Origin of the sequence: Streptomyces sp. 549, assembly GCF_030124175.1 — a bacterium.
GTDB lineage: Bacteria > Actinomycetota > Actinomycetes > Streptomycetales > Streptomycetaceae > Streptomyces.
Window position 1 is genome coordinate 170,300 of the sequence record NZ_JASKMT010000005.1, and the last position, 55,253, is coordinate 225,552.

Annotated in this window: 57 protein-coding genes and 1 pseudogene (2 of these 58 running past the window's edge); 22 read left to right on the top strand and 36 right to left on the bottom strand. The window is 73.3% G+C overall.

Features of this window, described 5'->3' with window-relative positions:
* The 7 genes from cobT to QNO07_RS08490 all read right to left on the bottom strand — a co-directional run.
* Positions 1–408 carry the 5' portion of a nicotinate-nucleotide--dimethylbenzimidazole phosphoribosyltransferase gene (cobT, locus tag QNO07_RS08460; RefSeq protein WP_283991055.1) on the bottom strand. The gene continues 3,483 nt to the left of window position 1, outside the view, so the window shows 408 of its 3,891 coding nt (coding positions 1–408); the start codon lies at positions 406–408; its stop codon lies off the left edge, out of view.
* A gap of 256 nt (positions 409–664) precedes the next feature.
* Positions 665–1,894, bottom strand: coding sequence for a precorrin-6y C5,15-methyltransferase (decarboxylating) subunit CbiE (gene cbiE / locus QNO07_RS08465; protein ID WP_283991056.1), 1,230 nt, complete (start codon positions 1,892–1,894; stop codon positions 665–667).
* Between the two features lie 169 nt (positions 1,895–2,063).
* Positions 2,064–2,708 carry a GNAT family N-acetyltransferase gene (locus tag QNO07_RS08470; protein ID WP_283991057.1) on the bottom strand — a complete coding sequence of 215 codons (645 nt, stop codon included), beginning with the start codon at positions 2,706–2,708 and terminating at the stop codon, positions 2,064–2,066.
* A gap of 114 nt (positions 2,709–2,822) precedes the next feature.
* Positions 2,823–3,671 (bottom strand): MetQ/NlpA family ABC transporter substrate-binding protein, encoded by an 849-nt coding sequence (locus QNO07_RS08475; protein WP_283991058.1) that lies wholly within the window; start codon positions 3,669–3,671, stop codon positions 2,823–2,825.
* Positions 3,672–3,767: 96 nt separating this feature from the next.
* On the bottom strand, positions 3,768–4,439 hold the full coding sequence (locus QNO07_RS08480) for a methionine ABC transporter permease (RefSeq protein WP_283991059.1): 672 nt from the start codon (positions 4,437–4,439) through the stop codon (positions 3,768–3,770).
* The gene (locus QNO07_RS08485) at positions 4,436–5,497 is read right to left on the bottom strand and encodes a methionine ABC transporter ATP-binding protein (protein ID WP_283991060.1); all 1,062 of its coding nucleotides are present in this window, start codon (positions 5,495–5,497) and stop codon (positions 4,436–4,438) included. The genes QNO07_RS08480 and QNO07_RS08485 overlap by 4 nt, the downstream gene beginning before the upstream one ends.
* Before the next feature lie 305 nt (positions 5,498–5,802).
* Positions 5,803–6,507: an HAD-IA family hydrolase gene (locus tag QNO07_RS08490; protein ID WP_283991061.1), complete on the bottom strand. Its 705-nt coding sequence runs from the start codon at positions 6,505–6,507 to the stop codon at positions 5,803–5,805.
* A 101-nt stretch (positions 6,508–6,608) separates the two neighbouring features.
* Between QNO07_RS08490 and QNO07_RS08495 the strand changes: the two genes are divergently transcribed.
* Positions 6,609–6,977 carry a hypothetical protein gene (locus tag QNO07_RS08495; protein WP_283991062.1) on the top strand — a complete coding sequence of 123 codons (369 nt, stop codon included), beginning with the start codon at positions 6,609–6,611 and terminating at the stop codon, positions 6,975–6,977.
* A complete protein-coding gene (locus QNO07_RS08500; protein WP_283991063.1) occupies positions 6,970–7,389 on the top strand; it encodes a hypothetical protein in 420 nt (139 codons plus the stop codon). Before QNO07_RS08495 ends, QNO07_RS08500 begins: the two co-directional genes overlap by 8 nt.
* Before the next feature lie 31 nt (positions 7,390–7,420).
* Here QNO07_RS08500 and QNO07_RS08505 read toward each other — a convergent pair.
* The 3 genes and pseudogenes from QNO07_RS08505 to QNO07_RS08515 all read right to left on the bottom strand — a co-directional run.
* Positions 7,421–7,951: pseudogene (locus tag QNO07_RS08505) on the bottom strand (GNAT family N-acetyltransferase); the annotation flags it as partial.
* 68 nt (positions 7,952–8,019) lie between these two features.
* The gene (locus QNO07_RS08510) at positions 8,020–8,538 is read right to left on the bottom strand and encodes an RNA polymerase sigma factor (RefSeq protein ID WP_283991064.1); all 519 of its coding nucleotides are present in this window, start codon (positions 8,536–8,538) and stop codon (positions 8,020–8,022) included.
* Positions 8,539–8,589: 51 nt separating this feature from the next.
* A complete protein-coding gene (locus QNO07_RS08515) occupies positions 8,590–9,747 on the bottom strand; it encodes a glycerophosphodiester phosphodiesterase (RefSeq protein ID WP_283991065.1) in 1,158 nt (385 codons plus the stop codon).
* A gap of 239 nt (positions 9,748–9,986) precedes the next feature.
* Between QNO07_RS08515 and QNO07_RS08520 the strand changes: the two genes are divergently transcribed.
* Positions 9,987–10,667 (top strand): lysophospholipid acyltransferase family protein, encoded by a 681-nt coding sequence (locus tag QNO07_RS08520; protein WP_283991066.1) that lies wholly within the window; start codon positions 9,987–9,989, stop codon positions 10,665–10,667.
* Between the two features lie 171 nt (positions 10,668–10,838).
* Positions 10,839–11,549, top strand: coding sequence for a dihydrolipoyllysine-residue succinyltransferase component of 2-oxoglutarate dehydrogenase complex (locus tag QNO07_RS08525; RefSeq protein WP_283991067.1), 711 nt, complete (start codon positions 10,839–10,841; stop codon positions 11,547–11,549).
* 82 nt (positions 11,550–11,631) lie between these two features.
* Here the strand turns inward: QNO07_RS08525 and QNO07_RS08530 are convergent, their stop codons facing one another.
* The 3 genes from QNO07_RS08530 to QNO07_RS08540 all read right to left on the bottom strand — a co-directional run bounded on the left by QNO07_RS08530 (position 11,632) and on the right by QNO07_RS08540 (position 15,486).
* Positions 11,632–12,612 (bottom strand): aldo/keto reductase, encoded by a 981-nt coding sequence (locus QNO07_RS08530; RefSeq protein ID WP_283991068.1) that lies wholly within the window; start codon positions 12,610–12,612, stop codon positions 11,632–11,634.
* 132 nt (positions 12,613–12,744) lie between these two features.
* Positions 12,745–14,190, bottom strand: coding sequence for an argininosuccinate lyase (argH, locus tag QNO07_RS08535; protein WP_283991069.1), 1,446 nt, complete (start codon positions 14,188–14,190; stop codon positions 12,745–12,747).
* A gap of 99 nt (positions 14,191–14,289) precedes the next feature.
* Positions 14,290–15,486, bottom strand: coding sequence for an argininosuccinate synthase (locus QNO07_RS08540; protein ID WP_283991070.1), 1,197 nt, complete (start codon positions 15,484–15,486; stop codon positions 14,290–14,292).
* 216 nt (positions 15,487–15,702) lie between these two features.
* Here QNO07_RS08540 and QNO07_RS08545 point away from each other — a divergent pair, with 216 nt between their 5' ends.
* A complete protein-coding gene (locus QNO07_RS08545) occupies positions 15,703–16,722 on the top strand; it encodes a bile acid:sodium symporter family protein (RefSeq protein WP_283991071.1) in 1,020 nt (339 codons plus the stop codon).
* Between the two features lie 71 nt (positions 16,723–16,793).
* On the opposite strand, the gene QNO07_RS08550 is transcribed toward QNO07_RS08545, so the two are convergent.
* From QNO07_RS08550 to argC, 5 genes are all read right to left on the bottom strand, one after another.
* Entirely contained in the window at positions 16,794–17,321 is a 528-nt protein-coding gene (locus tag QNO07_RS08550) for an arginine repressor (protein ID WP_283991072.1), read from the bottom strand.
* 2 nt (positions 17,322–17,323) lie between these two features.
* On the bottom strand, positions 17,324–18,517 hold the full coding sequence (locus QNO07_RS08555) for an acetylornithine transaminase (protein WP_283991073.1): 1,194 nt from the start codon (positions 18,515–18,517) through the stop codon (positions 17,324–17,326).
* Complete coding sequence (argB, locus tag QNO07_RS08560; protein WP_283991074.1) at positions 18,514–19,413, bottom strand: acetylglutamate kinase; 900 nt, start codon at positions 19,411–19,413, stop codon at positions 18,514–18,516. Before argB ends, QNO07_RS08555 begins: the two co-directional genes overlap by 4 nt.
* Entirely contained in the window at positions 19,410–20,561 is a 1,152-nt protein-coding gene (gene argJ / locus QNO07_RS08565; protein ID WP_283991075.1) for a bifunctional glutamate N-acetyltransferase/amino-acid acetyltransferase ArgJ, read from the bottom strand. Before argJ ends, argB begins: the two co-directional genes overlap by 4 nt.
* A 115-nt stretch (positions 20,562–20,676) precedes the next feature.
* On the bottom strand, positions 20,677–21,708 hold the full coding sequence (argC, locus tag QNO07_RS08570) for an N-acetyl-gamma-glutamyl-phosphate reductase (protein ID WP_283991076.1): 1,032 nt from the start codon (positions 21,706–21,708) through the stop codon (positions 20,677–20,679).
* Between the two features lie 204 nt (positions 21,709–21,912).
* Here argC and QNO07_RS08575 point away from each other — a divergent pair, with 204 nt between their 5' ends.
* The 4 genes from QNO07_RS08575 to QNO07_RS08590 all read left to right on the top strand — a co-directional run bounded on the left by QNO07_RS08575 (position 21,913) and on the right by QNO07_RS08590 (position 25,688).
* Positions 21,913–22,320 (top strand): DUF6336 family protein, encoded by a 408-nt coding sequence (locus QNO07_RS08575; protein WP_283991077.1) that lies wholly within the window; start codon positions 21,913–21,915, stop codon positions 22,318–22,320.
* A 121-nt stretch (positions 22,321–22,441) separates the two neighbouring features.
* Positions 22,442–22,585, top strand: coding sequence for a hypothetical protein (locus QNO07_RS08580; protein WP_283991078.1), 144 nt, complete (start codon positions 22,442–22,444; stop codon positions 22,583–22,585).
* Positions 22,586–22,653: 68 nt separating this feature from the next.
* A complete protein-coding gene (locus tag QNO07_RS08585) occupies positions 22,654–24,366 on the top strand; it encodes an SPFH domain-containing protein (RefSeq protein WP_283991079.1) in 1,713 nt (570 codons plus the stop codon).
* Positions 24,363–25,688 carry an SPFH domain-containing protein gene (locus QNO07_RS08590; protein WP_283991080.1) on the top strand — a complete coding sequence of 442 codons (1,326 nt, stop codon included), beginning with the start codon at positions 24,363–24,365 and terminating at the stop codon, positions 25,686–25,688. The genes QNO07_RS08585 and QNO07_RS08590 overlap by 4 nt, the downstream gene beginning before the upstream one ends.
* 546 nt (positions 25,689–26,234) lie before the next feature.
* Here the strand turns inward: QNO07_RS08590 and QNO07_RS08595 are convergent.
* Entirely contained in the window at positions 26,235–26,447 is a 213-nt protein-coding gene (locus QNO07_RS08595) for a cold-shock protein (protein ID WP_283991081.1), read from the bottom strand.
* Positions 26,448–26,678: 231 nt separating this feature from the next.
* Between QNO07_RS08595 and QNO07_RS08600 the strand changes: the two genes are divergently transcribed.
* The gene (locus QNO07_RS08600) at positions 26,679–27,437 is read left to right on the top strand and encodes a VOC family protein (protein ID WP_283991082.1); all 759 of its coding nucleotides are present in this window, start codon (positions 26,679–26,681) and stop codon (positions 27,435–27,437) included.
* Positions 27,438–27,533: 96 nt separating this feature from the next.
* On the opposite strand, the gene QNO07_RS08605 is transcribed toward QNO07_RS08600, so the two are convergent.
* Positions 27,534–28,478, bottom strand: a complete 945-nt coding sequence (locus tag QNO07_RS08605) for an alpha/beta fold hydrolase (protein WP_283991083.1) — start codon at positions 28,476–28,478, stop codon at positions 27,534–27,536.
* An 81-nt stretch (positions 28,479–28,559) separates the two neighbouring features.
* On the opposite strand from QNO07_RS08605, the gene QNO07_RS08610 reads away from it, so the two are divergent.
* From QNO07_RS08610 to QNO07_RS08625, 4 genes are all read left to right on the top strand, one after another.
* Positions 28,560–29,261, top strand: a complete 702-nt coding sequence (locus QNO07_RS08610) for a TetR/AcrR family transcriptional regulator C-terminal domain-containing protein (protein WP_283991084.1) — start codon at positions 28,560–28,562, stop codon at positions 29,259–29,261.
* Positions 29,262–29,376: 115 nt separating this feature from the next.
* Positions 29,377–29,775 carry a hypothetical protein gene (locus QNO07_RS08615; protein ID WP_283991085.1) on the top strand — a complete coding sequence of 133 codons (399 nt, stop codon included), beginning with the start codon at positions 29,377–29,379 and terminating at the stop codon, positions 29,773–29,775.
* Positions 29,776–29,874: 99 nt separating this feature from the next.
* Positions 29,875–30,606 (top strand): class I SAM-dependent DNA methyltransferase, encoded by a 732-nt coding sequence (locus tag QNO07_RS08620; protein WP_283991086.1) that lies wholly within the window; start codon positions 29,875–29,877, stop codon positions 30,604–30,606.
* Between the two features lie 336 nt (positions 30,607–30,942).
* Positions 30,943–31,398: a peptidoglycan-binding domain-containing protein gene (locus QNO07_RS08625; protein WP_283991087.1), complete on the top strand. Its 456-nt coding sequence runs from the start codon at positions 30,943–30,945 to the stop codon at positions 31,396–31,398.
* Positions 31,399–31,456: 58 nt separating this feature from the next.
* Here QNO07_RS08625 and QNO07_RS08630 read toward each other — a convergent pair whose 3' ends face one another.
* Positions 31,457–32,260, bottom strand: coding sequence for a LysR family transcriptional regulator substrate-binding protein (locus tag QNO07_RS08630; RefSeq protein ID WP_283991088.1), 804 nt, complete (start codon positions 32,258–32,260; stop codon positions 31,457–31,459).
* Between the two features lie 57 nt (positions 32,261–32,317).
* Here QNO07_RS08630 and QNO07_RS08635 point away from each other — a divergent pair, with 57 nt between their 5' ends.
* On the top strand, positions 32,318–32,710 hold the full coding sequence (locus QNO07_RS08635) for a DUF5997 family protein (protein ID WP_283991089.1): 393 nt from the start codon (positions 32,318–32,320) through the stop codon (positions 32,708–32,710).
* A gap of 118 nt (positions 32,711–32,828) precedes the next feature.
* Here QNO07_RS08635 and QNO07_RS08640 read toward each other — a convergent pair whose 3' ends face one another.
* Positions 32,829–34,052: a lipase family protein gene (locus QNO07_RS08640; RefSeq protein ID WP_283991090.1), complete on the bottom strand. Its 1,224-nt coding sequence runs from the start codon at positions 34,050–34,052 to the stop codon at positions 32,829–32,831.
* Positions 34,053–34,405: 353 nt separating this feature from the next.
* On the opposite strand from QNO07_RS08640, the gene QNO07_RS08645 reads away from it, so the two are divergent.
* The 3 genes from QNO07_RS08645 (at position 34,406) to sigJ (ending at position 36,433) form a co-directional block, all read left to right on the top strand.
* Positions 34,406–34,627 (top strand): hypothetical protein, encoded by a 222-nt coding sequence (locus QNO07_RS08645; protein WP_283991091.1) that lies wholly within the window; start codon positions 34,406–34,408, stop codon positions 34,625–34,627.
* A 127-nt stretch (positions 34,628–34,754) separates the two neighbouring features.
* A complete protein-coding gene (locus QNO07_RS08650; RefSeq protein WP_283991092.1) occupies positions 34,755–35,504 on the top strand; it encodes an SDR family oxidoreductase in 750 nt (249 codons plus the stop codon).
* The gene (sigJ, locus tag QNO07_RS08655) at positions 35,501–36,433 is read left to right on the top strand and encodes an RNA polymerase sigma factor SigJ (RefSeq protein WP_283991093.1); all 933 of its coding nucleotides are present in this window, start codon (positions 35,501–35,503) and stop codon (positions 36,431–36,433) included. The genes QNO07_RS08650 and sigJ overlap by 4 nt, the downstream gene beginning before the upstream one ends.
* A 53-nt stretch (positions 36,434–36,486) precedes the next feature.
* Here sigJ and QNO07_RS08660 read toward each other — a convergent pair whose 3' ends face one another.
* Positions 36,487–37,950: an aminotransferase-like domain-containing protein gene (locus QNO07_RS08660; protein ID WP_283991094.1), complete on the bottom strand. Its 1,464-nt coding sequence runs from the start codon at positions 37,948–37,950 to the stop codon at positions 36,487–36,489.
* Here QNO07_RS08660 and QNO07_RS08665 point away from each other — a divergent pair.
* Positions 37,949–38,893, top strand: a complete 945-nt coding sequence (locus QNO07_RS08665; protein ID WP_283991095.1) for a DMT family transporter — start codon at positions 37,949–37,951, stop codon at positions 38,891–38,893. The genes QNO07_RS08660 and QNO07_RS08665 overlap by 2 nt on opposite strands.
* A 43-nt stretch (positions 38,894–38,936) precedes the next feature.
* Here the strand turns inward: QNO07_RS08665 and QNO07_RS08670 are convergent, their stop codons facing one another.
* Entirely contained in the window at positions 38,937–40,187 is a 1,251-nt protein-coding gene (locus tag QNO07_RS08670) for a glycoside hydrolase family 10-like protein (protein ID WP_283991096.1), read from the bottom strand.
* 229 nt (positions 40,188–40,416) lie between these two features.
* Between QNO07_RS08670 and QNO07_RS08675 the strand changes: the two genes are divergently transcribed.
* Complete coding sequence (locus tag QNO07_RS08675; RefSeq protein WP_283991097.1) at positions 40,417–41,277, top strand: 3-hydroxybutyryl-CoA dehydrogenase; 861 nt, start codon at positions 40,417–40,419, stop codon at positions 41,275–41,277.
* On the opposite strand, the gene QNO07_RS08680 is transcribed toward QNO07_RS08675, so the two are convergent.
* The 9 genes from QNO07_RS08680 to infC form a co-directional block, all read right to left on the bottom strand.
* On the bottom strand, positions 41,262–42,452 hold the full coding sequence (locus QNO07_RS08680) for a PP2C family protein-serine/threonine phosphatase (RefSeq protein ID WP_283991098.1): 1,191 nt from the start codon (positions 42,450–42,452) through the stop codon (positions 41,262–41,264). The genes QNO07_RS08675 and QNO07_RS08680 overlap by 16 nt on opposite strands.
* Positions 42,453–42,680: 228 nt before the next feature.
* On the bottom strand, positions 42,681–45,218 hold the full coding sequence (gene pheT / locus QNO07_RS08685; RefSeq protein ID WP_283991100.1) for a phenylalanine--tRNA ligase subunit beta: 2,538 nt from the start codon (positions 45,216–45,218) through the stop codon (positions 42,681–42,683).
* The gene (pheS, locus tag QNO07_RS08690) at positions 45,218–46,357 is read right to left on the bottom strand and encodes a phenylalanine--tRNA ligase subunit alpha (protein WP_283991101.1); all 1,140 of its coding nucleotides are present in this window, start codon (positions 46,355–46,357) and stop codon (positions 45,218–45,220) included. Before pheS ends, pheT begins: the two co-directional genes overlap by 1 nt.
* A gap of 139 nt (positions 46,358–46,496) precedes the next feature.
* A complete protein-coding gene (locus QNO07_RS08695) occupies positions 46,497–47,606 on the bottom strand; it encodes a sensor histidine kinase (protein WP_502961800.1) in 1,110 nt (369 codons plus the stop codon).
* 226 nt (positions 47,607–47,832) lie between these two features.
* A complete protein-coding gene (locus QNO07_RS08700) occupies positions 47,833–48,414 on the bottom strand; it encodes a snapalysin family zinc-dependent metalloprotease (RefSeq protein ID WP_283991102.1) in 582 nt (193 codons plus the stop codon).
* 83 nt (positions 48,415–48,497) lie between these two features.
* Positions 48,498–49,397: a TrmH family RNA methyltransferase gene (locus tag QNO07_RS08705; RefSeq protein ID WP_283991103.1), complete on the bottom strand. Its 900-nt coding sequence runs from the start codon at positions 49,395–49,397 to the stop codon at positions 48,498–48,500.
* 111 nt (positions 49,398–49,508) lie between these two features.
* Entirely contained in the window at positions 49,509–49,892 is a 384-nt protein-coding gene (gene rplT, locus QNO07_RS08710) for a 50S ribosomal protein L20 (RefSeq protein WP_283991104.1), read from the bottom strand.
* Between the two features lie 110 nt (positions 49,893–50,002).
* A complete protein-coding gene (gene rpmI / locus QNO07_RS08715; protein WP_283991105.1) occupies positions 50,003–50,197 on the bottom strand; it encodes a 50S ribosomal protein L35 in 195 nt (64 codons plus the stop codon).
* 123 nt (positions 50,198–50,320) lie between these two features.
* Positions 50,321–51,004: a translation initiation factor IF-3 gene (gene infC / locus QNO07_RS08720; protein ID WP_283991203.1), complete on the bottom strand. Its 684-nt coding sequence runs from the start codon at positions 51,002–51,004 to the stop codon at positions 50,321–50,323.
* A gap of 375 nt (positions 51,005–51,379) precedes the next feature.
* Here infC and QNO07_RS08725 point away from each other — a divergent pair, with 375 nt between their 5' ends.
* Entirely contained in the window at positions 51,380–51,754 is a 375-nt protein-coding gene (locus tag QNO07_RS08725) for a DUF1844 domain-containing protein (protein WP_283991106.1), read from the top strand.
* A 48-nt stretch (positions 51,755–51,802) separates the two neighbouring features.
* On the opposite strand, the gene QNO07_RS08730 is transcribed toward QNO07_RS08725, so the two are convergent.
* Positions 51,803–52,540 (bottom strand): SseB family protein, encoded by a 738-nt coding sequence (locus QNO07_RS08730; protein ID WP_283991107.1) that lies wholly within the window; start codon positions 52,538–52,540, stop codon positions 51,803–51,805.
* A 23-nt stretch (positions 52,541–52,563) separates the two neighbouring features.
* Between QNO07_RS08730 and QNO07_RS08735 the strand changes: the two genes are divergently transcribed.
* On the top strand, positions 52,564–53,280 hold the full coding sequence (locus tag QNO07_RS08735) for a serine hydrolase (protein ID WP_283991108.1): 717 nt from the start codon (positions 52,564–52,566) through the stop codon (positions 53,278–53,280).
* Here QNO07_RS08735 and mycP read toward each other — a convergent pair.
* Both mycP and QNO07_RS08745 read right to left on the bottom strand, forming a co-directional pair.
* Positions 53,225–54,400, bottom strand: coding sequence for a type VII secretion-associated serine protease mycosin (gene mycP, locus QNO07_RS08740; RefSeq protein WP_283991109.1), 1,176 nt, complete (start codon positions 54,398–54,400; stop codon positions 53,225–53,227). The genes QNO07_RS08735 and mycP overlap by 56 nt on opposite strands.
* Positions 54,397–55,253: the 3' portion of a hypothetical protein gene (locus QNO07_RS08745; protein ID WP_349636817.1), read on the bottom strand. 61 nt of this gene lie beyond the right edge of the window; 857 of the gene's 918 nt are visible here — the last part of the coding sequence; the start codon falls outside the window, past its right edge; the stop codon is at positions 54,397–54,399. Before QNO07_RS08745 ends, mycP begins: the two co-directional genes overlap by 4 nt.

A 55,253-nucleotide genomic window follows, 5' to 3' on the forward strand; every position in this document is an offset into this window, starting at 1 on the left:
GGCGCTGCTCGGCCCGCGGTCGGCGAGCGAGCGCACCGCCTGGGACTGCGCGGGCACCGGCGGGCCCAGGTGCAGGGGGCGCCGCGGTGCGGCCGGGGGCTGCACCGGCGCGGCGGAGGGAGTGCGGACGGCGCCGAAGTCGAGCGACCCGGAGTCGCGGCCGTCGGTCTCGTGCGCCTCGGGCAGCCGCGTCTGCGGAGGGGTGGGCGGAACCGGCTGAGCGGAGCTCTCGGTCCAGGCGCCCCGGGCACCGGGCATCAGGAGCAGGTCGTCCTGGACGCCTCCGTGTCCGGTGGCGACGGGGTCCGCTGCGAGGTACTCGCCGGGAGCCGGAGCGTCCGGCTGCTCCTGCTGTCCGCCTGCGTTCCCCGGCTGTCCCTCGCCCGGGATCCGGCCGGTGTCAGTCATGCGTACCCCTCGCCCATCGGTGATGCTCCTTCCAACCCGGCGGGATCCACACACCCCCTGCAGGAGGACAACGAGCGTGCGCGGTGCGCGGCACGTGCCTCCGCCGGCGTCATCCGTACGTTGACGGGACACTGACGAACAAAACGTCAATCCCGGCTGACGGCACAACGATCCATCAGACTACCCGGCACGCCTCTGGACACCGGCCCAGGGTGCGTGACTGACCCCGGTTGGTCATGGTTCGTTCCACCGCAGATCACATACGACTGCCCGACAGCAGGAAAACGACGGCGCGCTCACGTTCGGTCCACTGCTCGGGGTCGAGGTCCACGGACTGGAGCAGCGCGCACTCGACGGCGTAGCCGCCGGCGGACAGCACCCGGCCGATCTCCTCGGCCTCGTCGCGGGTGGCGGCGTGGGTGACGATGCGTTCGGGCCGCCGGTCGGCGCAGGCCGCGACGGTGCGCAGGCCGCCCCCGCCGATCCGCACGACGTCGGGTTCGGGCAGGTCCTCCAGCACCTGCGGCGCGCCGCCGTGCACGACGTGCAGTTGCACGCCGAACTGGCGGGCCGCCGCGGTGGCGCGGGCGCAGGCGTCGGCGGTGCGGTCCACGGCGATGACCGCGGCCCCGAAACGGGCCGCTTCGGCCGCCGCGGCGCCGCTGCCGCAGCCGATGTCCCACACCAGGTCCCCCACCCGCGGCCCGAGGCGGGCCAGCTGGGCCGCTCGCAGGGTGGTCGACTCGCCCTCGGTGTCGTCCGCCGGCCGTGTTCCGTACTCGGCCGCGGGCAGAGCCCAGCCCCGCGGGCCTTCGGCCTCGGCCGGGGAGCGGCCGGCGAGCCAACCGCCGGCGCTCCCCTCACCGGCCGGGGTGCCGGAGCCGGGGCCGCCGACCACGATGACCACGTTCGGGTCGCGCCACCTGTGGTCGGCGACCCGGTCCGAGGTGAGCACCGTGGTGCGCTCCTGGGCGGTGCCCAGCGCCTCGCAGATGACGAAGGTGCGGTGCACCCCCTCCAGCAGCAGGGCCAGTTCGGTGGGTCCGGCGCCCGGCGCGGTGAGGACGGCGACCTTGGTGTGGGCCCGGCAGACGTTCACCGCGCGGCGCAGGGTGCGGCTGTGGGCGACGACGACGCGGGCGTCGTCCCAGGGCATGCCGGCGCGGGCGAAGGCGGCGGCGACCGAGGAGACGGCCGGTACGACCTCGACCTCGAGGCCGTGCTCGGGCGCCCGCAGGGTGCGGACGACCCCGAAGAAGCCGGGGTCGCCGTCCGCGAGGACCACGGCGCTGCCGCGGTGCTGGGCGATGCGGCGGGCGGCGAGCGGGAGGCTGCCCAGCCGGACCTGTTCGGCGGTGGGCGGCACCTCGGGCAGTGCCAGGTGGTGGGCGGCTCCGGCGACGAGGGTGGCGGCGCCGAGCGCTGCTCTGGCGGGGCCGGACACCGGGGAGCCGTCCCATCCGATCACGGTGACGCGGTCGGCCATCGGCGGGACTCTCCAGGGGGCGTCGCAGGTGGGGACGGCAGTGAGACTACCGGAGCTGCGGGGTGGGCGGCGCCATCCGCTGCGGCTGCGGGCGCCGCCCGCAACGGAGTTGGGGACGGCCGGGGCCGGCGGGCCGGGAGGGGCGGACGGGCCGGAACGGGCGGGCCGGTCAGGGCCGGTGTGGGCGGCCGGCGTACTGGGCGTAGGCGGTGTCGACGGGTTCCTCCTGGAACCCCTCCAGGTCCTCCGGGAGCAGTCCCCAGACGATGAGGTCGGTGCGGGTGTCCGTCCACTCGCCGCTCTCGGTACGGATTCGGGCTATCCAGGCGTTGCGCAGCACACCTTCGCTGATGCCGCCCACCTTCTGTGCGACCTGCTGGGCGGCGCTGTTGCCGGCGGCGGTGCGCAGTTCCAACCGCTCGAACCGGCGGTCCTCGAACAGCCAGCGGGCCACGGCGAGTACGGCCTCCGTGGCGTAGCCCTCGCCGCGGGCCCAGGGGGCGATGACATAGGCGATGCCGGTGGTACGCGAACGCCAGTCGGTGTCGCGGAGCTGGACCACGCCGACGAGCTGGCGGGTGAGGAAGTCGTCGACGGCGAAGACCACACCCCGGCCGCCGGCGCGCTCGGCCGGTGCCTGACGGAGGACGTAGTGCCGGGCGTCGGCCTCCGTGTAGGGGACGGGCGCGGCCGTCCAGGCGCTGACGTACTCGTCGTTCATCATCTCGACGAGCTCGGGGACGTCCGCTTCCTCGAACGGGCGCAGCACGAGGCGGTCCGTGCTGATCGAGATGTTCGGGAAGGTGGAAGTCATGTGCCGCTCCATGCCAACGGGGTCAAGAGCCCAGCATGCAGCATCGCAGGCCGGAACAGCAGCGCCGGGCCCCGATCGTGATCGGGGCCCGGCGCGGCCGCTGCTGACGGCGGGTCAGGACGCGGCGGGACCGGCGGCGGGCACCACGGAGCCGTCGTACTCCTTCTTGATGAAGGCGCGGACCTCGTCGGAGGTGAGGAGTTCGGCGAGCTTGCGCACGCGCGGGTCGTCGGTGTTGCCCTTCTTCACCGCGAGGAAGTTGGCGTAGGGGTTGCCGTCGGCCTCCTCCAGCGCCAGGGCGTCGTCGGCGGGCTTGAGGCCGGCCTCGATGGCGTAGTTGCCGTTGATCACGGCGGCGTCGACGTCGTCCAGCGAGCGGGGCACGGTGGCGGCCTCCAGCTCCTTGAACTCGAGCCCCTTGCGGTCCTTGATGTCGGACAGGGTGGCGCCGTCGCCGGTGCCCTCCTTGAGCTCGATCAGGCCGTGGGCGTCGAGCAGCTGGAGCGCGCGGCCCTCGTTGGTGGTGTCGTTGGGCAGGGCGACGGTCTGGCCTCGGCGGATGTCCTTGAGGGACGTGGCGGACTTGGAGTACAGCCCGAGCGGTTCCAGGTGCACGTCGGCCACGGGGACCACGTGGGTGCCGTTCTTCTTGTTGAAGTCGTCCAGGTAGGGCTTGTGCTGGAAGTAGTTGGCGTCGACCTCGCCGCTCTCGGTGGCGGTGTTGGGAAGGACGTAGTCGTTGAAGACCTTGACCTCCAGGTCCAGTCCCTCGTCCTCGGCCAGGTTGTCCCGGACGTACTCCAGGATCTTGGCGTGCGGGGTGGGTGAGGCCGCCACGGTCAGCGGCTTGCCGGCGCCCGAGGTGCTGCCGGCGGGGTCGGAGTCGGTGCCGCAGGCGGTGAGGCCCAGGGTGAGTGCGGCGGTGACGGCGACAGCGGTGGTGAGCTTGCGGGTGGTGCGCACGAAGAGTGCCTCTTTCCGGTGTGGTGGTGCTGCCCGACGAAGGGTTCGGGCGTCTTTTTCCTGGGGGTGGGTTCTGGGGCGGCGCCGGGGCAGCCGTCAGGCGCCGGCGCGCTCGCGCCGGTTGAGCAGGCGGACCGCGGCGTCGCCGAGGAGCTGCACGGCCGTGACGACCACGATGAGCACGCCGACGGTGGCCAGCATCAGGCCGGTCTCGAAGCGCTGGTAGCCGTAGGTGAGGGCCAGGTTGCCCAGTCCGCCGCCGCCGACGGCTCCGGCCATCGCGGAGTAGCCGACGAGCACGATGACGGTGGTGGTGAGACCGGCGACGAGCGAGGGGAGGGACTGCGGCAGCAGCGCCTTGAAGACGACCGTGCCGGTGCCGCCACCCATGGCCTGGACGGCTTCGACCAGGCCATGGTCGACCTCGCGGACCGCGGTCTCCACCAGGCGGGCGAAGAACGGGATGGCGCCGATGGCCAGCGGCACGATGGCCGCGGTGGGCCCGATGAACGTGCCGACCACCAGCCGGGTGAAGGGGATCAGAGCGACCAGCAGGATGATGAACGGCAGCGAGCGTCCGACGTTCACGACGGCGCCGACGACCTTGTTGACGGCCCTGTTCTGCAGCATGCCGCCGCGGTCGGTGAGGACCAGCAGCAGCCCCAGCGGGAGGCCGCCGAGGGCGGCGACGAGCGCGGACCAGCCGACCATGTACAGCGTGTCGATGCTGCCCTGGACCAGCAGCGGCTGCATGTCCTGCCAGGTCATGCGGCACCTTCCTTGAGCAGGGCGCCGGCGGCGGGCGCGTCGGTGGTGGCGAGGGAGAGGATGTCGACGGTCAGGCCCTGCTCGCGCAGGTAGCCGATGGGCACGACGTTGTCCTCGAAGCTGCCGGGCAGTTCGATGCGCATCCGGCCGATCTGCCGGCCCGCCACGGTGTCCATGGCGGCGCCGAGGATCGAGACGTCCACCTGGTAGGAGCGGGCGAGCTGGGAGATGACCGGCTGTGCGGCGGTGCCGCCGTGGAAGGTGACGTCCAGGACGGTCCGGCCGGGCGCGGAGGGTGTGCCGCCGACCGGGAACAGTTCGGCGGCGAGTTCCGAGCCAGGGGTGGCGAGCAGGTCGGTGACGGTGCCGGACTCCACCAGGCGTCCGGCGCGCATCAGCGCGGCGGAGTCGCAGACCGACTTCACCACGTCCATCTCGTGCGTGATGAGCAGCACGGTGAGGCCGAGGTGCTGGTTGAGATCGCGCAGGAGCTGCAGCACCGAGCGGGTGGTCTCCGGGTCGAGGGCGGACGTCGCCTCGTCGGACAGCAGCACCTTGGGGTCGCCGGCGAGTGCGCGGGCGATGCCCACGCGCTGCTTCTGGCCGCCGGACAACTGCGCGGGATGGCTGCGGGCCTTCTCGGCGAGGCCGACCAGGTCCAGCAGCTCCAGTGCCTTGCGGCTGCGTTCGCGGCGGGTGAGGCCGAGGATCTCCAGCGGCAGTTCGACGTTGCCCTGCACGGTGCGTGAGGACAGCAGGTTGAAGTGCTGGAAGACCATGCCGATCCGGCTGCGCGCCTCGCGCAGCGCGCGGCTCGGGCGGCGTCCCCGCCCGGCGAGCGCGGTGAGGTCGAGGCCGTCGACGGTGACGGTGCCTGAGGTGGGCTGTTCGAGGAGGTTCACGCAGCGGATGAGGGAGGACTTGCCGGCGCCGCTCTGTCCGATGACGCCGAACACCTCGCCCTCGCGGACGTGCAGGTCGACGCCGTCCAGCGCGGTGACGTGGCGGTTGCTGCCACGGGCGCGGTAGACCTTGGTCAGGTCCGTGGTGGTGATCACTGGGGTCTTTTCCGTCACTGTCGAGTGCGCGGTGCTCGGGTGGGCACCGGACACGGGGCATGTCGTGGCGTGGAGCGGGGGCAGGCCGGACCGCGGGGTCGGCGGTGGCTGCGGGGGTGAGCGGGCGCGGACGCGCGGCTCACGGGTGCTCGCTTCGGGGCGCGAGACCGCTCAGGCAGGGGCCCTCAGCGGGCGCACATTCGACACAGGCAGCCGGCACCGGGCGCGAAGGGCGCCTCGGTCGCTGGGATGCGGCTGCTCGATGCGGTCATGCGATCAGTAAAGCAGAGCGGAACCCCGACGTCTCACGAAGGGAGACGTTCGTCCGCATGCTGGATGGCACCCCGGCCGGACACGGCTTCGCCGGGCCGGGCCGCGAGTGTGATGCCGACCGCTGTGACCTGCACGGACAGCGCCGACAGGTCCGGCACGACGAGGTCAGCCGACAGCTCCTCGGCCCGGTGTGTTGTGGTCAAGGCCACGGTCCGCATACCGGCGGCACGGCCCGCCGCGAGTCCGGCGGGCGCGTCCTCCAGGACCACGCACCGCTCCGGCGCGACCCCGAGTCGGGCTGCGGCCAGCAGGAACGGTTCCGGGTCCGGCTTGCCGCGGGTGACGTCGTCCGCGGCGACCACCAGCGGCGCGTCGACGCCGGCCGCCCGTAGGCGGGCCTCGCCGAGCCGGCGGGTCGCCGAGGTGACGACGGCCCAGCGCTGCCGCGGCAGCAGGGCGAGTAGCCCGGCGGTGTCCGGCAGCGGGACCACCCCGCCGGGCAGGTCGTCGAACTCCAGTTGGTGGATGCGCGCCAACCCGGCCGCCCGACGCGGCGGCGGGAGCAGGTCGGCGACGATCTCGGCCGCCGTCCTGCCGTGCCGTGGCACGGCGGCGAACTCGGACGCGGGCACGCCGCACTCGGCCGCCCACCGGTTCCAGCAGCGCTCCACCGAAGCGATGGAGGACACCAGCGTCCCGTCGTTGTCGAACAGCAGCGCGTCAGCGGTGATCCCCATGGCGGTCCAGGCTACGCGGCGCCGCGAGGGTTCCGGCAGGGCGCCTTCCCGGCCGGGGGCCACCAGGGGCGGGCGGGTGCCGCCGCAGTAAAGTCACCCGCATGTTCACCCCGCTGACCATCGCGGTGGCCGTGGCCGCCCTCGCCCTGGCCGCCTGGTGCGGCCATGCGGCCTACCGGGACCAGCCGACCAAGGACTGGCACTTCGCCGGCATGCTCGTGGTCACCGTGCTGGCCCTGGCCCAGCTGGTGGTCGGCATCGTGCGGGTGGCCTCCGGGGCCGAGCCCGCGGACGGTTCGGTGATCTTCTTCTCGTACCTGGTCGGCGCGGCGGCGGCGGTGCCGGCGGTCGGCTTCCTGTCGCTGGCCGAGCGCACCCGCTGGGGTTCCGCGACGGTCGCGGCGGGCGCCGTGGTCCTCGCGGTGCTCCAGGTGCGGCTGCACGACATCTGGGGAGGCGGCGGTGCGTGACCTGCGCGCGGGAACGGCGTCCGGCACCGGTATCGGCACCGGTCCCGGCCGACTGCTGGTGGTGCTCTACGCGGTGTTCACCATCGGCGCGGCGTCCCGGTCGGCGTACCAGCTGTCCACCCGCTTCCACGAGGCGCCGCTGGCGTACCTGCTGTCGGCGGCGGCGGCACTGGTCTACGGCTTCATCACCGTCGCCCTGGTCCGCGGCGGCGAGGGCGCCCGGCGGGCGGCGTTCGCCTGCTGCGTGGCCGAGCTGACCGGGGTGCTGGCGGTCGGTACGTGGACGGTGCTGGACCCGTCGGCGTTCCCCGACTCCACCGTGTGGTCCGACTACGGGCGCGGCTACCTGTTCCTGCCGCTCGTGCTGCCCGTCACCGGGCTGTACTGGCTGCGCCGGTCCCGGTCCGCCTGACGGCGGGCGCCGGGACCGGCGGGGCGGGCCTTCAGGCGCTGGCCACGTAGGCGTGCGCCACGGCTTCCTTCTCCAGCGTGATCACGCTCAGTTTCGGCGACACGCGCTCGGTGGTGGCGGGCACGTAGCCGCAGCGCCGGTAGAGCCGCAGGTTGCCGTCGCTGCGGTGGCCGGTGAAGAGGCGGAACCGGGCGGCGCCCTGCTCCCGTGCGAGCCGGGTCTCCAGCGAGGCGAGCAGCCGGCCGCCCAGGCCGTGCCGCTGCATCCGGGGGTGCACGATCAGCTTGCCGATGTGCCCGGTGCCGTCCGCGTCGACGACCCCGCGTACCGAACCCACGACCTCGTCGCCCAGCCGGGCCACCAGTACGTGGCCGCCGGACAGTTCCCGGCGCAGCTCGTCGAGGGTCTGGGTGAGCGGCTCGATCCGGTAGTCGCCGTACAGCTCGGCCTCGGACTGGTAGCACAGGTACTGAAGCTTCAGGATCTGCTCGGCGTCGTTCTCGGTCGCCGCAGAGATGGTCACACTCATGCCCATGTGCGCACGCCTCTCCCTTTTTCTGTTGCGCCCGTCCGCGCCGGGGTACGAGGGTCGCGCGGCAGCGGGCTGTCTGCCCTGGTGACGCCGGTTGTCTATCGCACCTTTCCCCCGGGTGGGGGGATTCCAACCTCCGCCACGAGCATTCTGCGCAGACATCCCAGGCAACGGGAACGCAACGGCCCCAGACTGCCCTGTGAGATACCCAACTCACCTGCGATTTCGCGGTAGGTGAGGTCTCTGGGTGACAGCATCGCAGCGAGCAGCCGCGGGCAGCGTCCCGGCAGCCGGGGGATGGCCTCGCGCACGGCCCGACTGCGCTCGGCCGCCAGGAAGCGCCGTTCCGCGCTGGGCCCGGGTTCGCCTGCCAGTTCGGCGGCCGACGGGTCGTGGGCGATCTCGCGGTGGGCCCGGGTGCCCAGGTGCCGCGCCTCGGTCCGCACGGCCTCGCTCAGCCAGCCTTCGGGTTCCGGTGGCGCCCCGGCCGTGCGGGTGTGCTCCAGCCACCGCAGCCACACCGCCTGTTCGAGGTCGGCCGGGTCCGCGCAGGCTTCCGCCGCCTCGGTGGCGCACCGGGCGGTGAGCAGCGGCCTGAGCCGTTCGGGTACGTCCATGCCCGGCGGGACGCGCACGTCCCGCCGGGCGGTTTCGGCTGTGGCGGCGGATCACCCGCGCGAGCGACGGAAGTCCTCCGCGGCGAGCAGCGCGGTGTCGGGGTGGTCGGAGAAGACGGCGTCGATGCCCGTGCGGTAGTAGGCGCGGTACGCGCCGAACGCGTCCCCGAAGCCTTGCGGGTCGTCACCGCGCCGGAAGTCGGCGGGTAGGAAGGCGTTCTCGTTGCGCATCGTGTAGGGGTGCAGCACCAGGCCGCGGGCGTGGGCGTCGCGCACCAGCGAGGTGGGGCGGCCCAGCCGTCCTGCGGCGTCCCGCGGGATGACGAGGTCCAGGGTGGGGCCGATGCCGCGGGCGAACGAGGCGATCCACCTGAGTCCGGCGGGCGTCACCAGGTCCGCGACCGTGCGCGGGTCTCCGGATCGGGTGAAGTCCCACGGCCGGGACGAGGCCGCGCCCAGCAGCACCACGCCGGGGGTGTCGACGAGCCGGGCCAGCCGCTGGATACTGCTGGGCTCGAAGGACTGCACGAAGACCGGGCTGGTCCGGCGGTCCAGGCCCGCGCGGCGCAGCAGCCGGGCGAGCGGCTCCTCAAGGCCGAGGCCCAGGTCGCGGAAGTAGGTGGGGTGCTTGGTCTCGGCGTGCAGCCAGACCGTCCGCCCGCGGCGGCGACCCTCCTTGCGCGCCCAGTCCAGCACCTCCTGGAAGGACGGAATCGTCCAGCGGCCGTCGTAGAGCGTGTTCTGCTGCCGCAGTTCCGGAATGCGCTCGACCGCCCGCAGCGTCTTCAGTTCGGCGAGCGTGAAGTCCTCGGTGAACCATCCGGTGTAGGCGCGTCCGTCGACCGTGCGGGTGGTGCGGCGGCCGGCGAACTCGGGGTGGTCGGCGACGTCGGTGGTCGAGGTGATGTCGTTCTCATGGCGGCACACCAGGTGGCCGTCGCGGGTGGGCACCAGGTCCTGCTCGATGATGTCGGCGCCCATGTCCAGGGCGAGGTCGTAGGCGCCGAGGGTGTGCTCGGGCCGGTAGCCGCTGGCCCCCCGGTGGGCGACCACCGCGGGTACCGGCAGTCGGCGCCTGCCGGTGGAGGACGCTTCCCGGGCGGCGGTGGCCGCCTGTGCGGCGGGTGCCGCCGCCAGTGCCGCCGCGCCGGCCCCGAGCGCCGCCGCGCCCAGTACCGCCCGCCGTCCCGGTCCCTGCTCCTGCGCCATCTGGTTCTCCCTGCTGCTCGGTTGGGCGCGCGCCCGCCTCGACGACAACGGGCTGAAGCGTAGGGGCGCGGACCTGGCCGGCGGGAGACGTCGGGCGGAACACGGCGGAAACACACGCCGACTAGGGTGATCACACGGGGTGGCGCCCCGTGCCCGGCGCGTGGCGCGAGCGGACCCGCGAGTATCGTCCCTGTCCGTGCGACCGCGCACCCACCACCCACTACCGGAGGCCGGAACCCGTGACGACCCGTTTCCTGCTGATCAAGGCGCTGCTCGGCTCGCTGCTGCGGGTGCTGTTCCGTCCGCAGGTGGAGGGCGCGGAGCGGATCCCCGGTTCGGGCGCGGTGATCCTGGCCGGAAACCACCTCACCTTCATCGACTCGATGATCCTGCCCCTGGTGAGCCGGCGGCAGGTGTTCTTCATCGGCAAGGACGAGTACGTGACCGGGACCGGTCTCAAGGGCCGGCTGATGGCCTGGTTCTTCACCGGCGTCGGCATGATCCCGGTCGACCGGGACGGCGCCAGGGGTGGTGTGGCCGCGCTGATGACCGGGCGCCGTGTGCTGGACGAGGGCCGCGTGTTCGGCATCTACCCGGAGGGCACCCGCTCCCCCGACGGCCGGCTGTACCGCGGGCGGACGGGCATCGCCCGGCTGGCGCTGATGACGGGTGCGCCGGTGGTGCCGTTCGCGATGATCGGCACGGACCGGGTGCAGCCGGGCGGCAGCGGCCTGCCGCGGCTGCGCGGCGGACGGATCCGGGTGCGCTTCGGCGAGCCGCTGGACTTCTCCCGCTACGAGGGCATGGACCGCGACCGCTACGTGCTGCGCGCCGTCACCGACGAGGTGATGAGCGAGGTCATGCGGCTCTCGGGCCAGGAGTACGTGGACATGTACGCCACCAAGGCGAAGGCGGCCTGACCGCCCGCCACCTGGCCGGCCTTTTCGACAGCCGTGTCACGGCGTTCAACGGTTGCGTCACGGATGACACCGCTTCCGGCCCTTCTTTGGGAAGACTTGCCCCGAATCGACCGTCCGGCTACTGGACAGCAGGCCCTGGGCCGTGCTTGGCGACCGTTAGAGTCACGGCCCATGCGATATACACGAACCCTCACAGCCGTGCTGGCCGCCGGTCTGCTCACCGTCGGCTGCGGCAGTTCCGACAGCGGCGACGGCAAGGACGACAAGAACGCGTCCCCCGCGGCCGGTTCGAGCGCACCCGCGAACGAGCCCGCGCAGGACGACGACGCCTTCGAGGGCGAGCAGCTGCCGTCCCCGGTCGAGTCCCCCGCCGAGGAGCCGGTCCGCAGCGCTCCGAGCATCAGCCCCTCACCGGACCGCAGCGCCACCATCACCGACAAGGTGGTCTACGAACTCCAGCAGCGCACCGTGCAGATGGCCGGCGTGCTGAAGGACACCACCGGCACCTGCGCGGGCGGTGAGCTGACCATGAAGGCCGGCGCCACGACCGAGTGCAAGGTCACCTACGACGGTGTCGACGTGCCCTGGGACGTCACGATCGGTGACAACTACAAGGAGGGCTCGTTCGTCGTCAGCTACCGGGTCGCGCCCAAGAAGGCGCTGCTGGTCGGCGAGGGCGTGAAGGCCGCGTTCTGGACCCAGCAGTCCTCCACCAGCGACGACCTGCGCTGCGATGACCTGCCCAAGGCCGAACTGGTCGAGGTCGACCAGGACTCCGGCTACAAGTGCCAGTACCTGATCAAGCGGGACGGCGGCCCGGACGAGTACAGCGACCGGGTCGTGAAGATCGGCGAGCGCCGCATCTCCTTCGACCTGCCGTAGGTTCCCGTCCGCGCCGCCTCGCGGTTTGCCCGCTCGCTGCGGGCACCCGCGAGGCGGGGCTCAGCCGGCGGCGGGGGGCCGGTCAGTGCCAGGGCAGGGTGGCGCGGTGCCGCCAGTACGCGGACGGCTGCTCGGTCAGTCCACCGAGTGAGGCCGTGCGCTTCTCGTCGTCGGCGCTCCCGGTCAGCTCCGCGGCGCGCAGGTTGGAGGAGAGCTGCGCGGTGGTGGCCGCGCCGGAGAGCACCACCGAGACCCAGGGCTCGCGCAGCACCGCGGCGAGCGCCACCGCGTCGCAACCCGTCCCGGCCTGCTCGGCGACGCGGCGCAGGGCGGTCGGCGCGGCCGGGCCGGCCAGGCGGCCGTTGGCGAGCGCCTCCTTCACGACGACCAGGAGCCCTGCCCGGTGCGCCTCGGACAGGGCAGGCCCGGCGGAGGTCTCCAGCAGGTTGAAGGTGGACTGGACGGCGGCGAACAGCGGGCGGCCCTCGACCTCGACGTCCAGCGCGGCCCGGATCGTGTCGGCCTGCCGGGGGCCGCTGGTGGAGAAGCCGATCGCGATGCCGCGCTCACCGAGCGCGGCCAGCCGCTCGTGCAGCGCCCGGTCGGTGAGTGCCGGGCTCTCCGGGGTGAGGGAGTGGATCTGGTAGAGGTCGAGGCGGTCGCCGAGCAGCTGACCGGTCTCCGCCGTCTGCCGGTCGAAGGTGCCTGGCGTGTGGTCCTTCACCTCGTGGACCTCGGCGTCCACCGCCCAGCCCGCGGTGTACGTGTAGCCCCACTTGCTGCCCACCGCGGTGTCCGCGGCCTCGGGCCTGGCCCGCAGCCACTCGGCGAGGAACTCCTCGGCCAGCCCGTAGGAGCGGGCCGTGTCGACGTACCGCACGCCCGCGGCGTGCGCGGCGTCCAGCAGCTCGTGGGTGCGGGCCCGCAGGACGTCGACCGTGCGGTCGGCCGGGAGATCCCGGTCGCGGCCGAGGTTCAGGTAACCGGGCCGGCCGACGGCGGCGAGGCCCAGCCCGATGCGGGCGGTGGTCGACAGGGCGCCGGCGAGGCGGTCAAGAGACAAGGGGGCACTCCGGGGGCGGCGTGGGGACGGCGGTGCCGCCCACCGTACCCACGCCGCAGGCGGGCCGCCCGGCGACCCGTCGCGCGCCCGCCGGTTCCGCCACCCGGCCGGTTCCGCAGCCGGGCCGGCGCGCTACCTGGCCTCGTCGGCCCAGTGGCGCTGGAGGGCCAGGTCGGCCTTCACCTCGCCGAGCTGCACGGCGACGGCCGCGGGCGCGGTGCCGCCGCGGCCGTCCCGCGCGGCGAGCGCGCCCCGGACGTTGAGCACCGTGCGCACCTCGGGGGTGAGGTGCGGGGAGATCTTGGCGAACTGCTCGTCCGTCAGCTCGTCGAGCTCGATGCCCGCGCCTTCGCAGACCTGCACGCACTCACCCGCGACCTCGTGCGCCACCCGGAACGGCACGCCCTGCTTGACCAGCCACTCGGCGACGTCGGTGGCCAGCGAGAAGCCGGCCGGAGCCAGTTCCTCCATGCGCTCGCGGTGCACGGTCAGCGTCGCCATCATGCCGGTGAACGCCGGGAGCAGCACCTCCAGTTGGTCGCAGGAGTCGAAGACCGGCTCCTTGTCCTCCTGGAGGTCGCGGTTGTAGGCCAGCGGCAGGGCCTTCAGTGTGGCCAGCAGCCCGGTCAGGTTGCCGATCAGACGCCCGGACTTGCCGCGGGCCAGCTCGGCGATGTCCGGGTTCTTCTTCTGCGGCATGATCGACGAACCGGTGGAGAACGCGTCGTGCAGCGTGACGAAGGAGAACTCGCGGGTGTTCCAGATGATCACCTCCTCGGCGATCCTGGACAGGTCGACGCCGATCATGGCGGTGACGAAGGCGAACTCGGCGACGAAGTCCCGGGAGGCCGTGCCGTCGATGGAGTTCGCCGAGGAGCCGCGCCCGAAGCCGAGGTCGGCGGCCACCGCCCGCGGGTCCAGGCCGAGCGAGGAGCCGGCCAGCGCCCCGGAGCCGTAGGGCGAGACGGCGGTGCGCTCGTCCCACTGGCGCAGCCGCTCGGCGTTGCGGCCGAGCGCCTGGACGTGGGCGAGCACGTGGTGCGAGAACAGCACCGGCTGGGCGTGCTGGAGGTGGGTGCGGCCCGGCATGGCCACGTCCGGGTGGGCCTCGGCCAGCCCGACCAGCGCCTCCTGCAGGTCGGTGAGGAGTCCGCCGATGATCCGTGCGTGGTCCCGCAGGTACATGCGGAAGAGGGTGGCGACCTGGTCGTTGCGCGAGCGGCCGGCGCGCAGCTTGCCGCCGAGGTCCGGACCGAGCCGCTCCAGCAGGCCGCGTTCGAGTGCCGTGTGCACGTCCTCGTCCGCGACGGCCCCGGTGAACGAGCCGTCGGCGACGTCGGCCTCCAGGCGGTCCAGACCGTCGAGCATGCGCTCCAGTTCGTCGGCGGTCAGCAGGCCCGCGGTGTGCAGCGCCCGGGCGTGCGCGCGGGAACCGGCGATGTCGTAGGGCGCGAGCCGCCAGTCGAAGTGCACCGACGCGCTCAGCCGGGCCAGCGCCTCGGACGGGCCGTCCGCGAAGCGGCCGCCCCACAGCCGAACGTCGCCGCCCTCGGCCGGCTTCCGCGGTCCGTTTGTCATCGCTGCTGTACTCCTCGTCGGCGGGGTGGCGTGCACCTCCCCGCCACTACTGCGGCGAGGAGGCGGGTGAGGCGTCGGGCGGTGCTGCCGGGGCGCAGACTACTGTGCCAGGTCACGCTTGGCTGCGATCTTGCTGGACATGCCGAACAGTTCGATGAAGCCCTTCGAGAGCGACTGGTCGAAGGTGTCACCGGTGTCGTAGGTCGCCAGGTTGAAGTCGTACAGCGACTGCTCGGACCGCCGGCCGGTCACGGTGGCCCGGCCGCCGTGCAGGGTCATCCGGATGTCGCCGCTGACGTGCTGGTTGGCCTCGTTGATGAAGCCGTCCAGGGCCCGCTTCAGCGGGGAGAACCACAGGCCGTCGTAGACCAGTTCGGTCCACCGCTGCTCCACCTGCCGCTTGAAGCGGGCGAGTTCCCGCTCGACGGTGACGTTCTCCAGCTCCTGGTGCGCGGTGATCAGGGCGATGCCGCCCGGCGACTCGTACACCTCACGGGACTTGATGCCCACGAGCCGGTCCTCGACCATGTCGATCCGGCCGACGCCCTGGGCGCCCGCCCGCTCGTTGAGCTGCTGGATGGCCTGGAGCACCGTGACCGGGCGGCCGTCGATGGCGACCGGTACGCCCTGCTCGAAGGTGACGATGACCTCGTCGGCCTCCCGCGGCTGGGCCGGGTCGGAGGTGTACTCGTACACGTCCTCGATGGGCCCGTTCCAGATGTCCTCCAGGAAGCCGGTCTCCACGGCGCGACCGAAGACGTTCTGGTCGATGGAGTAGGGCGACTTCTTGCTGGTGGCGATCGGCAGGCCCTTCTCCTCGCAGAAGGCGATGGCCTTGTCGCGGGTCATGGCGTAGTCCCGGACCGGCGCGATGCAGGTGAGGTCGGGGGCGAGGGAGGAGATGCCGGCCTCGAACCGCACCTGGTCGTTGCCCTTGCCGGTGCAGCCGTGGGCGACGGTGGTCGCGCCGTGCTTCTTCGCGGCGGCGACGAGGTGCTTGACGATGGTCGGCCGGGAGAGCGCCGAGACCAGCGGGTAGCGGTCCATGTAGAGCGCGTTGGCCTTGATCGCGGGGAGGCAGTACTCCTCGGCGAACTCGTCCTTGGCGTCGGCGACCTCCGCCTCGACCGCGCCGCAGTCGAGCGCGCGCTTGCGGATCACGTCGAGGTCCTCGCCGCCCTGGCCGACATCCACGGCGACGGCGATGACCTCGGCTCCGGTCTCCTCGGCGATCCAGCCGATGCAGACGGAGGTGTCCAGGCCACCGGAGTAGGCAAGTACAACGCGCTCGGTCACGGGGTTCTCCTAACGATCCATGCGGTGACAGGTATAAGTATGCACTCCTCCGTATGATTCGTCAAAGGCCGCTGTTTCCGCAGCTCAGCTCCGTGCCGCCGCGGTTGTCGGCTGTTGCGGGGACGGTCCCCTCCGCACCGGGACCGCGGCCCGAGCCGCCGCCCGCATGACAAGACGGTGTTGCGGGCACGACCCCGCCCGGCGTTCCATCGGCCGATGCCCTCCCCCACCCCCGCGCCGACGCCCGACGCCGCCACCGGCACCGCCGCAGACCGTTCGGCCCGCCGGGCCGTGACACTCTTCCCCCTGCTGGTGCTCGGCGCCGGCGTGCTCGGATTCGCCACACCGGCGGCGTTCGACGGCTGGACCTCCGCCGTGCCCTACCTGCTCGGCGCGGTCATGTTCACCATGGGCCTGACCCTCACCCCGCCGGACTTCCGCGGCGTGCTGCGCCGCCCGTGGGCGGTCGGCGTGGCACTGCTGGCCCAGTACGCGGTGATGCCGGGCCTGGGCTGGCTCGTCGCCCACGCACTGGGACTGCCGCCCGAACTGGCCGCCGGTGTCGTCCTGGTGGGCTGCGCGCCCGGCGGGACCGCGTCCAACGTCGTCACCTACCTGGCCCGCGGCGACGTGGCACTGTCGGTGTCCGTCACCACCGTCTCCACCTGCCTGGCACCACTGGTCACCCCGCCGCTCGCGCTGCTGCTGGCCGGGGAGTTCCTGCCCGTGGACGCCGGCTCGATGATGGTGGACATCCTGCGGACGGTGCTGCTCCCGGTCCTGGGCGGGCTGCTCGTACGGCGACTCGCCGCCCGCCGCATCGCCGCCCTGGTACCGGTGCTGCCCTGGCTCTCGGCGCTGGCGATCGCGGTCATCGTCGCCGTGGTGGTGGCCGCCAGTGCGGGCAGCCTGCGCGCCGCCGCGGGCGCCGTGATGGTCGCCGTCGTGCTGCACAACGGCCTCGGCCTGGCCCTGGGTTACGCGGCCGGGCGGCTCGCCGGCCTCGACGCGCCCGCCCGGCGGGCGCTGACCTTCGAGGTGGGCATGCAGAACTCCGGGCTGGCCGCGTCCCTCGCGGCAGCGCAGTTCAGTCCGCTCGCCGCCCTGCCCGCCGCGGTGTTCTCCGTGTGGCACAACATCTCGGGCTCGCTGCTCGCCGCCCTCTTCGCCCGCAGCTCGCGGGCCACCGCCGCACCCCGCGAAGGGGACACGCCAGACACACCGGACACAGTGTGACGTTCGGCCCGACGTTCGACCGTGCAGGGCTTCCAACTCAGCCTGACGTTCGACTCAGCGTGACCTTCAGCTCAGCGTGACTTCTGGGCGAGGCGCAGGAGATGGTCGGCGAGCGTCTGGCCGCCGTCCGGGGAACGACTGATCAGCAGCAGCGTGTCGTCTCCCGCCAGGGTGCCGATGATCTCGTGGACCTCGGCCTGGTCGATGGCGGAGGCGAAGAACTGGGCGGCCCCCGGCGGGGTGCGCAGCACCACCAGGTTGGCCGACGCCTCCGCGGAGATGAGCAGTTCCCCGGCGAGTCGCGCCATGCGCGCCTCGCTGGCCGACTCGCCCATCGGCGCCCGCGGGGTGCGGTCGCCGCCCTCCCCCGGCACCGCGTAGATCAGCTCTCCGCCGGAGTTGCGGATCTTCACCGCGCCCAGCTCGTCGAGGTCCCGCGAGAGCGTGGCCTGGGTGACGCTCAGGCCGTCGTCGGCGAGGAGTTTGGCCAGCTGGCTCTGGGAGCGCACCGGCAGCCGGTTGAGGATGTCCACGATCCGGCGGTGCCGGGCCGTCCTCGTCTGCGGCACGGCCTGGCCGCTGTGCTGCTCCTCGATCATGGTCACTCTCCGGCTCGTCGGGTTCCGTCGGCGGCGTCGAGCACGGCCGGCAGGGCCCGCACGAAGGAGTCCGCCTCGCTCTCGCTGATGATCAGCGGCGGCGCCAGCCGGACGACGTCGGGCACGGCGGCGTTGACCAGGAAGCCCGCTTCCTGGGCTGCCCGCTGCACCTGCGCGGCGACCGGCTCGGTGAGCACGATACCCAGCAGCAGCCCGGCTCCCCGTACCTGGTCGATCAGCGGATGGCCGAGCGCCCACACCGCGTCCCGCAGCCGGCCTCCGACCCGCTTGACGTGGTCCAGCAGCCCGTCCTCCGCGATCGTGTCCAGCACGGCGAGCGCGGCGGCGCAGGCCACCGGGTTGCCGCCGAAGGTCGAGCCGTGGTGGCCGGGGTGCAGCAGGCCGGCCGCCTCGCCGAAGGCGAGGGTCGCGCCGATCGGCAGCCCGCCGCCCAGTCCCTTGGCGAGCGTGACGAGGTCGGGTTCGACGCCCTCGGCCTGGCCGGCGAACCAGTGCCCGGTCCGGCCGATGCCGGTCTGCACCTCGTCGAAGACGAGCAGGGTGCCGGTCGCCGAGGTGATCTGCCGGGCGGCGGCCAGGTAGCCGGGCGGCGGCACGACCACGCCGTTCTCACCCTGCACCGGCTCCAGCACCACCAGTGCCGTGCGGTCGGTGACGGCGGCCCGCAGCGCGTCGGTGTCGCCGTAGGGCACATGGGTGACGTCGCCGGGCAGCGGCTGGAACGGGTCGCGCTTGGCGGGCTGCCCGGTCAGTGCGAGTGCGCCCATGGTCCGGCCGTGGAACCCGCCGTCCGCCGCCACCATGTGGGTGCGGCCGGTCAGCCGGCCGATCTTCAGGGCCGCCTCGACCGCCTCCGCGCCGGAGTTGCAGAAGTAGACGGCGCCGTCGCGGCCGGCCAGCGCGAGCAGCCGCTCGGCGAGCGCGACGGGCGGCTCGGCGACGAACAGGTTCGACACGTGGCCGAGAGTGGCGACCTGGTCGGAGACGGCCCGCACGACGGCGGGGTGGCCGGTTCCGAGGGAGTTGACGGCGATGCCCCCCAGCAGGTCCAGGTACTCCTTGCCGTCGGCGTCCCACAGGCGGGCGCCCTCACCGTGGGTGAGTGGGACACGCGGCGTGCCGTAGTTGTCCATCAGCGCGCCCTGCCAGCGCCGCGTCAGGCTCTCGTTGCTCATACGGGCTCCCCCTCGTCCGGCACGACCATGGTGCCGATTCCCTCGTCGGTGAAGATCTCCAGCAGGATCGAGTGCTGCACCCGGCCGTCGATGACGCGGGCGGTGTGCACCCCGTTGCGCACGGCGTGCAGGCAGCCCTCCATCTTCGGCACCATGCCGCTGGCCAGGTCCGGCAGCAGCTTCTCCAGCTGGCTGACGGTGAGCCGGCTGATCACGTCGTCACTGTTCGGCCAGTCCGCGTACAGGCCCTCCACGTCGGTCAGCACCATCAGCGTCTCCGCGTCCAGCGCCGCGGCGAGTGCCGCGGCGGCCGTGTCGGCGTTGACGTTGTAGACGTGGGTGCCGTCCTCGCTGCGGGCGATGGACGACACGACCGGGATGCGGCCGTCGTCCAGCAGGGCCTGCACGGCTCCGGTGTCGACTGCGGTGATGTCGCCGACCCGGCCGATGTCGACCCGCTCGCCGTCGATGTCGGCGTAGCGCTGCACGGCGGTGAGGGTGCGGGCGTCCTCGCCGGTCATGCCGACCGCCCACGGCCCGTGCTGGTTGAGCAGGCCGACCAGGTCGCGCTGCACCTGCCCGGCGAGGACCATGCGCACCACGTCCATCGTCTCCGGCGTGGTGACGCGCAGCCCCGCCTTGAACTCCGAGACCAGGCCGAGCCGGTCGAGCTGCGCGTTGATCTGCGGGCCGCCTCCGTGCACGACCACCGGGCGCAGCCCGGCGTGCCGCAGGAAGACGACGTCCTGCGCGAAGGCCGCCTTCAGCTCCTCGTCGACCATCGCGTTGCCGCCGAACTTGATGACGACCGTCTTGCCGTGGTGCCGGGTCAGCCAGGGCAGCGCCTCGATGAGGGTGCGGGCCTTGGGCAGCGCGGTGTGCTTGCGGGCGCTCATGACGAGTACGCGCTGTTCTCGTGGACGTAGTCGGCCGTCAGGTCGTTCGTCCAGATGACGGCCGACTCCTCCCCCGCGGCGAGGTCGGCGGTGATGCGCACCTCGCGGTAGCGCATGTCGACCAGGTCCCGGTCCTCACCGACGCTGCCGTCCCGGCATACCCAGACGCCGTTGATCGCGACGGACAGCCGGTCGGGCTCGAAGCGGGCGGAGGTCGTGCCGATCGCGGACAGCACCCGGCCCCAGTTGGGGTCCTCTCCGTGCAGCGCGCACTTCAGCAGGTTGTTGCGGGCGATGGACCGGCCGACCTCGACGGCGTCGTCCTCGCTGGCCGCGCCCACCACCTCGATGCGGACGTCCTTCGAGGCGCCCTCGGCGTCGCGGATCAGCTGCTGGGCCAGGTCGTCGCAGACCGCGCGCACCGCCTCGGCGAAGTCCCCGGGCGCCGGGGTGAGGCCGGAGGCGCCGGAGGCGAGCAGCAGCACGGTGTCGTTGGTGGACATGCAGCCGTCGGAGTCGATCCGGTCGAAGGTGGTGCGGGTGGCGTCCCGCAGCGCCTTGTCGAGGTCGGCGGCCGGCACGTCGGCGTCGGTGGTGAGCACCACCAGCATGGTGGCCAGCCCCGGCGCGAGCATGCCCGCGCCCTTGGCCATGCCGCCGACCGTCCAGCCGTCGCTGCGGACGGCGGCCGTCTTGTGCACGGAGTCGGTGGTCTTGATGGCGATGGCCGCGTCGGTACCGCCGTCGTGCGACAACCGGCCCGCGGCCTCGTCGACGCCGGGCAGCAGTTTGTCCATCGGCAGCCGGATGCCGATCAGCCCCGTGGAGGCGACGGCCACCTCACCCGCGCTGCCGCCCAGGGCCGCGGCGACGTGCTCGGCGGTGGCGTGCGTGTCCTGGAAGCCGAGTGGCCCGGTGCAGGCGTTGGCGCCGCCCGAGTTGAGCACGACCGCGGAGACCCTGCCGCCCCGCAGCACCGTCTCGGACCACAGCACGGGTGCGGCCTTGACCCGGTTGGAGGTGAAGACCCCCGCCGCCGCCAGACGCGGCCCCTCGTTGACCACCAGGGCCAGGTCGGGGTCGCCGCTCTCCTTGATCCCGGCTGCGATGCCCGCAGCCGTGAACCCCTTCGCCGCTGTCACGCTCACTGCGTCTCCTCGTCTGCTTCTCCCCCGCCGCCGCGCCGCGGCGAGGCGGGTGTGCTCTGGTGGCTGTGCGGAACCGTTCCCGTGCGGTGCGCCGACACGGGTGCCGACGACCTGATCACGGCGCCACGCCGGTGGCGGGCAGGCCGCGCTCCTCGGGCAGGCCCAGCGCCAGGTTCATGCTCTGCACCGCACCGCCCGCGGTGCCCTTGGCCAGGTTGTCGACGGCGGCGATGGCCACGATGCGCCCGGCCGCCTCGTCCAGCGCCACCTGGAGCTGGACCGCGTTCGAGCCGTACACCGCGCCCGTCGACGGCCAGGCGCCCTCCGGCAGCAGGCGCACGAACGGCTCACCGTCCAGCGCCTTTCCGTAGGCCGCCCGCACGTCCCCGGCCGTCACACCGGGCCTGGCCCGGGCGGTGCAGGTGGCGAGGATGCCGCGCGGCATCGGCGCCAGCGTCGGGGTGAACGAGACGCTGACCGGCTCGCCCGCGACCGCGGACAGGTTCTGAATCATCTCGGGCGTGTGCCGGTGCACGCCGCCCACGCCGTACGGGCTCATCGAGCCCATCACCTCGCTGCCCAGCAGGTGCGGCTTGAGCGCCTTGCCCGCGCCCGATGTCCCGGAAGCCGCGACGATCACCGCCTCCGGCTCGGCGAGCCCGGCGGCGTAGGCCGGGAACAGCGCGAGCGAGACGGCCGTCGGGTAGCAGCCGGGTACGGCGATACGCCGCGCGCCGCGCAACGCCTCGCGGGCGCCGGGAAGTTCGGGCAGCCCGTAGGGCCACGTCCCGGCGTGCGGGGTGTCGTAGTAGCGCACCCAGTCCGAGGCGTCGCGCAGGCGGAAGTCCGCCCCGCAGTCGATCACCAGCACCTCGCCGCCCAGCTGCTCCGCCACCGCAGCGGACTGGCCGTGCGGCAGCGCCAGGAAGACCACGTCGTGCCCGACCAGCACGGACGCCTCGGTGGGCTGGAGCACCCGCTCGGCCAGCGGGCCCAGGTGCGGCTGCAGGACGCCGAGCGGCTGCCCGGCGTTGCTGTTGCCGGTCAGCGCCCCGATCTCGACGTCGGGGTGCTGGAGCAGCAGACGCAGGAGCTCCCCTCCCGCGTACCCGCTCGCCCCGGCCACTGCCACACGTACCGCTGCCATCGGTCCCTCCTCATCGATGGCATGACTATACGAAGCTAGGCAGGTTTATGCAATCGGTTATGCAGTCGGGCCCGAGTCGGGCCCGAGTACCCCATGTGTTACCGAGCGGCCGAGCCGGCCCTTGAGCGTCGTCTCCGGTTGGGCGGCATGTCACGGGCCTCGCTGCTACGGTTCGGCGGTGACGCGGGGGCGATCGTGGGCAAGGTGAACAGAGGCGAGGACGGGGTGCTCGAACCGCGCCTGCGCCTGGGTGAGGTCGTGGCGCGCGGGGCGGCATCCGGAGCGGGGGCGGCACTCTGCGTGGTCGTCGCCGCGTTCGTCTTCCAGAAGCACGACGACCGCGTCGACTTCCTGGAGGCGACTTCCTTTCTGGGACTACTGACCGGCACGGTCTTCCTGTTGATCGGGCTGTTCTTCTGGGCCTGCAGCTTCGGGGAGGTCCTGCGCTGGCGTGACTTCCTCACCACGACCTCTCCCCACGATGTGGTCTCGATCGCCGCGCCGTCCCTGGTCCGCGCCGGCGTGTTCCTGCTGGTGCCTGTTCCGGTCGCTTTCGGCCTGGGCGAACTCGTGGCATCGGCCGCCGGCGGCTCCTGGCTGTGGGGCACCTGACCGGCACTCAGCTCGGTCAGGCGTCATCCGGCGGGCAGTCGCACCTGGGCGGCAGCGCCCGTCGACGACCGGCCCCTCTCGGCGGGCGGGGCTACCGTGCGTAGGCACGAGCCCGGCGCCGGTGACGGGCCTGATCAGCGCTACCACGCTACTCATCAGTATGGTCACGATCGGCGGACCCGTCCTGTCGCTCCTGTTCCCGCCGCCGCATGTGGTGTGGGATGACTGGAACCAGGAACTCGACCACGAAGCGCACAAGGCGTGAAGGGCCCGGCCCGAGGTGCGGGCCAGACCAGTGATGCGAGCACGAGAAGAGCAAGGAAAGGGGGAACGATGGCACGAACGAAGGCGCAGAGCCTGCGGACGGTGGCCTCAGCGGTGGCCTCCGGTGCCGATCCCCGGCAGGCGGCCGAGGAGGAAGTCCGGCGGCGCACGGGGCGGTCGGTCGCTCGGCCGCAGAGCCGGGGACAGGCCGGCCAGGGACGGGACGACGCCGACGAGGAGTCGTCCGCGCCGGAGGAAGAGGGCATGGACCCGGCCGACTTTCCGGCCGCGAGGGAACAGGGCGGCTCCATCGCCACGGTGATGGCGCAGAAGACCGTCTCTCTCGACGAGGCCGGCGAGGCGCTCAACCAGAGCGAGCAGCAGCGTGAAGGCGGCGAGCAGGTCCATGCGATCTGCCCGATGGTGCTCCCCAAGGGCCGCTCGTTCCTGAGCATGCTCCCGGTGCTGTCGCTGCTCGTCCTGGGCGCCGTGGGCACCGCGATCGTGTCGACGGTGGACGACTCCCCTCTGACCAACCCGCTCTTCGGGCTGCACTACTGGGTCATCTCCCTGGTCGCGGTCGCCTTCGTGTGGTGGCGGCAGGGCATGGTGATGGTCCCGGACGGCTGCCAGGCGCTGATCACGCGCTTCGGGAAGCTGGAGAAGGTCGTCGGCCCCGGCCGGGTGATCCTGATCAGCCCGTGGAAGCGGGTCTCGTACATCCTCAACACCACCCGCGAGTACCCGTTCAACGCGCCGGTGCGCGAGGCTCCGACCAAGGGCGGCGTGAAGGCCTCGATCGACCTGTTCATCCAGTTCCGGATCAGCGACGCGACCGAGTTCGTCTACACACTGGGTGCGGTGCGCGGCTTCGAGGAGAAGCTGAGCAACGCGGTGAGCGAGACGATCCGCAGCCTCATCTACGAGCAGGAGGCCGCCGGGATCTACGACATGGTCGGCGAGGACACCGGCCGGCTCCTCGAGCAGCTGAACCAGCAGTTCCGGCCCGCGGTGGAGCTGACCAACGCCAACATCACGCATGCGGAGCCCTCCGACCGCAACTACCGGATGGACCTGGCCGCCCCGGAGATGGTGCGGATGGCGAAGGAGGCGTACACCCACGAGTACGCGCTGATGCTCCGCAAGGAGCAGGACGAGGGCGACCTGAGCAAGGAGCTGGCAACCAGCCACGAGACGCTCTCCGCGATCCACGCCGACATCGCCCAGTACCAGGCCCAGATGGACACCGCCGTGGAGCGTGAGACCAACCGCGCCCAGGCCCTCGCCCGCCAGCGCTATGTACAGGCCGAGTCCGAGGCGAAGGCCAACGCGGCGCTGCTGGAGGCGCAGGCCCTCGACATCCGCGCGGTCACCGCGGCCGAGGCTCCCGAGATCCTCGAGTACCGCTACCAGCAGCAGATCCTCGACACCCTCGAGCAGGTCGCCGACCATCTGCCGCGCCTCGTCCGCATCGGCGGCTCGGCGGACGGCGACGGCGCCGCCGGGGTCGACTTCCTGCAGCTGGCCCGGGAGATGGTCGGCGAGCGCGGCGAGGAGCTGTTCAGCGAGGCGGACATGACCGCCATGCGCGGGCAACTCGCCGCCATCGGCGAGCGCATCGCCGGACGCGAGGACGAGATCGTGGTGCTGCTCCAGGCCGAGCGGCCCACCGTGCCGTCGGCCGAGGGCGGAGCGCCGACGAGCGCTTCGGCCGGTCAGGAGACCGCCGAGCAGGCGAAGGCGTCCGAGGTTCCCGACTTCTCCGAGGAGGCCGGTCAGTGAGTACCGCACGCATGAACCGCAGGTCGGTCATCTCCGAGGCGGTCGCGCCCTGGAGCGACATCGCCCAGCTGCTGCGCGGCGGCGAGGCCGGCACGCTGATCCCGGTCATCATCCCCCGCAACCGGCGCCGGCTGTGGTGGATGCTGCCCCTGTGGCTCGGCCTGTTCGCGCTGCTCACGGGCGTGATGCTGTCGCTGCGCGGGGCGGACTCCGACGGCGCGGCGGACCTCGCCTACGGTGCACTCGCCGGACTCGCCTACGCGACCGGCGGCCTGCTCCTGATCATCGGCGCGCTGTGGTGGTGGCGATCCTCGATCGTCGAGATCGAGCAGGGCACCAACGGCGTCCTCACTCGCTACGGTGCGGTCACCCGCACCCTGGACGCCGGCCGCCACTACCTCTGGCACCCCTGGTCGAGGGTGGACTTCGTGGTCGACACGGCCACCGAGATCCCGTACTCCGCCCCGGTGATGGCCTGCCCGACGCAGGAGAACGTCCCGCTGCGGTCGATCGAGTTCTTCCTGAAGTTCCGCATCACGGACGCGGTCCGGTTCGTCCGCACGATCGGCGCGGGCAACTTCGACCTGGTCCTGTCCAGCGCCGTCCAGGACGCCATCCGCCAGCGCGCCCGCCAGATGCGCACCGAGCGGGCGTACGACCTGCGCGGCTCCGACGTGGCCGACATGCAGGAGCTGCTCAACCGGCAGCTCGAGCGCTACGGCGTGCGCATCACCGGCTCCAACATCCCGGACGTCCAGCTGCCGACGCAGTACCAGCAGCATCTGGCGACCAGGGAGCGGGTCGCCAAGGAGCGCACGGCGTACGAGCAGGAGTGGGGGCTGACCCGCAAGCGCCGTATCGACAGCCTCGGCATGGACATCGAGCGGGCCAAGAAGGTGCGCGACGCGCGCATCGTCGAGGTGAAGGCCGCGCTCAACAACGCCCGCGAACAGGTTGCCCAGCTGCTGGAGGAGCAGGAGACCAACGCCCAGCGGGTCCGTTTCGAGATCGAGACCCGCGGTCGCAGCGGCCTGATCTCCGCCGAGAACGAGGCCCGCGCCCAGCGCGCCCTCGCCAAGGCATACCGCGACAACCGCGCGGTGCTCCAGTACGAGCTTGCCCGCCGCCGCCTCGAAGTGGGCGCGGAGCTGGCGTCGAAGGCACCGCAGCCGGTGGTCGTACGCACCGATGGCGGCAGCGGTGACACCTCGGCGCTCTCGACGCTGCTCGCCGCGCAGCTGCTGCCGCGGATGACGGCGCTGCCCGCGGCTCCGACGCGGCACTTCAAGGACGGGCAACCGGACGGGGACGACAACGCCTGAGGCGGGCGTCGCCCCGCCACGTTCAGCCCGGCGGCTCCCGGCTCCGAACTCTCCTCGGAGCCGGGAGCCGCCGTTGCCGTTCTCTGGGCCCGCACCTGGACAGCTGCCCGTTGGGCAGGGGACATCAAGGGGCCCGGCGGATTACTCGTGACAATTGCGGTTGCCGGAGGGATGAGGTACGCGCGGGGAGGCGGGCTGACACCGAGGAAGCAGACGGCTCGTGAACGGGTGAGATCGGAGGCCGCGGAGCGGTTCGCGCGGGCACCGTGCAGACGGACACCGCAGGTGCGGGTGAGGGCCCGAACCGGGAACGGCTCTCCGTTGCGGAACTGCTCTGGTACGAGAGCGGCGAACGATCGCGTCTGATCCACCGGTTGCACGTGTACCGGGAGCGGAAGGGCAAGGCGAAGAGCTTCACCTGGCAGGGCTGCCGCGACCTGATCGTCGAAACGCACAGCCCGCCCCAGAGATCTCGGTCGCAGCGGGTGCGACCGAGTGCCGCAGTTGGCGGCTCTTGCCCACTGCGGCACTCGGTCCGCGAGCGGCCTACTCCGAGCGGACCTGCGCGGCCTGCATGCCCTTCTGCCCGTGCTCAGCGATGAACGAGACGCTCTGGCCTTCCTTGAGGGACTTGAAACCATCGGACTCGATGGCCTTGAAATGTACGAAGAGGTCGTCACCGCCCCCGTGCGGGGTGATGAAGCCGAATCCCTTCTCGTCGTTGAACCACTTGACCGTGCCGGATTGCCGGTTGGACATGCCCACTCCAAGGTTGCGTGGCGACCCTGCGCCGCCAGTTGGACCTTGCCATGCGGACGCCGACGCACGCTCAGGTTCCCGCCCACATCCGCCCACCGTGACGCTCACGCGCCATGCCGAGCGCTCAGTCACGGTGTGTGACTCGAACCTTCACCCGATGAGCGAGTTGATCTCTGCCCGGCGACGAAACCCGCTGGTGTCGGCGGAGAGCCGGTGAATAGGATCGCCGGCATGGCTCTGCGACCGGTCAATGTGAACATCAAGGCTGTTGACGACTCAGCCGTCGGCCGGTTCTGGGCGGAGGCGCTCGGCTGGGGTGTCTCCAGCGAAGAGCCCGGCGTGACCAACGTCGAGCCGGGCGGCGGGTTCGTCTGGCCGGACCCGGTCGCCGTCTGCGTCGACGTGGTCACCGTCCCGGAACCCAAGACGGCGACCAAGAACCGGGTACACCTCGATCTCGCCACCATCTCAGCGGCCCATCAGGCGGAGCTGGTCGCACGTCTGCGCTCCCTCGGTGCGACGCCCGCCCATGTGGGCCAGGGCGACGTGCCGTGGACGGTTCTCGCGGACCCGGAGGGCAACGAGTTCTGCGTGCTGGAGCCCCGGGACACCTACCGGGACACCGGGCCGATCGCCGCTGTGGTGGTCGACTGCGCGGACCCGCGAGCCATGGCCCGGTTCTGGGACGAGGCCACGGACTGGACCCTGCACGAGGTCAGCGACGACCATGCGGTGCTGCGTTCAGCCAAGGCTGTCGGCCCGTACCTCGAGTTCCTCCGCACGCCCGGCGGGAAGACCGTGCCGGACCGGGTGCACGTCGACCTGCTGCCGTATCCGGGTGACGACCAGGAGGCGGAGGTGGCCCGGCTGCGGGCGCTCGGCGCCACCGACATCGACCTCGGCCAGGGTGACGCCCCGTGGAAGTGCCTGGCGGACCCGGAGGGCCACGAGTTCTGCGTCCTCGCCCCGCGTCCCGAGGCGGGGCCGTGACGGCGCCCCGACGCGTGGGGCACCGGGCGCGCTCGCGCCGCGGCTCCTGAGCGGTTCGGTCGGTGGACAGGCGTCGAGTACGGCCGCACTGATCCGTCAGTCATCGGACCCTGGGGTCCGGCGGCTGCAGGCGTTGGCCAGTCCGTGCACCTCGGTGGCGACGGAGTCCCAGGCACGGGCGGGAAGCTCGTGGCCGACGTTCGGCAGGACGACGAGCCGTGAGCCGGGGATTCTGGAGGCGATCGACTGCGCCGCACTGGGCCTGATGAGGGGGTCGTCGGCTCCGTGGAGCACCAGCGTGGGCCGGTTGACGGCGTTGATCGGCGGACCGTGCCACTGGGCGCCGATCTGTCGGCTCTGGGCCTGCCTGTCCTGGAGACCGCTGTCCGCGTTGCGCTCGGCTGCTTCCCGCGCGGCCACCTCGTCGAAGGAGCGGTTCGGCGAGGCGAGGAGACGGGAGACGGCGACACCGGCCGCGACCGCCCCGTCAGGGGTGTCCGGATGCTTCAGGCGGGCGAACTTCGCCAAGGTCCCCAGCCGGATGTACCGCAGGGCCCGCAGGCCCGAGACATCTCCCGGCACGGCGCCCATCGTTGTCAGCGAGCGGACACGGCATGGATGCCGGAGAGCCACCCGCTGCACCACGGCACCGCCGAGTGAGACACCCAGCAGATGCGCCGACCGCCACTCCAGGGCGCTCATCACCGCGACGGCGTCATCGGCCATGTCCTCGGCCGTGTACGCCTCGCCGCGTTGGGCGAACAGCGCGGACAGGGGGCTGCGGGTGCCGGTGGGCGGCAGGTGGGTCGACTCGCCACCGTCGCGCTGGTCGTACCGGGCCACCGCGAAGCCCCGGGCGGCCAGCGTCAGGCACAACCCGTCCGGGACCCACAACCGGTTGACACCCAGACCGGTGACCAGCAGAAGCGGCTCGCCGTCGGCCCCTTCGGTCAGCGAGTCGAAGGCCAGCCGCACCGCCCCGTTCTCGGCCCGGCGAACCGGGCTCCACAGCCCCGGATGACCCGAAATCGACGTAGACACCAGACCTCCTTAGAACTGCGACCGATGTTCGCAGTTCTAAGCTAGGGGACGCACCGTGGGAAGACAAGGGCAGGTGGGCGAGTGGGCCAGGAACCTTCGGTCGTCTGGGCGCGGCCCGAGCGCGGCACCCGCGGTCCGGCGGCTGTACACAGCCGCCGGGAGTTGACCGCCGTCGCTGTCGAGCTGGCCGATGGGGGCGGCCTGTCAGCGGTGTCGATGCGCCACGTGGCCAAAGCCCTCGGCACCGGCCAGGCGTCCCTGTACCGCTATGTCGCCGGCCGCGAGGACCTGCTCGACCTGATGGCCGACGCGGCGACCGGTGAGGTCGACCTCGGCGTCCCGCTCGACGGAGACCCCGTGGCGGATCTGGCCGCCCTCGCAGCCAGGACCAGGGCCGTCCACCTGCGGCACCCCTGGCTGTCCGAGATGCCACCGGACGCTCTGCGGCTCGGCCCCCGCAGCCTGGACTACCTGGAGTACGCGCTGCGGGCGATGGCCGCCGTCCGGCTGCCGGGTGGGACCAAGACGGAGATCGTCGCCCTGATGAACGCCCTGGTCACACAGTTCGCCAGGGTGGAACTCCAGAGCCGCCTCGTGGACTCCGACCGAAGGACCGCGCAGATCGCCTACCTCAGCCAGGTAGCCGCTCAGGGAGATCACCCACGTCTGGCGGCCGCGATGGCCGACCGCACCGCACCCGAGCCCGCGGACAGCCCCGAGGCGCTGTTCGAGCACACGATGCGCCGGGTGCTCACCGGTCTTCTACCACCCGGACCCGCTTGACGAACGCCTCGTCCGTCCCACCCCGCGGACCGAGGTATACACCGGAGACAGGGAGACTCCGGGCCCCGCGCGGGATTTCACGGACAGCCCGTGGCTTCGCGGGCAGCATGGGCCCATGCAACTCCCCGTTCATGCCCTCGCGAGCACCGCGCTGATCGAGGTCATCCGCATCTCCGCCCTCCCGGACGAGCCGGGCGACCCGTATCCCGGCGAGGTGGTCGCGCACTGGACCGGGGATGCGGTCACCCGTGCTCTCGCCCTGATCCAGACCCTGCCCGCCGTTGCACAGCACCGCTGCGGCTTCCGGCCGGGCTGGGGCATACGGGCTTACCAGGACGCCCTGGAACGGGTGCTGCTGGAGGCGGCGTTCTGCTTCAGCTGCCACGAGGTGCGCACGCACGGAACAGCCGTACCGGCAGAACTGGCCAAGCAGTTCTTCGACGCGGACTCGCCGCCGGGCCGGGCCCTGCTCGCCCTCTTCCGTGACGCGCCCCCTCGCCTCCCGACCCGCTGAGCAGAACCCCGCGCCGCCGCTCGTGCGCGGCGGGGCGTCGGCCGCAGGGGCGCGGTAATTGGCTGTCGCGGTCCGCGGCAGTGTGTTTGACTCCTCAGCGTGACCGGACTCAACGATCCCGCGTTCTTCGACCGCTACGCCCACGAGTACGACTCGGGGCACGTCCAGGACCCGGCGCCGGCCGTCGGGTTCCTCGCCGATCTGGTGCCACCGGGCGGGCGGGTTCTGGAACTCGCGATCGGCACCGGCCGGCTGGCACTCCCCCTGGCCGCTCGCGGATTCGCACTGGAGGGCATCGAAGGCTCACCCGCGATGGTCGAGCAGCTCCGGGCGAAGCCCGGCGGCTCGGAGATCCCCGTGACGATCGGCGACATGGCGGAGGTGTCCGTGGACGGCCCCTTCCAGATGTCCTACCTGGTGTTCAACACGCTGTTCAACCTGCCAAGCCAGGCCCGGCAGGTCGACTGCTTCCGCAACGTCGCCGAAGTCCTCGCGCCCGGCGGGTTGTTCGTGGTCGAGTGCTTCGTCCAGGACCTGACCGAGTTCGACCGCCACCAGCGGGTCGCCACCCGTTCCCTGGCCGAGGACTCGGTGAACATGGAGTTCCTGCTCCACGACCCGGTGACTCAGGCGGTCACCTTCCAGCGGGTGACGTTCGACGCGCACGGCACGACACTTCGGCCGCTGCGGCTGCGCTACTGCTGGCCGAGCGAGCTGGACCTGATGGCCCGGCTCGCCGGGATGAGCCTGCGCGAGCGCTTCGCCGACTGGGACCGCAGCCCGTTCACCGCAGACAGCCGCAGCCACGTCTCGGTCTACGAGAAGGCGTGACGGGGGCCGGGCTCAACCTTCGGACTGTCCCCTCGATCGCCGCGGCGGGACGCCCTGGAACGCCCCGCTCGGAGTGGGGGTGGCCCAGCAGCGCTAGTGCATACGACGGAGGGGCGCCCCCGGCGGACAGACCGGTCGCATGCCCACGCATCGACGGACGACAACCGACGCGCCGCCTGGATAGGTTCTGCCCGTACCGCGTCGGCGCGGGCAGGCCACGGACCACGGCCGCCGAGCCCGGACCGGCGCCCACGCAGAGGGTGGCATCCGAGCGAACGATCCCGACGCGCGTGCCGCGTCGGGTGCCGCCCGGCATCCCGAAGGGGGAAGAACCGCATGCGATCGAACCTCTTGGCAAAGTCACTCGTCAGCGTCACCGCCGTGGTGGGACTCACCGCCGGCAGCCTCGCGGGGGCGGGCACCGCTCTCGCGGCGCCCCAGAAGGCCGCACAGCCGCCGGTCAGCTCCGAGGCCGTCGCCCCGCAGGCAGTGGTCAACCTCGGCCTCAGCGCCGCCCAGGCCCGGAACGTGCAGCGCTGGCTGACCCGTCACTGGGGCTACACCGGGGCAATCGACGGACAGCTCGGCACCAACAGCTGGAAGGCGTTCCAGCGCAACCTTAGGACCCACTGGGGATACACCGGCGCCATCGACGGCGTCGTCGGAAGCGGCACGGTGTCCGCCCTGCAGCGCCTACTGAAGGCGGGCTGGGGTTACACCGGTGCGATCGACGGCATCGCCGGCTCCGGTACCCAGGCCGCGTTCAAGCGGTTCGCCAACGCCCTGGGCTGACCCCGACCGCTCCGGGCGGGCCCCCTCGGGGGTCCCGCCCGAGCCGCTCCGCGGGTCGTCACGAGCGGCGGCGCGGCTTTCCGGTCCTGCCGGGCTTGCCGCCCTTGCCGCCTGCGGAGCCGCGGGCACCCTTCGCGCCGGACCTGGTGGCGGAGCCGCCCCGCTGCTTGCCGCCCTGCGCGCCTCCTGTGCTGCCGCCCTTCCTGCCGCCCTTCCCGGTCCGTTCCGCCTTGGGCTGCGGCGGGGTCGGCCGGCGGCCCCGGGTGCTGTTGACGGTGCGCCCACGGACGACGCCGATGAAGTCCTCCACCAGCTCGGTGGTGCGCTCCTCGGGCCAGGAGAGGGCCACTTTCGACTCGGGGGCGTCCAGCAGCGGGCGGTAGGTCAGGTCACGGCGGTGGTGCAGCCGGGCCAGCGACTGCGGCACCACCAGTACCCCGATGCCTGCGGCCACCAGCTCCACGGCGTCTCCGGTGGTGGCCGGCCGCTCCAGCGCGGGACGGCCCGGCAGACGCTCCCACTCCAGCAGGTCGTCCAGCGGGTGCAGCACGATGTCGTCGGCGAGGTCCGCCACGGTCACCTCGTCGGCCGCCGCCACCAGGTGGTCCTTGGGGACCACGACAACCGTCGCCTCTGTGTAGAGCGGGATGGCGCTGAAGTAGTCGCGGTCGACCGGCAGGCGGACCAGGCCGGCGTCCGCCTCCCCCGCGCGCAGCACCTCCTGGGCCTCTGCCGGGGACGCGGCGACGAGGTGCAGCGGCACCTCGGGGTGCCGCTCGCCCCAGACGCGCACCCACTTCGAGGGCGTGACCCCTGGGACGTACGCGAGCCGGAAGGAGGTCTGTGCTGCCGGGTCTGTCACGCCGCAAGGCTACCGGCACTGGTCGGAGGCGGCGCGCACGCTCGATACCCTGGACCCATGACGTCGCACCAGACCACCCAGACGATGAAGCCCGCCACCGCGGCGAAGAAGCTGGGTGTGTACCTCGAGGCCACCCCCGCCGAGTTCCAGGAGGGTGTCGTCTCGCGGGCCGAGCTCAACGCCCTCCAGGCCGATCCGCCGGAGTGGCTCCAGGAGCTGCGCCGCAACGGTCCGCACCCGCGGCCGGTGGTCGCGTCGAAGCTGGGCGTCTCCATCTCCGGCCTGGCGCGCGGCGGCGTGACCGAGCCGCTCACCACCGAGCAGATCGAGGCGCTGAAGAGCGAGTCGCCCGAGTGGCTGCAGAAGGAGCGCGCCACCCAGGCCGAGGTGCGCAAGGAAGCGGTCCGCATCAAGGAGAAGCAGTCCGCCGAGGCCCGCGAGGAGTCCTGACCGGCGGCCCCGCCTACGCGGGGTCCACCTGTTCGTCCGCGACCCGTCCGGTACTCACCGGGCGGGTCGCTTGTCGTGCCTGTGCGGTGAGTACCGGACGGGTCGCGGCGAGCCTGCTTCACCGGGCGGCGAGGTGCGGGCCGAGCCAGCCGAGCAGGTGCGGCGTGTCGTGGGTCAGGGTGGAGAAGTGCACGCCCAGCGGCTCGTCCTGCGGCACCTCGCCTGCGGCGTACCGGCGGTACTCGACGGAGTGGCCGCTGTCCTTGTTGGTCAGCCTCAGTTCCTCCACCAGCGTGTCGGTGCCCCGTTGCGGGGCCGGCGGGTCGGCGCGCACCAGCAGGTCGTCGGCAGCCTGGCTGATGCGGGCGGGAACGGAGACGGTGACGTTCGGGTTCATCGCGTCGAGCTGCGCCTCGAAGCGCTGCTGGTCCTCTGTGGGCTGGGCGGGGTAGTCGCCCTTGAACTGATCGGTGCCCCGCAGCCGTCCCCAGGAGTCAGGCTCGCCGAGCCCTGCCGGGCAGCGCCGGTCGACGTGGGGCCACAGGGCGTAGGCGGCGGCCGACAGCACGCGGTGCGGGCGGATCGCCGGGTCGCCGCCCATGGCGCCGCTGAGCAGCAGCGGGGTGAGGGCGGGTCCGCCCGCGCCCCGCGCCGGCAGCCGGGCGGTGGCGCGGACCTGGTCGAGCAGGTGGTTCGCCGGAGCCACCGCGGCCACCGCCCGCAGGTCGAGGTCGGGCCAGGCGGGAGCGTGGTGTGCGGCGAACAGCACCCCCTGTCCTCCCTGCGCGTGGCCGACGAGCGCGAACCGGTGCGACACCTGCTCCGGGAAGAGGTGCCGGGCGGTGCGGACGATGTCCAGCACGGCCGCCGCGTGGGAGGCGCCCAGCATGTACGGGTGACGGCCTCCGGTGGTGCCCAGGTGCTCGTAGTCGCTCATCACCACCGCCCACCCCTGCCTCAGGAAGGCGTTGAGCAGGGTGTGCGGACTGGCGTTCGCCGCGTGCGCCCGCGAGCGCAGGTCGTTCCGGGAGGGCGCGCACAGGTCGGCCACGCCGACCGTGCCGTGCGCCCAGCTGACCACCGGGAACCCGCCGGGCGGCGGGGACATGCGCGGCAGGGCGACGATGCCGGACGTGGCCAGCGGGCGGCCGTGCAGGTCCTGCGAGCGGTAGAGGACCAGCCAGTTGACGCCGTCGGTGAGGGCGGCCGCCGGGTTGTCCAGTCGGCGCTGGTGGATCGGGTCGCCGCAGGCGCCGCCGGGGAGGGGCGCGGGCGGGGTGTAGAAGGCGTCGCCCGCCGGGGCGTTCTCCGGCGGGTGCAGCAGCGCGGGTGCTCGGGTCACGGCGGTCTCCCTTCCGGCGGCGCGGCGCGGGAGGCGTTCCGCGGGTGCGCCCGGGTCGCGGCGGCCCGGCCGGGCCGGGACTGGCGCCAGCATGCCTGCCGTGGGGGCGTGGGGCGGCGTCCGGCGGTCAAACCCCCCGCAACGGTGATGTCGGGGCCCCGGAACGCCCCGTGAGTCGAACACCGGACCTACCCTCGCACGTGCGTGCGCGCGGCAGCGCGCCCCCGCCGGAGCGACCGTTATGGATCCGTTGGGCAGACGAATGGGACATCGCACCCCGAAACGGCGGGTGTTGGCAGGATGTCAGCGCAGGCGGCAGCGGACCCCCGCCCGACAGGCGCATACTACGGGTAATGAAAAAGACTGCCGCAACCCGGCGCCACCTGCCCACCAGCCCCTTCAAGGTCCCCGTTGTGCCGCCGCTCGAGCAGTACGCGGTGGGCAACCGGGTCACCCACGACGTGCACGGCCTCGGCCGCGTCATCGGTATCGAGGACGAGGTCGCCGTGCTGGTCGACTTCGGTTCGACGCAGAGGAGGATCACCACCCCCTACAGCAAGATGAGCAAGCTCTAGGGGCTGCCGCGCCGGCCTGGGCTCCACCGGGCCGGGCACGCCCCCTCCAGCGGCGCGACACCCCTACCCAGCGACGCCACATCTCCCTGCGGTGTCACATTCCTGCGGGCTGTGTCGTCCTGGTGGCATGAGGATCGCCATCGCTGGAGGAACAGGAACCCTCGGCCGCCGGGTCGCCGCAGAACTGGGCGCACGCGGTCACGAGGTGCGGGTGCTGAGCCGCAGCGCCCCCGAGTACCGGGTCGACCTGACGACGGGCGCCGGGCTGGACGAGGCGCTGCTTGGCGTGGACGCCGTGGTGGACGCCAGCAACAACGCGTCCACGAAGGGTGCCGCGCGGACCCTGGTGGACGGCTCCCGGCGGCTGCTCGCCGCAGGTGAGGCGGCAGGGGTGCGCCATCACGTGTGCGTGTCGATCGTGGGGTGCGAGCGGGTGCCGATGGGGTACTACCGAACCAAGGCCGAGCAGGAACGTGTGGTCGAGCGGGGTCCGCTGCCGTGGACGCTGCTGCGGGCGACCCAGTTCCACGAGCTGGCGGCCGGGGCCGTCGCGGCCGGTGCCCGGTGGCGGGTGCTGCCCGCACCGGGAGCCCGGCTGCAGACCGTCGCCGCCGCGGAGGTGGCGGTCGCTGTCGCCGACGTGGCGGAGAAGCCCGCGGCGCGGGACCGCGTCGAGGTGGCGGGCCCGCTGGTTGAGGACGCCCGGGACCTGGTGCGGCAGTGGCTCGCCGCGACCGGGCGGCGGGCGTTGGTGGTACCGGTCGCGGTGCCCGGCGCGCTGGGGCGGGCGCTGCGCGAGGGAGGGCTCACCACCGCGCGGCCCGACGTGCGCGGCACCACGACGTTCGCCCAGTGGCTCGCGGCAGGGCATCCGTGACCGGTTCGGCGCGCCCCCGCGCCGGAGGCCGGGACGGGACCGGCGGCGGTGGAGGGCAGGAGGAGTGGGCCCGTGCCTTCGAGGAGCACCGGGCGCACCTGCTGCGGGTCGCCTACACCACGACCGGGTCGCTGGCCGAGGCGGAGGACTGCGTGCAGGAGGCGTGGCTGAGGCTGCGCTCTCTCCAGGACCCCTCGCAGGTGCGGGACCTGCGGGCGTGGCTGACGACGACGGTGGGCCGGCTGGCGCTCGACGTCCTGGGGAGCGCCCGGGTCCGCCGTGAGGCGTATGTGGGGACGTGGCTGCCCGAGCCGCTTGTCGAGCCGGCCGCGGTGGCCGACCCGGCGGACCGGGTCACCCTGGACGAGACGGTCGGCATGGCGCTGCTCATCGTGCTGGAGCGGCTCTCCCCCGCGGAGCGCACCGCGTTCCTGCTGCACGACGTGTTCGGAGTGCCGTTCGAGGAGGTGGCCGGGATCGTCGGCCGCTCCCCCGCCGCCGTGAGGCAGCTCGCCTCCCGGGCGCGTCGGCACGTGGAGCAGGAGCGGCCGCGTCGGCCGCCGACCCGGGCCGAGCAGCGGGCCCTGGTGAGCGCGTTCGCCACCGCCTGCGGCACAGGGGACCTGGACGGGCTGCTGGCGCTGCTCGACCCGGAGGCGGTCTACCGCAGCGACGGGGGCGGCCGGGTCAACGCGCTGCGCCGTGTCGAACGCGGCGCGGACCGGGTGGCGCGGGTGCTGCTGGCCTACGCCAGGCGACCGCCCACCGGGGTGTGGGAGGCCGAGGTCAACGGGGCCCCCGGGCTGCTGGTGCGCGACGCCGACGGGGTGCTGTCGGTCATCGCGTTCACGGTGTCGGCGGGCCGGTTCGTCGCGGTCGACGTGGTGCGCAACCCGGACAAGCTGACATCCGTGTCCCTGGCGGAGTAGCCCGGCCGTCGCGCGCCCGGCACGACCGGCCTGGGCGCGTGGTCGGCGACCCGTCACGTCGTGCCGGTCGGCACTCCGGTGGCGGTGCAGGCGGCGGCCAGTCGCCTCACGCCCGCCACCAGGTCGGCCTCGCTCGCGGCCGAGGCGATGCTGAGCCGCAGGAACGGGCCCGGCGGCTCGGCGGCGAAGTAGGGCCGGCCGACGGTGACGGCCACCCCGGCGAGGGCGGCGGCCGCGGCGAGCGCCGACTCGTCGGTGCCGCCCGGAAGCCGCAGCCACAGGTGGAAACCGCCGTGCGGCACGTGGGCGGGGGCGAGCGCGGGCAGTTCCGTGCGCAGGGCGGCGACGGCGGTGGTGCGGCGGGACCGCAGTCCGGCGGCCACCGCCCTCAGGTGGCGCGGCCAGGCCGGGGCGCCCACGAGTTCCAGCGCGGCCTCCTGGAGCGGGCGGGGCACGAAGAAGCTGTCGACCACCTGGATCGCGCGCAGGCGTTCCATGACGGGCCCGCGTGCCGCGAGCGCGCCGACGCGCATGCTCGGCGAGGTGATCTTGGTCAGGGACCGCAGGTGCACCACCACGCCGTCGGGGTCGTCCGCGGCCAGTGCTGGAGGGAGCGGCGCGGCGTCCTCGTGGGCCATCCAGCGGGCGTAGTCGTCCTCGACGACGAACGCCCCGGCCGCCCGGGCGACCGCGAGCACCTCGGGTCGGCGTGCGGCCGACAGCACGGCTCCGGTGGGGTTCTGGAACAGCGGCTGGCTGACGAACACCCGGGCGCCGGTCCGCCGGAACGCGTCCGCGAGCAGGTCGGGCCGCACCCCGTCGGCGTCGATGGGCACCGGGACCGGTCGCAGCCCCGAGGCGCGGGCGACGGCCAGCATGCCGGGGTAGGTGGGCGACTCCACGAGTACCGGCGCGCCGGGCGGCGCCAGGGCGCGCAGCGCGGTGGTGATGGCGCTCTGGCCGCCGGCGGTGACCAGGACCTGGCCGGCGCCGACTGTGCCGCCCGGTCCGCCGATCTCGCGCGCGAACCAGGCCCGCAGGTCGGTGACGCCGTCCAGGGGCGGCAGGTCCCAGACGCCGGGCCGGCGGCCGGCCCGGGCGAGGGCGGCGGCCAGCGCGCGTTCGGGCCGCAACTCCTCCGGCAGGTAGCCGCCGTTGAGCGGGATCGCGCCGGCCGGTCCCGGGGTGAGGGTGGCGAGCAGGCCGGAGGCGTCCACGGTGCGCGGCACCTGGTCGGGTGCCGCCTCGGCGCTGAGGCCCACCTCCTGCCAGGAGGTGTCGCCGGGCGACTTGCCGAACGCGGCGGGTTCGGCGGCACGGAAGGCGCCGGCTCCCGGCCGGGTGACCACCCGCCCCTCGGCCACCAGCGCGGCCAGGGCCCGGGAGACGGTGACCGGGCTGACGCGGAACCGCTCGACCAGGGCGCGGCTCGACGGCAGTCGGCCACCGGCCGGGTAGCGGTCCAGCTCATCGCGCAGGGTTTTCGCCAGTTCCGCGACACTGCTACTGTCTTTCATGAAGGTCAAAGATAGCGCTACTGCTCGTGGACCGATAGCGGTCCCCTCCGCCTCCCCGCACACCGAGCCGCCCGTGCCGCCGGTTCTCCGGGGCACCGTCCTGGCGGTGCTCGGCGTGACCGCGTTCTCCCTCACCTTTCCCGGCACGGCCTGGGCCCTGGAGGGCTTCGGCGCCTGGTCGGTGACCGGGCTGCGCATGCTGCTGGCCGGACTGCTGGCGCTCGGCTGGCTGCTCGCCGCGGGCGCCCGGCTGCCCGAGCGCCGCCACCGCGTCCCTCTGCTGGTGGTGGCGGGCGGCGTCGTGGTGGGCTTCCCCCTGCTGACCACGATGGCGCTTCGCACGTCCAGCACCGCGCACGCGGCCGTGGTGGTCGGGCTGCTGCCGCTGACGACAGCCGCATACGGGGCGTGGCGGCACCGGGTCCGGCACTCGCGCACCTTCTGGGCGGCGGCCGGAGTCGGAGCGGCGGTCGTCGTCGGCTTCGCCGTCCGGGAGAGCGGGGGCGGCCTCACCGCCGGGGACCTGTTGCTGTTCGGTGCGCTCCTGGTGTGCGCCGCCGGCTACGGCGAGGGCGGCCGACTGGCCCGGGAGCTGCCGGGCTGGCAGGTCATCGGCTGGGCGCTGGTGCTGTGCCTGCCGGTCGCCGCGGTGCTGACGGTGGCCGCCCTGGCCGCGGAGCCGGTGGCGCCGACCGGACGGGCGGTGGCCGGGCTGGCGTGGCTGGTGGTCGGCTCGCAGTGGCTGGGCCTGATCGTCTGGTACCGCGGCATGGGGCTGATCGGCGTCGGCCGGGCCAGCCAGCTCCAGCTGGCGCAGCCGCTGCTGACGCTGGTGTGGGCGGTGCTGCTGGTCGGCGAGACGCTCAGCCCGCTCGCGCCGGTCGCCGCCGTGGCCGTGCTCGCCTGCATCGCCGTCACCCAGCGCTCCGGCCGGTCGGGATGAACCCCACCCGGTGGGAGGCAGGCTGCCTCCCACCGGGTGGGGTTCATCCGCGGGTGCGGTAGTGGTCCCGCACCACCTGGCTCATCGCGCCGATCGGGTCGGCGCTGACGCCCTTCGCCGAGAAGAACACGTTGCCCTTCACCTCCGGGTGGCGGCGGCAGTGGTGGAGGTGCCGGGAGAGCTCGGCCGGGTCGTGCCACGGCTCGGGCTGGCCCGCGGCGGCGACCTTGTACAGGGCCTCCCCCACGTACAGGTCGACGCCGGTGCCCCGCACCACCTCGCTCCACCAGGCGACCAGTTCCGCGTAGTCCGCGGGCGCGAAGCCCAGATGCCAGTAGACCTGCGGCACGATGTGGTCGACCCACCCCTGCTTCACCCACTTGCGGGTGTCGGCGTAGAGGTCGTCGTAGGTCTGCACGCCTCCCCGGGTGTCCGAACCCAGCGGGTCGGTGGAACGGTTGCGCCACACTGCGAACGGGCTCACCCCGAACCGGACCCCGGCGTGGTCCCGGCGCAGGCGCTGCGAGGTCTCCTTCACCAGCAGGTCGATGTTGTGGCGGCGCCAGGCCGCCCGTGAGGAGAACCCGCCGCCGTAGGTGCGGAAGGCCTCGCTGTCGTCGAACTGGGCGCCCGCCACGGGGTAGGGGTAGAAGTAGTCGTCCCAGTGGACCGCGTCCACGTCGTAGCGCTCCACCGCGTCGAGCATGGCGTCCTGCACGAAGCGCCGCACCGCGGGCAGGCCGGGGTTGTAGTAGAGCTTGCCGCCGTAGGCAACCACCCAGTCCGGGTGCCGCCGTGCGGGGTGCCCGTCAACGAGCTTGCTGCGGTCGGTGTGCTGGGCGACGCGGTACGGGTTGAACCAGGCGTGCAGCTCCAGGCCCCGGGCGTGCGCCTCGCGGACGGCGAAGCCCAGCGGGTCCCAGCCCGGGTGGCGGCCCTGCCGGCCCGTCAGCCACTCCGACCACGGCTCGTGGGGCGACGGCCAGAACGCGTCGGCGGTGGGTCGCACCTGAAGGATGACGGTGTTCAGACGGCAGCGCACCGCGGTGTCGAGGTGCGCCAGCAGCTGTGCCTGCTGCTCCGCCTTGTCCAGGCCCGGCCGGGCGGGCCAGTCGATGTTGGCCACCGAGGCCACCCACATGCCGCGCATCGCCGTACTCCCGCCGCCCCCGGCCGGGGGTGGCGCGTGGCCCTCGCGGGGCGGCGGGTCGGCGAGGGCGGAGCCGACCGCCAGCGGCCCGGAGAGCGCTCCGGCCGCCGCTGCGGTGAACATCCGGCGGGTGATCCGTGCCATCGTGCCCCCTGTTTCCTCAGGCTGTGGTCCACTGCGAAGGTGACGCAGGCCACAGCATGCCCGCCGCCGCCCGCCGCGCGGCGGACAGACACGGGTACCGGGCCCGGCCGCCCGGGTTCGGCACCCGGGCATCACCCGGGCGGCCGACCCGGGTAACGTCGGTCGGCGAGGCGTGGCGGCCGGCACCCCGTGACCGCACGCTGACCGGACGATCAGCGAAAGGCACGATGTGACCGACATCGAACGCGTGGGAGTGGTGGGCTGCGGCCAGATGGGCGCCGGCATCGCCGAGGTGTGCGCGCGGGCCGGTCTGGAGGTCAAGGTCGCCGAGACCACCGGCGAGGCCCTGGAACTCGGCCGTACCCGGCTGGTGAACTCCCTCGGCAAGGCCGCCGAGCGCGGCAAGATCACCGAGGCCGAGCGGGACGAGGCCCTGGACCGGCTCAGCTTCACCACCGACCTGGGCGAGTTCGCCGACCGCGACCTGGTCATCGAGGCAGTGGTGGAGAACGAGCAGGTCAAGACGGAGATCTTCCAGGTGCTCGACCAGGTGGTCAGCCGGCCGGACGCGATCCTGGCCTCGAACACCTCCTCCATCCCGCTGGTGAAGCTGGCGGTGGCGACCTCCCGCCCCGACCAGGTCATCGGCATCCACTTCTTCAACCCCGCGCCCGTGCAGCAACTGGTCGAGCTGATCCCCGCGCTCACCACATCGGAGGAGACCGTCGCACGGGCCGAGGCCGTGGTGTCCAAGGCGCTCGGCAAGCACGCCATCCGGGCGCAGGACCGCTCGGGCTTCGTCGTCAACGCACTGCTCATCCCGTACCTGCTCTCCGCGATCCGGATGTACGAGGCGGGCACCGCGAGCCGTGAGGACATCGACAACGGCATGGAGATGGGCTGCGCGCACCCGATGGGTCCGCTCAAGCTCGCCGACCTGATCGGCCTGGACACCGTCGCCTCGGTGGCCGACTCGATGTACGAGGAGTTCAAGGAGCCGCTGTACGCCGCGCCGCCGCTGCTGCAGCGCATGGTCGACGCGGGCCGGCTGGGCCGGAAGACCGACGCGGGCTTCTACCCGTACGGCTGATTCCCGCGACCCGCCCCCGCCGCCGCCACGGCGGGAGGCGGGCCGTCCGCCGGCAGGTAGCGCATGCCCAGCAGCGCCACGTCGTCGGTGAACCGGCCCCGCGTGTGGTCCTGGAGCGAGCCGCGCACCAGTGCGACGGCGTCGGCGGGCCTGCGGGCTGCGGCGTCCAGCGCGGCCCGCAGCGGGAAGGGACGGCCGTCCCGGCTGCGGGCGTCCTCCGCGCCGTCGGTGTGGAGGAACAGGGTGTCCCCCGGGTTGAGGCGCAGCCGCAGCTGCGGCAGGTGCCGCGGCAGGGGCAGCACGCCCATCGGGGGCAGCGGAGCGGCCGTGCTGACCTGCTCCACGCCGAAGCCGCCGCCGCCCCGGCTCAGCAGGTACGGCCAGGGGTGGCCGCAGTTCAGCAGCGACGCCGTGCCGTCGGCCCGGATCTCGACCAGCAGCAGGGTGACGAAGTCCTCCCCCTCGCCCTGCCCGCCTGCCTGCCCGTCGTTCTGCCCTCCGGCCCGCCCACCGCCCTCGGCGGCCGCCCTGCGGCGGTCCGCGGTGCGTTCCATGCGGGTCAGCACCCCGGCCAGGTCGGGCTCCTCGTGGGCGGCCTCCCGGAAGGAACCCAGCAGGGCGGCGACCGCCCCCACCGCGGGCAGGCCGTGGCCGCGGACGTCGCCTATCACCGCGCGGACGCCGAACCGCGTGCTCACGGCCTCGTAGAGGTCGCCGCCGAGGGCGGCGCCCCGGGTGGCCGAGACGTAGGCGGCGGACAACCTCAGCGCGCCGATGCGTTCCGGCGGCGGCTGGAGCAGCGCGTGCTGCACGGCGGTCGCGATCTCCCGGATGCGTTCCAGTTCGCGCTGGAGGCGCAGTCTGCGTCCGGCGGTCAGGTAGCTGGCCGCGACCACGGCTGCGACGGTGGCGCAGGTGGCCGTACGCGTCTGCACGTCGTAGCCGGTTCCGGCGGGGCCGACGGGCGCGAACAGCAGTGCGGCGCACAGCACCCCGCCGAGCACCACGCACAGCCGGCGCCCGGTGGCGGCGCAGGCGATGGCCGGCCCCGCGGCCAGCAGTTGCACCAACTCCAGGCCGTCCTCACCGTGCAGGCGCTCGTACAGCAGCACCGCCAGCACCCAGCCGGCAGGCAGCGAGTACGGCAGCGCCCGTCGCGCCCTGTTCCGGAACATGCCGGCAGCTCCCCTCTGGCGGCCGTCCGGGAAGGATCGGCTACGGCCCGAGGGGGCGTCACCGACCGCTACGGCCGTCTGCATTCTGGCCAGCGGGGGCGCATTGCCGGATGACTCACTCCCAACCTCACCCGAACGAGTGAGGGGCGCCTGGTGCCCCCGAGATCCGGGTGGCACCAGGCGCCCCTCACATGGGTACGCCCGCGGGACGGGGCCCGCGGCGGCGGGTCACGCGCCGCGCAGCTCGGCTCCGGTACGCCTCACCGCGGCGGCCACCGCGGCCTCCCGGGCGGCCGAGGCGTCCTCGGCCGTCAGGGTGCGGTCGGCCGCGCGGAAGCGCAGCGCGTACGCCAGCGACCGCCGGCCCCCGCCCAGCTGCTCGCCGGTGAAGACGTCGAACAGCCGTACCGACTCCAGCAGTTCACCCGCGCCCTCGCGCAGCGCCGCCTCGACCTCGGCGGCGGGCACCGCGCTGTCCACGACCAGTGCCACGTCCTGGGTGGCCACCGGGAAGGTGGACACCCGCGGCGCCGCGAGCGGACCGTCGCCGGCCCGCTCGACCAGGTCGAGGTCCAGTTCCACGGCGCAGGTGCGGGCGGGCAGCGAGAACGCCTTGATGACACGCGGGTGCAGCTCCCCCGCGTGGCCGACGACGTGCCGCTCGCCGTTCACCTCGACGGCGAGCTCCGCGCAGCGCCCCGGGTGCCAGCTGGGGTGCGCGCCCTGGCTGATCGCCAGGTCGGTGCCCGCCTCGCGGGCCACCGTGCGGGCCGCCTCGACGGCGTCCGCCCACTGGGCGGTGTGGCCCTGACCCCACCAGCCGGCGGGCTCGCGCACCCCGGCGAGGACCGCCGCCACATACCGCGGCTGGTCGGGCAGCGCCGCGTCCAGTGCGGCGAGCTGCTCGTCACCGGGACGGGCGTCCACGGACAGGCGCTGCGGGCGGGCGGCGTCCGGCCGGGGCCGGAACACCAGGCCCGTCTCGAACAGCGCCAGCGCGCCCGTGCTGCCCTGGCTGCCGCGGCCCTCGTTGCGGCGCAGCGCCGACAGCAGGCCTGGCAGCAGCGTGGTGCGCATCACCGGCTCTTCCTCGGAGAGCGGATTGGCCAGTCGCAGCGTCCGCCGGGCGGGGTCGTCCGCGGCCAGCTGCAGCCGGTCCAGTGCGCTCTCCGCGAGGAACGGGTAGTTCAGCGTCTCGACGTATCCGGCGGCGGCCAGCGAGCGGCCGACCCTGCGGTGCAGCCGCTGGCGGTCGGTGAGGCCGCGTCCGGCCGGCGGCCTGGGCAGCGTGGCGGGCAGCGCCTCGTAGCCCTCCAGGCGCATGACCTCCTCGGCCAGGTCGTTGGGGTCGGTGAGGTCGGGCCGCCAGCTGGGGGCGGTGACCGTCAGCTCGTCCGAGCCGTAGACGTCGCAGCCGACCTCCTGCAGGCGCCGTACGACGGTCTCCCGCCCGTAGGACACGCCCGCCACCTTGTCCGGGTGGTCGGCCGCCATCCGCACGGTGTGCGGGCCGCTGGGCGTGGCGAACTCGGTGACACCGGCCTCGGCGGTGCCGCCGGCCAGCAGCACGAGCAGGTCCACGGTGCGCTGGGCCGCGGCGGACGCGGCCTGCGGGTCGACCCCGCGCTCGAACCGCCGGGACGCCTCGGAGCTGATCCGGTGGCGGCGGGCGGTACGGGCGATGGCGACCGGGTCGAAGTGCGCGGCCTCGATCACGATCTCCCGGGTGCCCGAGACCTCGCCGGTCGCCGGGTCGGCACTCGCGTCGGCGATCTCGGTGTCCGCCCCGCCCATCACACCGGCCAGGCCGATCGGCCCGGAGTTGTCGGTGATGACCAGGTCCTCCGGGTGCAGGCTGCGCTGCGTCCCGTCCAGGGTGGTGATGCGCTCGCCCGGCTCGGCACGGCGCACGCCGATCGGCCCGTTCACCCGGGACCGGTCGTAGGCGTGCAGCGGCTGGCCGAGTTCGAGCATCACGTAGTTGGTGATGTCCACGGCGAGCGAGATGGGCCGCATGCCGGCCTTCTGCAGCCGGCGTTCCAGCCACAGCGGGGAGCGCGTCTCGGGGCGGACCCCGGTGACGGCACGGGCGGTGAAGCGGTCGCAGCCGACCGGGTCGGCGACCTCGACGGCGGGCCCGTGGCTGTTGGGCGCGGGCACGTCGAGCAGGGCCGGGTCACGCAGCGGCACGCCGTAGGCGGTGGCCGCCTCCCGGGCGACGCCGCGCATCGACAGGCAGTAGCCGCGGTCGGGGGTGACGGCGATGTCGAGGACCTCGTCGACGAGTTCCAGCAGCTTGATCGCGTCGGTGCCCACCTCGTGCTCCGGCGGCAGCACGATGATGCCGTCGTGCTCGTCGCTGACGCCCAGCTCGGAGGCCGAGCAGATCATGCCCTCGGACACCCTGCCGTAGGTCTTGCGGGCGGCGATCTTGAAGTCGCCCGGCAGCACGGCGCCGGGCAGCACGACCACGACCTTGTCGCCGACGGCGAAGTTACTGGCGCCGCAGACGATGTTCTGCGGTTCGCCGGTGCCGTTGGCGTCGCCCACGTCGACCTGGCAGTACCGGATCGGCTTCTTGAACTCGGTCAGCTCCTCGACGGCGAGGACCTGACCGACCACCAGGGGGCCCTTGAGGCCGGTGCCGAGCTGGTCGACGGTCTCGACCTCCAGCCCGGACGCGATGAGTTTCGCCGCGAGGTCGCGGCCGGTCTCGCCGGCCGGCAGTTCGACGTACTCCCGCAGCCAGGAAAGCGGGGCGCGCATCAGATCTCCATCCCGAACGGCCGGGTGAAACGCACGTCACCCTCGACCATGTCTCGCATGTCCTCGACGTTGTGGCGGAACATCAGCATCCGCTCGATGCCGAACCCGAAGGCGAATCCGCTGTACTTCTGCGGGTCGACGCCGCAGGCGGTGAGCACCCGCGGGTTGACCATGCCGCAGCCGCCCAGCTCGATCCAGCCCTCGCTGGAGCAGGTGCGGCACGGGCGGTCGGGGTCGCCGACGGACGCGCCGCGGCAGGCGAAGCAGACCATGTCCATCTCGGCGGACGGCTCGGTGAAGGGGAAGTACGAAGGCCGCAGCCGGGTGCCGAGTCCCTCGCCGAACAGCGCCGTGACCATGTGGTCGAGCGTGCCCTTCAGGTCGGCCATGGTGAGGCCCTCGTCCACCGCGAGCAGTTCCACCTGGTGGAAGACCGGGGTGTGGGTGGCGTCCAGCTCGTCGGTGCGGAACACCTTGCCGGGGCAGATGACGTAGACCGGCGGCTCGCGGTCGAGCAGCGAGCGGATCTGCACCGGGGAGGTGTGGGTGCGCAGCACGATGCCGGAGCCGTCGGCGTCCTCCTGCTCGCCGTCCGCCTCGGGACCGCGTACGAAGAAGGTGTCCTGCATGGTGCGGGCCGGGTGGTCCGGCGCGATGTTGAGGGCGTCGAAGTTGAACCACTCGGCCTCGACCTCGGGGCCCTCGGCGACCTCGTACCCCATGGCGGTGAAGATGTCCTCCACCCGCTCCATGAGCGTGGTCAGCGGGTGGCGGGCGCCCGCCGGGGTCCGGTCGTACGGCAGGGTGACGTCCACCGCCTCCTCGACGAGCACCCGCTCGTCGCGCTCCGCCTCCAGCACCTCCTGCCGGGCGGCGAGCGCCTTGTTGACCGCGCCGCGCGCCATGCCGACGCGCTTGCCCGCGTCGGCCTTGGCGTGCGGCGGCAGGGCGCCGATCTCGCGGTTGGCCAGCGCCAGGGCCGAGCGGTCGCCTGCGTGCGCCGCCTTCACCTCGCGCAGGGCGTCGAGGTCGGCCGCGGCCGAGATCGCGGCGAGCGCCTCGTCCCGTGCCCGGTCGATCGCTTCCGGTTTCAGTGCCTCGACCTCGACAGGGTCGTACGACTTGTTGGGTGCGGACATCTCTTCCCGTACTTCCGGTTGGCTGGGCTGCGCGCCGTGCCCCACGACGTGTGGCGTAAAGGTGCCAAAGGACGAGTCTACGGGGAGGCGCGCGCGGACATGGACGCGGAGAAGCCCGTGGGCGGGGATTCCGGCTGGCTCAGGAGAGGATCGCCGGGGTGCCCACGGGCAGGGTGAATCGGAACTGGGCGCCGCCCGCGGCGGACCGCCCGACCGTGATGGTGCCGCCGTGCACCTCGACGATGCCCTTGACGATGTACAGGCCAAGACCCGTCCCGCCGCGCTTGCTGCCCCGCCAGAAGCGGGTGAAGACGCGGCTCATCGACTCCTCGGGGATGCCCGGGCCCTCGTCGCTCACGGTGACGGTCGTCCCTTCCGGGTGCGTGGGGGTCGGCGTCGCGGCCGACACCTCGATGGTGACAGTTCCCTCGCCGTGGCGCACCGCGTTTTCCAGCAGGTTGCCGAGCACCTGGTCGACCTTGTCGGGGTCGGCCCACAGCGCGGGCAGGTCGGGGGCGATGCGGGTGACGAAGCGCACCGCGGGCTCGCCGGCGGCGAGGTGGGCCTCGATGTGGCGGCGGACCGCGGTCGACATGTCGACCGGCTGCTTGCGCAGTTCCAACCGCCCGGAGTCGATACGGGAGATGTCCAGCAGTTCGGCGATCAGGCGGGTGACGCGGTTGGCGTCGGCGTCCACGGTCTCCAGCATGAGCCGCTTCTGGTCGTCGGTGAAGCGTTCCCACTTGGCGAGCAGCGTCGCGGTGAAGCCCTTCACCGAGGTGAGCGGGGAGCGCAGCTCGTGGGCCACGGTGGCGATGAGTTCGGCGTGGCCGCGCTCGGTGCGGCGGCGGGCCTCGGTGCCGCGCAGCGCCACCACCAGCCGCCGTACCGGGCCCTTGGGGGCGGTCCGCACGTAGCGGGCGGAGACCAGCACCTCACGGCCACCGGGCAGCAGCAGGTTGCGTTCGGGCTGGCCGCGCCGGATGGCGAGGCCTCCGTAGGGGTCGGTGAGGCGCCACCAGCGGCGGCCCTCCAGGTCCTCCAGGGGCAGGACCAGGTCGACGGCGCGGCCCAGCGCGTCCTGCTGCGGCAGTCCGGTGATGCGGGCGGCGGCGGCGTTGAAGGTGACGACCACGCCGCGCTCGTCGGCGACCACCAGTCCGTCGGGGAGGTCGTCGGGGTCCAGGACCGGCCCGGCGAGGGCCGGTGGCACGGCTTCGGAGGGCCGGTGGGCGTTCTCGCCGGACACGGACGTTCCCTCCCCGCCGGACGCTCGCGCGCCCACTCTGCTCACCCCACACCCCTGCCCGACGGCCCGCTGTGGCGGGCCCTTCGGGTCAGCACACCCTACTAGGGTCCGGCCCTCCGGCGGTGCGCCGAAGGGGACCCGGATGCGGGCACCGCGACGGGACGTGCCGCCACGGGTGCCCGGGAGGCCCCGCGCGGGGCCTCCCGGGTGTGGTGGGTCCCCGTGATCAGCTGAGGGCCGCCGCGGGGTGCGCTGCCGACGCCGAGCGGGCGGTGGGGCTGCCCGCCAGCACGGAGCCGCCGAAGTTGCGCTCGACCCTGGCCCGCTCCGCAGCGTTCGGGTACGGGTTCCGGCAGGTGACGCCGGCACTGGAGCCGGACATCAGGCTGGAGCAGGGGCCGGGCTTGACGTCGGGCAGGCCCAGGATGTGGCCGAACTCGTGCGCGGCGATGCGGATCGTGTCGTAGCCCTCGTTGACCGCCTGCCGGCCCATCCAGACGGTTCCGTTGCCGAGCGAGGTGGTCTGTGCCCGGGGCCAGCCGTTGTCGGCGACGACCCGGATGTTGGCGCGCTGACCGGCCGCGACCGGCCGCAGCACGACGCTGGCGACGCTCTCGTTCCAGATGGCCGCGCCGCGGTCGACCGCGGCGCGGAACTCCGCGGAGGCGCTCGCGTCGTAGGTGACGATCCGGGCGGCGGGGGCGCGGTCGGCGGTCGCCGAGGGGGCGGCGACGGCCTGGCCGCCGACCAGGGCGAATGCCGTCGCCAGCACTACGGCGAAGCAGCGAAGGAGCAAGCGGACGTACATGGGGCGTCCTCCTGATGGGGGGTGAAAGGCGTGTTCATGACACGCCGATGACTCCCTTCCCACCCGGCCCGGACGCCAATCCGTCAATCCGCGCGACCGGTGACGGCCTCTCCGCCCCCGGCGGGCGCCGCCGCGCGGCACCCGCCGGGGGCGCGCTGGGCTCGGGCTGAGGCGTAGAGGCAGACGGCGGCGGCGGTGGCCAGGTTGAGGCTCTCGGCCCGGCCGTGGATCGGCACACGCACCACCTCGTCGGCGAGCGCCCGGGTCTCCTCCGGCAGCCCCCATGCCTCGTTGCCGAAGATCCAGGCGGTCGGCCCGGTCATGGCCCCCGCGTCCAGCTCGGCGTCGAGGTCCCGTTCCCCCGCCCCGTCCGCCGCCAGCACCCGAAGGCCCCGCGCCCGCAGGCCCTCGGCCGCGAGCGCGACCGGAACCCCCACGGCGACCGGCAGGTGGAACAACGACCCGACCGACGCCCGCACCGACTTGGGGTTGTACAGGTCGACCGAGGCGTCGGTGAGCACCACCGCGTCGGCACCCGCCGCGTCCGCGCAGCGCAGCACGGTGCCCGCGTTGCCGGGGTCGCGGACGTGCGCGAGTACGGCGACCAGGCGCGGCCCCGCGTCGAGGATGCGCGACAGCGGCGAGTCGAGGAAGTGGCAGACGCCGATGAGGCCCTGCGGGGTGACCGTCTGGGAGATCTCCGCCATGGTGGCGTCGGACGCCAGGTGCACCCGGGCGCCGGCCCCGGCGGCGGCGTGCAGGATCTCCGCGTGGCGCTCGGCGGCGTCCCCCGTCGCGAACAGCTCGACGAGCGTGGTGCGCGGCGCGCCGTCCACGACCGTGCGGTGCGCCACCGCCTCCCGTACCGCCTGCGGGCCCTCAGCGAGGAAGCGGCGCTCCCTGCTCCGGCCGTTGCGGCGGGCCAGCCGCTTGGCGGCGGCGACCCGCGGGTTGTGCGGAGAGATCAGCTCGGCAGAGCCCATGGCGCGGCGTACTCGCTTCTGGTCGTGTCCGGTCGGTGCGGGGGCGCGTGGGTGTGCTGACGCGACGGACCCGCAGGCAGCTGCCTGCGGGTCCGGTCACACGTCTGCTGCTCAGGCGGCCTTGGGAGCGTTGACGTCGCTCGGCAGCGCCTTCTGGGCGACCTCGACGAGCGCGGCGAACGCGTTCGGGTCGTTGACCGCGAGCTCGGCCAGGATCTTGCGGTCCACCTCGACCTCAGCGGCCTTCAGGCCCTGGATGAAGCGGTTGTAGGTCATGCCGTTGGCGCGGGCAGCGGCGTTGACACGCTGGATCCACAGCTGACGGAAGTCGCCCTTGCGCTTCTTGCGGTCGTTGTAGTTGTAGACGAACGAGTGGGTGACCTGCTCCTTCGCCTTGCGGTACAGGCGCGAGCGCTGGCCGCGGTAGCCCTTGGCCTGCTCGAGGATCGCCCGGCGCTTCTTGTGGGCGTTTACCGCCCGCTTGACGCGTGCCACGTGTTAACTCCTTGTAGCGGGGCCGGGGTTCAGCAACCCGGCCCGGAAATCGATGGGGTCCCGGTGGTGTGGCGTCCCCTGGCCCGTGGTGCGGGGGCGGGGACGTCGACTCACTTGCCGAGAAGCTTCTTGATCTTCTTGGCGTCGGCCGGGGCCATCTGGACCTTGCCCGCGAGGCGACGCGTCAGGGTCGACGACTTGTGCTCGAGAAGGTGGCGGCGGCCGGCGCGCTGGCGCATCACCTTGCCGGAGCCGGTGATCTTGAAGCGCTTGCTCGCACCACTGTGCGTCTTGTTCTTCGGCATGTCGCCGTTCTCTCCTCGTTGTGGCGTCCCCGCCCGGTCCGGTCCGGTGGCGTCCTGGACCGGCAGGCGGAGGCGTCGTGTGTATCGGTTGGCGTCCGGGGCGTCACCGCTCCGGAACGAGGCTCACGCCTCGGCGGGCTCCTCAGCGGGCTCCTCGGCGGACTCGTCCACCGGTGCGGTGCCCGGCTGGCGGCCGGCCTTGCGAGCGGCCTGGGCCTCGCGGGCCTCGGCCATCGCCTCGGTCTTCTTCTTGTGCGGACCGAGAACCATGATCATGTTCCGGCCGTCCTGCTTCGGGTTGGACTCGATGAAGCCCAGGTCCTGGACGTCCTCCGCGAGTCGCTGCAGCAGCCGGAAGCCCAGCTCGGGGCGGGACTGCTCGCGACCACGGAACATGATCGTGATCTTGACCTTGTCACCCTGCTTGAGGAACCGGACGACGTGACCCTTTTTGGTGTCGTAGTCGTGCGGGTCGATCTTCGGCCGGAGCTTCATCTCCTTGATGACCGTGTGCGCCTGGTTCTTACGCGCCTCACGGGCCTTCATGGCCGACTCGTACTTGAACTTTCCGTAGTCCATGAGCTTGCACACCGGCGGGCGTGCGGTCGCAGCGACCTCGACGAGGTCGAGGTCGTACTCCTGCGCGAGCTCCAGGGCCTTGGCAAGCGGCACGATGCCGACCTGTTCGCCGCTGGGACCGACGAGTCGCACCTCGGGGACACGGATCCGGTCGTTGATGCGGGGCTCGGCGCTGATGGGGCCTCCTCGGTTGCACCACGCGGTTGCCTGGCGGACAGCCGCGTCAATGTCTGTGTTCGGTATGACCGCCCGAGGAGGCGCACAAAAAGCAAGAACGCCCCGACCGGGACACAGGCGGGGCTCCATCACTGACCGGGAGCACCGCCGCGATCACCGCGGGGCGCAACCTGACCGATGACCTGCCGGCCATGAGCCGGTCAGGTGGGAGAAACGGAGCCTCCACTTGTGGGTCGGACATGCGAATGTCCGACCGGTCGACCTCCATCGTACAGCAGTCGGGCGTGTCGGGCGGACCACCCTACGGGCGGCGCCCCTCACCTCGCGGGCGCTCCCCGGCGGCCACGAGGGCGCCCGTAGGGTGGGCCGCGTCCCGTCACCCGCCCGGACCGCCGGGCGGACCTCACGAACAGGCAGCTGAGAACCATGACCGACGCCACGCCCCCGCAGCCCGCGCCCGACGGCGGCCCCGACTTCGACTCCATGACCCGCGACATCGCCGACGTGCCGGCGGTCGAGGTGATCACGACGGTCGCCGTGCACCTGATGAGCTCGGCCGCGGTGAACCTCGGGCTCGCCGAGGAGGGCGAGCAGCACAAGGACCTGGACGAGGCGCGGAAGCTGATCCACGCGCTGGCGGGCCTGGTGACCGCCGCCGCCACCGAGGTGGGGAACTACCACGCGGCGCCGCTGCGCGACGGGTTGAAGTCCCTCCAGTTGGCGTTCCGGGAGGCGTCGGTGGTGCCGGACGAGCCGGGTCAGGGGCCGGGCGAGAAGTTCACCGGTCCGGTCTACGGCTGACAGGCCGGAACGGGCGGCCGGGCTGCCTGGCTGTCGGCAGGCCCGGTCTCACCGGCGGTAGAACGGTTCGCCGGGCAGTTCGCCGCCCGGCGGCAGCAGGGCCAGGTCCAGTCCGCGCACCAGCCGCTCCCGCAGCACGGTGGCCGAGGACAGGGCCCCGGCGACCCGGCCCGCGACCTCTCGGGGCTCGGCACCGGGGGCGAGCTGGAGCGCGAGGGTGCCGTCGGTGGCCCCGCCCGCGTCAAGCCGGGCGGCGAGCACCTGCGGCTCAGCTGCCAGCACCTCCCGCACCGCCCCCGCGACCTCCGGGTCGTCCACCGCGGGGCCCACCTCGGTGCGCCCGGCGGCCAGGGCGTGCAGCGCGGGGCCCGTCAGCTGGTACGTCACCGGGCCGGCCAGGTCGAGCACGACCGTGGTCGCCCCCTCCTGCGCCGCCGCGCGCAGCGCCTGGTGCAGCGGCACCGCGACCGGGCGGGCGTCGGGCCGCCAGCGGGCCAGGGTGTCGGTGCTGGTGAAGACGGGCAGCGCACGCCGGCCGTCGGGAGCGGTGAGGGTGGGCACCGCCATGTCGCTGGTCTTGTCCCGGCGCAGCCCGTCCGGGCCGGTCTCGGCCTCGCCGAGCACCGCGACCACGGGCACCAGCAGGCGGGAGCGGGCCAGGACCGCCAGCAGCTCCGGCTCCGCCGCCGCGTCCTGCGACCAGGCCGCGAGGGCGGCGGCGAGCGCCGGGTCGGCCGAGCCGTCGTCCGTCGCGAATCCGGGGTCGGGAATGTTCTTGAGCGCCACCCGACGAGGGTAGCCTCCGCCGCGTGCACAGTGTGGGGCGGCTCTCGGCAGCCGCATGCGATCTCGCCGGCGGACCGGTGGCGCGCTGGGGTGCGCCGGGGCGGTTCATCACCGCCAGCACCGTCAAGGTCGGCATCGCGGCGGCCCTGCTGCTCGCCGCACAGGACGACCGGCGGCGGCTCACCCCGGACGAGCGGGCCGCGGTCGGGGCGATGCTGCGGGTCAGCGACAACGACGCGGCGAGCGCGCTGTGGGCGCAGTTGGGCGGGCGCCGCGGCGTGGACGCCGCTCACCGGCGGCTGGGTCTGGTGGAGACCGCCGCCGCGCCGGGCGGCTGGTGGGGGCTGACCCGAACCACCGCGGACGACCAGCTGGCGCTGCTGCGGGCGGTGTTCGCCGAGCCCTCGCCGCTGGGCCGGCAGTCGCGGCGGTGGCTGGGCGCGCTGCTGGGCACGGTCGCGCCGGAGCAGCGCTGGGGGGTGACGGCCGCCTCGTCGGCGCCCGCAGAGGTGAAGAACGGCTGGGTGCCGCGTAGTGCGACCGGCCTGTGGTGTGTCAACAGTGTGGGCCGGATCCGCCGGGACGGCCCGGAGGTGCTGGTCGCGGTGCTGTCCGACGGCCAGCCGTCGATGGCGGTCGGCGTGGCCGCGGTGGAGGACGCCGCCCGCGCGGTGGTGCGGCGGCTCAGGGAGCCCGGAGCGGGCCGCCCCGGCCCGGACCGTTCCGGCGGAAGAGCGTGATCGCCCCGGCGATGAGCAGCAGCCCCAGCGAGCCGGCGGCCAGCGGCAGCCAGCCGGTCACCTCGGGGCCGTCCCCTGCCGGTCCCGCCCCGAAGTGCTGGGCGCCGAAGGGTTCCGCGACGGGGCGGGTGGCGGCGGGCTTGACGTTGGCGGCCACCTCCACCGCGGCGGCGGCGTCGACGATGCCGGTGCCCAGGGCGTCGCTGCGCCCGCCGGGCGGGGTGCTGCTGGCGGTGTCCGCGAGCAGCGACTTCACCTGCGCGGGGCTCAGGTCGGGGTAGGAGGCGCGGACCAGCGCCGCGACTCCCGACACCATGGCGGCGGCGGCACTGGTGCCCCAGCCGGAGTAGTAGGTGCCGTCCGGGTCCGCTATCACCACGTCCTTGCCCGGGGCGCTCAGCGTGGCGTACCAGCGGCGGGTGGAGAAGGAGGCGCGGGCGCCGTAGCGGTCGACGGCCGTCACCGCGATCACCCCGGGGTAGGCGGCCGGGTAGGACGCGCGGTCGCCGTCCTCCCCGCCGTTGCCCGCGGAGGCGACGACGACGGCGCCCTTGCGCAGCGCGTAGCGTACGGCGGCGTCCTCGCGGGGGTCGGGGTGGGCGGAGGCGCTGTCGTCGCCCAGGGACAGGTTGATGACGTCCGCTCCCTGGTCGGCGGCCCAGCGGATGCCCTCGGCGAGTGCGCCGCTGCGGGCGCTGCGGGCCTGCTTGCGCTGCGGGTCGCCGTCCTCCAGCAGGACGCGCACCGGGAGGATCGTGGCCTCGGGGGCGATGCCCATCACCCCGTCCGCGCCGTTGTCGCCGTGGCCGCGCCCGGCGATGATGCCGGCCATGGCGGTGCCGTGGCGGGCCCAGGCGCGGTCGCCGCGTCCGGCGCCGAAGCCCACGACGTCCTTGCCGGGCAGCACCGCGCCGCGCAGGTCCTGATGGGCGTCGTCGACGCCGGTGTCGAGCACGGCGACGGTGACGCCGGCGCCCTTGGTGGTGCGCCAGGCGTCCTCCGCCCCGACGGCCTCCAGCGACCACTGGCGGTCGCGGATGGTGTCGGCGTGGGCGGTGGTGGGCGGCAGCAGCAGGGTGACGGCGGTGAGCAGTACGGCGGCGCGGCGGGCTGCGGTCACAGCGCGTTCTCCTTGCGGTCGGCGGCGGGGGGCCGGATCGCCTGTTCCACGCGGTCGGCGATGCCCTGGGCGTCGTGGCCGAGGCCGGCCTGGGCCGGTGCGGTGGTCTCGCCCTCGGCGGTGGCGTCGGCGGCGGGCTGCGGATCGCTGACGGTGCGTCCGTCGGCGAAGCCGGTCACCGCGTAGACCACCACGGGCGCGTCGCTGCGGACCCGGATGGTCCAGCTGGCCCGCTGGGCGTCGCCGAACTCGGCGGCGTCGGTGCCGCGCGCGGCGAACGGACGGGGCATCAGGTCGGTGCGCTGGCTCAGGTTCTCCCCGGCGAACCGGTCGCGCAGCTCGTGCATGCCGGCCGCGTCGGCGCGGGTGAAGAGCAGGCCGACGGTGGTGACACTGGTGGTGGTCTCGTCGACGTAGGTGGCCCGCACCAGGCGGCGGCAGCCGACCGGCGACAGCGCCTTGGTGAGCAGTTCGTCGAAGGCGCGGGCGCAGCCGCTGTCGGGGGCGACGGCGACGCGCACCCAGCGCCGGTCGGCACCGCCCGGCCCGGCGCCGTCCCCGCGCAGCGAGGGCGGGAACAGCTCGTCCACGGGCACCTGCCGCCACAGGTCGCGGGTGGAGTCGAAGGCCTGCTCGGCGGCCGGCCGGCTGCTGGTGCCGTCGGTGAGCCAGCTTCCCGCCGCCGCTCCCCCGGTGAGCCCGATGCCCAGGACGAGGCAGACCGCGGCGGCCACCGTGCGCAGCCGTCCGCGGCGGTCCGGGCGCGGTGGCAGGGGCGGTTCGGCGGGCGGGAGCGGACTGCGGTGCCGGTGCCAGGTGTCGGGGGCCGTCCTGGGCGGGGGCGGCGCGTCGT

Bases quoted from the DNA above. Each gene is read 5' to 3' on its own strand.
- QNO07_RS08650 (WP_283991092.1), top strand. From the start codon at position 34,755: ATGAGGATCGCCATCGCTGGAGGAACAGGAACCCTCGGCCGCCGGGTC.
- QNO07_RS08510 (WP_283991064.1), bottom strand. From the start codon at position 8,538: ATGGACGTACCCGAACGGCTCAGGCCGCTGCTCACCGCCCGGTGCGCC.
- QNO07_RS08490 (WP_283991061.1), bottom strand. From the start codon at position 6,507: ATGGGGATCACCGCTGACGCGCTGCTGTTCGACAACGACGGGACGCTG.
- QNO07_RS08600 (WP_283991082.1), top strand. From the start codon at position 26,679: ATGGCTCTGCGACCGGTCAATGTGAACATCAAGGCTGTTGACGACTCA.
- QNO07_RS08660 (WP_283991094.1), bottom strand. From the start codon at position 37,950: ATGAAAGACAGTAGCAGTGTCGCGGAACTGGCGAAAACCCTGCGCGAT.
- QNO07_RS08645 (WP_283991091.1), top strand. From the start codon at position 34,406: ATGAAAAAGACTGCCGCAACCCGGCGCCACCTGCCCACCAGCCCCTTC.
- QNO07_RS08705 (WP_283991103.1), bottom strand. From the start codon at position 49,397: ATGGGCTCTGCCGAGCTGATCTCTCCGCACAACCCGCGGGTCGCCGCC.
- QNO07_RS08665 (WP_283991095.1), top strand. From the start codon at position 37,949: ATGAAGGTCAAAGATAGCGCTACTGCTCGTGGACCGATAGCGGTCCCC.
- QNO07_RS08525 (WP_283991067.1), top strand. From the start codon at position 10,839: ATGCGATATACACGAACCCTCACAGCCGTGCTGGCCGCCGGTCTGCTC.
- QNO07_RS08550 (WP_283991072.1), bottom strand. From the start codon at position 17,321: ATGATCGAGGAGCAGCACAGCGGCCAGGCCGTGCCGCAGACGAGGACG.
- QNO07_RS08615 (WP_283991085.1), top strand. From the start codon at position 29,377: ATGCAACTCCCCGTTCATGCCCTCGCGAGCACCGCGCTGATCGAGGTC.
- argH (WP_283991069.1), bottom strand. From the start codon at position 14,190: ATGACAAACGGACCGCGGAAGCCGGCCGAGGGCGGCGACGTTCGGCTG.
- cbiE (WP_283991056.1), bottom strand. From the start codon at position 1,894: ATGGCCGACCGCGTCACCGTGATCGGATGGGACGGCTCCCCGGTGTCC.
- QNO07_RS08680 (WP_283991098.1), bottom strand. From the start codon at position 42,452: ATGTTCCGGAACAGGGCGCGACGGGCGCTGCCGTACTCGCTGCCTGCC.
- QNO07_RS08700 (WP_283991102.1), bottom strand. From the start codon at position 48,414: ATGTACGTCCGCTTGCTCCTTCGCTGCTTCGCCGTAGTGCTGGCGACG.
- QNO07_RS08670 (WP_283991096.1), bottom strand. From the start codon at position 40,187: ATGGCACGGATCACCCGCCGGATGTTCACCGCAGCGGCGGCCGGAGCG.
- QNO07_RS08625 (WP_283991087.1), top strand. From the start codon at position 30,943: ATGCGATCGAACCTCTTGGCAAAGTCACTCGTCAGCGTCACCGCCGTG.
- rpmI (WP_283991105.1), bottom strand. From the start codon at position 50,197: ATGCCGAAGAACAAGACGCACAGTGGTGCGAGCAAGCGCTTCAAGATC.
- argC (WP_283991076.1), bottom strand. From the start codon at position 21,708: ATGGCAGCGGTACGTGTGGCAGTGGCCGGGGCGAGCGGGTACGCGGGA.
- QNO07_RS08495 (WP_283991062.1), top strand. From the start codon at position 6,609: ATGTTCACCCCGCTGACCATCGCGGTGGCCGTGGCCGCCCTCGCCCTG.
- argB (WP_283991074.1), bottom strand. From the start codon at position 19,413: ATGAGCGCCCGCAAGCACACCGCGCTGCCCAAGGCCCGCACCCTCATC.
- pheS (WP_283991101.1), bottom strand. From the start codon at position 46,357: ATGTCCGCACCCAACAAGTCGTACGACCCTGTCGAGGTCGAGGCACTG.
- QNO07_RS08515 (WP_283991065.1), bottom strand. From the start codon at position 9,747: ATGGCGCAGGAGCAGGGACCGGGACGGCGGGCGGTACTGGGCGCGGCG.
- QNO07_RS08480 (WP_283991059.1), bottom strand. From the start codon at position 4,439: ATGACCTGGCAGGACATGCAGCCGCTGCTGGTCCAGGGCAGCATCGAC.
- QNO07_RS08470 (WP_283991057.1), bottom strand. From the start codon at position 2,708: ATGACTTCCACCTTCCCGAACATCTCGATCAGCACGGACCGCCTCGTG.
- pheT (WP_283991100.1), bottom strand. From the start codon at position 45,218: ATGCGCGCCCCGCTTTCCTGGCTGCGGGAGTACGTCGAACTGCCGGCC.
- QNO07_RS08585 (WP_283991079.1), top strand. From the start codon at position 22,654: ATGGCACGAACGAAGGCGCAGAGCCTGCGGACGGTGGCCTCAGCGGTG.
- QNO07_RS08545 (WP_283991071.1), top strand. From the start codon at position 15,703: ATGCCCTCCCCCACCCCCGCGCCGACGCCCGACGCCGCCACCGGCACC.
- QNO07_RS08635 (WP_283991089.1), top strand. From the start codon at position 32,318: ATGACGTCGCACCAGACCACCCAGACGATGAAGCCCGCCACCGCGGCG.
- QNO07_RS08725 (WP_283991106.1), top strand. From the start codon at position 51,380: ATGACCGACGCCACGCCCCCGCAGCCCGCGCCCGACGGCGGCCCCGAC.
- QNO07_RS08595 (WP_283991081.1), bottom strand. From the start codon at position 26,447: ATGTCCAACCGGCAATCCGGCACGGTCAAGTGGTTCAACGACGAGAAG.
- QNO07_RS08555 (WP_283991073.1), bottom strand. From the start codon at position 18,517: ATGAGCAACGAGAGCCTGACGCGGCGCTGGCAGGGCGCGCTGATGGAC.